A 57671-nucleotide genomic window follows, 5' to 3' on the forward strand; every position below is an offset into this window, starting at 1 on the left:
TCTTCGCAGCGCAAGGCTGCTCCTACACAGATTTGGGGCGCAGCGCCACTGCACGGGACCTGCTGTTTGCGACAAGCTTTAATGGCTTGGAAAGCCGCCTGCGCCGGGCAAGCCATCCGGGGTTTACGCATGACCCGGTAGGAGCAGCCTTGTGCTGCGAAGAGGCCGGTGATAGCAACGAAGATTGACTGTGCCTGCACCGGCCTCTTCGCAGCGCAAGGCTGCGCCTACACAGATTTGGGGCGCAGCGCCACTGCACCTGACCTGCTGTTTGCGACAAGCTTTAATGGCTTGGAAAGCCGCCTGCGCCGGGCAAGCCATTCGGTGTTTACGCATGACCCGGTAGGAGCAGCCTTGTGCTGCGAAGAGGCCGGTGATAGCAACGAAGATTGACTGTGCCTGCACCGGCCTCTTCGCAGCGCAAGGCTGCTCCTACACAGATTTGGGGCGCAGCGCCACTGCACCTGACCTGCTGTTTGCGACAAGCTTTAATGGCTTGGAAAGCCGCCTGCGCCGGGCAAGCCATCCGGGGTTTACGCATGACCCGGTAGGAGCAGCCTTGTGCTGCGAAGAGGCCGGTGATAGCAACGAAGATTGACTGTGCCTGCACCGGCCTCTTCGCAGCGCAAGGCTGCTCCTACACAGATTTGGGGCGCAGCGCCACTGCACCTGACCTGCTGTTTGCGACAAGCTTTAATGGCTTGGAAAGCCGCCTGCGCCGGGCAAGCCATCCGGGGTTTACGCATGACCCGGTAGGAGCAGCCTTGTGCTGCGAAGAGGCCAGTGATAGCAACGAACATTGTTGTGTTTTCACCGGCCTCTTCGCAGCGCTATTGCACATGAGCCTGCAGCGCTTGCTGGTCGGCATGGTAGGAGGACCGCACCAGCGGCCCGGACGCCACGTTCTTGAAGCCCATCGCCAAGGCCCGTTCGGCAAACCAGGCAAAGGTGTCCGGGTGCACGAAGCGCTGCACCGGCAGGTGGCTGCGCGACGGTTGCAGGTATTGCCCCAGGGTCAGCATGTCGACCTGGTGCTCGCGCATGCGCAGCATCACCTCGATCACTTCTTCATCGGTTTCACCCAGGCCCAGCATCAGCCCGGATTTGGTCGGCACGCTGGGCACACGGCGTTTGAAATTCTCCAGCAGGTCCAGCGACCACTCGAAGTCCGAGCCCGGCCGTGCCGCCTTGTACAGGCGCGGCACGGTTTCCAGGTTGTGGTTGAACACGTCCGGCGGCTCCTGCGCGGTGATGGCCAGGGCCACGTCCATGCGCCCGCGGTAGTCCGGCACCAGGGTTTCCAGCTTGACGCCCGGCGACAGTGTGCGGATTTCACGCAGGCAGTCGACGAAGTGCTGGGCGCCGCCGTCGCGCAGGTCATCGCGGTCCACCGAGGTGATCACCACGTACTTCAGGCGCAGGTCGGCAATGGCAATCGCCAGGTTTTTCGGCTCATCAGCATCCAGCGGCTTCGGCCGCCCGTGGCCGACGTCGCAGAATGGACAACGGCGGGTGCAGATGTCACCCATGATCATGAAGGTCACCGTGCCACCGGAGAAGCACTCGCCCAGATTCGGGCACGACGCTTCTTCGCAAACACTGTGCAGCTTGTGCTTGCGCAGCAGCGCCTTGACCCGTGCGACCTCGGGTGACGTGGCAATACCCACGCGGATCCAGTCAGGTTTGCGCGGCACCTCCTCGGTAGGCAGGATCTTCACCGGGATACGCGCTACTTTGTCGGCGCCGCGCAGTTTCACACCGGCTTGCAGGGGCTGCGGGCGCGTGGCGGCAGGCAATGTCTGGTTCATGTTCATGCTCCGGCAATCAAGGCTTCAGCCACGGTAATAACGTTGCGCCACAAAGGGTGTGCGCACCACCTGCATCGGCACCCGCTTGCCACGTACCAAGGCGAAGACTTCGGTTTCCAACGCCGCGTGGGCACTGTGCACGTACCCCATCGCCAGAGGCCCGCCCAGGCTGGGGCCGAAACCGCCGCTGGTGACACGGCCGATTTCCTGGTCGTCAGCATCGACGATCAGCGCCCCTTCGCGCACCGGTACACGTGCTTTGGGCATCAGGCCCACCCGTTTACTGGTCACGCCCTCGCGTTGCTGGGTAAAGAGGCGTTCGGCCCCCGGAAAACCGCCGGCCCGCGCGCCCTCGGCACGCCGGGCCTTGGAGATGGCCCAAGTCAGGCTGGCCTCGATCGGTGTGCTGCGCGCGTCCATGTCATGGCCGTACAGGCACAGCCCGGCCTCCAGGCGCAGCGAATCGCGGGCGCCCAGGCCGATAGCCTCAACCTCAGGCTCGGCCAGCAGCGTGCGGGCGAGCATTGCCGCCGCCTCGGCCGGCACCGAGATCTCGAAGCCATCCTCACCGGTATAACCCGAGCGGCTAACGTAGCAGTCGACACCCAGCAGCTTCACACGGGCGAACTGCATGAAGGTCATGGCGCCGACCTGGGACGCCAGGCGCCCCAGTACCTTGGCCGCCGCAGGCCCCTGCAGGGCCAGCAAGGCGTGGCTTTCGAACAGCGATTCGACCTCGCACTGCCCTTCAAGATGCTGCTTGAGGTGCAGCAGGTCCTGGTCCTTGCAGCCGGCGTTAACCACCAGCAACAGTTCGTCATCGCCCAGGTTGGCCACCATCAGGTCATCGAGGATGCCGCCGTCGTCGTTGGTGAACAGCGCATAACGCTGCATGCCCACCGGCAGGTCGAGGATGTCGACCGGCACCAGCGCTTCCAATGCCTTGGCAGCGCCGGCGCCGCGCAGGCGAATCTGCCCCATGTGCGAAACGTCGAACAGGCCGGCCTGTTCACGGGTATGCAGGTGCTCCTTGAGCACCCCCAGCGGGTATTGCACTGGCATGGCGTAGCCGGCAAAGGGCACCATGCGCGCGCCGAGTTTCAAGTGCAGGTCATGCAGTGGCGTTTGTTTGAGTTGTTCTGTGGACATGAACGATTCCCCGTAGTCGATTCAGGCGCGATAGACCGGATATTCCGCACACAGCCTGGCCACCGACGCGGCCACCTGGGCCTCGACATCGGCATCGCCAAGGTGGTCGAGGATGTCGCAGACCCAGCCAGCCAGGGCCACGCATTCGGCCACCTTGAAGCCACGGGTGGTAACGGCCGGGGTGCCGATGCGCAGGCCCGAGGTCACGAATGGCGACTGCGGGTCGTTGGGGACGGCGTTCTTGTTGACGGTGATGTGCGCGCGGCCCAGGGCGGCGTCGGCGTCTTTACCGGTGAGGCCCTGGCGGATCAGGCTGACCAGGAACAGGTGGTTGTCAGTGCCGCCGGAAACCACGTCGTAACCGCGGTCGATGAACACTTGGGCCATGGCTTGGGCGTTTTCGATGACTTGTTGCTGGTAGGCCTTGAAGCCTGGCTCCAGCGCTTCCTTGAAGCACACGGCCTTGGCGGCGATGACGTGCATCAGCGGGCCGCCCTGGGCGCCGGGGAACACGGCAGCGTTGAGCTTCTTCTCGATTTCTTCGTTGGACTTGGCCAGGATCAGGCCGCCACGTGGGCCGCGCAGGGTCTTGTGGGTGGTGGTGGTGACCACATCGGCGAACGGGATCGGGTTCGGGTACAGGCCCGCAGCAACCAGGCCGGCAACGTGGGCCATGTCGACGAACAGCAGCGCACCGACCTTGTCGGCGATGGCGCGCAAGCGTGGGAAGTCGAGGGTCTTGGAGTAGGCCGAGAAGCCAGCGACGATCATTTTCGGCTTGTGCTCGACTGCCAGGCGCTCGACTTCGTCGTAGTCGATCAAGCCGGTCTTGGTGTCGATGCCGTATTGAACCGCGTTGTACAGCTTACCCGAGGACGACACTTTGGCGCCGTGGGTCAGGTGGCCGCCGTGGGCCAGGCTCATGCCCAGGAGGGTGTCACCGGCCTGCAGCAGGGCCAGGTACACCGCGCCGTTGGCGGAAGAGCCGGAGTGCGGCTGGACGTTGGCGTAGTCAGCACCGAACAGCTGCTTGGCGCGCTCGATGGCCAACTGTTCAACCACATCGACGTGCTCACACCCCCCGTAGTAACGCTTGCCTGGGTAGCCTTCGGCGTACTTGTTGGTCAGCTCGGTGCCCTGGGCCTGCATCACTTGCGGGCTGGTGTAGTTTTCCGAGGCGATCAGCTCGATGTGGTCTTCCTGGCGTTGTACTTCACGGCTGATGGCCTCCTGAAGCGCAGGGTCGAAGTCGGACAGGGTGAGGCTTTTATGGAACATGTGGGTGCTTCCTTATTGTTGGGGGCAGGCAAGGCCCGGAGGGGCCCGGGCCTGGGCAGTCAGGCGTCCTGGTAGATCGACGTGGGCGGGCAGGCACAGGCCAGGTTGCGGTCACCGTAGACGTTGTCCACGCGCCCCACTGGCGGCCAGTACTTGTTCTCGCGCAGCGTTTGCAACGGGTAAACCGCCAGCTCCCGGCCGTAGCGATGGGGCCATTCGCCCACCAGTTCGCTGGCGGTGTGTGGGGCGTTTTTCAGCGGGTTGTCGAGCGTGTCGAAGGTGCCGTCTTCCACCGCGCGGATTTCCTCGCGGATGCAGATCATCGCCTCGCAGAAGCGGTCCAGCTCCTCCTTGGACTCGCTCTCGGTCGGCTCGACCATCAGCGTGCCAGCCACCGGGAACGACATGGTCGGGGCGTGGAAGCCGAAATCGATCAGGCGCTTGGCCACGTCCTCGACGCTGATGCCGCTGCTGTCCTTGAGCGGGCGCAGGTCGAGGATGCACTCGTGAGCGACCAGGCCATTCTCGCCGGTGTACAGCACCGGGTAATGCTCCTCCAGGCGCCGGGCAATGTAGTTGGCACTCAGAATTGCCAGCTGCGAGGCGCGCTTGAGCCCTTCGCCACCCATCATGCGGATGTACATCCAGGTAATCGGCAGGATGCTCGCACTGCCATAAGGCGCTGCGCAGACGGCACCTTGTTTATGTTCCAGGTGCGCGTGGCCAGGCAGGAACGGCGCCAGGTGCGCCTTGACCCCAATCGGGCCGACACCCGGGCCGCCACCGCCGTGCGGAATGCAGAAGGTCTTGTGCAGGTTGAGGTGCGACACGTCGCCGCCGAACTTGCCCGGGGCGCAGAGGCCGACCATGGCGTTCATGTTGGCGCCGTCCAGGTACACCTGGCCGCCGTGCGCATGGATGATGTCGCAGATGCGGGTGATGCCCTCTTCGAACACCCCGTGGGTCGAGGGGTAAGTGATCATCAGCGCGGCCAGTTGCGCCCGGTGCTGCTCCGCCTTGGCTTGCAGGTCGGCCACATCGACGTTGCCGCGCTCATCGCAATTGACCACTACCACGCGCAGGCCAGCCATTTGCGCCGTGGCCGGGTTGGTGCCGTGGGCGGACGACGGGATCAGGCAGACATCACGGCCCGCTTCGCCGCGGCTGGCGTGGTAGGCGCGGATGGCCAGCAGGCCTGCGTATTCCCCTTGCGAGCCGGCGTTGGGCTGCAACGACATCGCGTCATAACCGGTGGCCTCGCAGAGCATCGCCTGCAGTTCGTCGGTCAGTTGCCGATAGCCGAGCGACTGTTCGGCCGGGGCGAACGGGTGCAGGTTGGCGAACTCGGGCCAGGTGATCGGGATCATCTCGCTGGCGGCGTTGAGCTTCATGGTGCACGAGCCCAGCGCGATCATGGTGCGGTCCAGCGCCAGGTCCTTGTCGGCCAAGCTGCGCAGGTAGCGCATCAGGCCTGTTTCAGAATGGTAGCGGTTGAATACCGGGTGCTGCAGGAACGGGGTTTCACGCAGCAGTTGCACTGGCAGGCAATCGCCACAGCCCTCTGCCAGGGCGACGAAGCCCGGAAGCGCCTGGCCCGGGGTGGCAAACACCCGCCACAAGGCCTCGACACTGGCCTGCTCGCAGGTTTCATCCAGTGACAGGCCGACCCGCTGAGCGTCGATCGGGCGCAGGTTCAGGCCGGCCCCTTGGGCGGCGGCCAGCACATCGGCCGCAGGCCTGGCAGTGACCACGCTGACGGTATCGAAGAAGTGCGCTTGCTCCACTGTGTGCCCGAGCTGCAGCAGCCCTTTCACCAGCACTGCCGTTAACCGGTGCACACGCTGGGCGATCTGCACCAGGCCTTGAGGGCCGTGGTACACCGCGTACATGCTGGCGATGTTGGCCAGCAGCACCTGCGCGGTGCAGATGTTGCTGGTCGCTTTCTCACGGCGGATGTGTTGCTCGCGGGTCTGCATAGCCAGGCGCAGCGCCGGCTTGCCAAAGCGGTCGATGGAGACACCGACCAGGCGGCCGGGCATGTCGCGTTTGAACGCATCGCGCGTGGCGAAGTACGCTGCGTGCGGGCCGCCAAAGCCCAGCGGCACGCCAAAGCGCTGGGCGCTGCCCAGCACCACGTCGGCATCGAACTCGCCCGGCGGGGCCAGCAGGGTCAGCGCCAGCAGGTCGGCGGCCACCGCCACCAAGGCGCCGGCGGCATGGGCGCGTTGCACCAAGGCCCGGTGATCGGCGATAGCGCCAGTGCTGGCCGGGTACTGCAGCAACAGGCCGAAGTAGGCCTCAAGGCCCTGGCCTTCCAGCGCCGCTTCATCACCGATGACCACCTCGATACCCAGCGGCTGGGCGCGAGTGCGCAGCACGTCGAGGGTTTGCGGGTGGCAGTGGCGGGAGGCGAAAAAGGCCGGTGCCTTGCTCTTTGCCAGGCGCTTGCAGAAGGTCATGGCTTCGGCCGCAGCGGTGGCCTCGTCGAGCAAGGAGGCGTTGGCGATCTGCATGCCGGTGAGGTCGCAGACCAAGGTCTGGAAATTGAGCAGCGCTTCCAGCCGGCCTTGGGAAATTTCTGGCTGATACGGCGTGTAGGCGGTGTACCAGGCTGGGTTTTTCAGCAGGTTGCGCAGGATCGGCGTCGGCGTGTGGCACGGGTAGTAGCCTTGGCCGATGTGGTTACGAAACAGCTGGTTCTTCGCGGCGATGGCCTTGAGCGACGCCAGGGCCTCGGCCTCGCCCTGCCCTTTGCTCAGCTCAAGCACGCTGGTGCCTTTGATGCTGCTTGGGATGACGCAGTCGACCAGGGCTTGCAGGGAGCCATGGCCGGTCAGCGCCAGCATCGCCTCGATATCGTGCTCACGCGGGCCGATGTGGCGGGCGATGAACTCATTATCCGTGGTCAATGGAAACGGTGCATTGTGCATGTCGATACCCTGGCTCAGGCGTTGTCGGCCAGGAAGCGGTCGTAGCCGTCCTGGTCCATCAAGGTGTCGAGGTCAGCGAGGTTGGCCACCTGAATACGGAAGAACCAGCCGTCCTGCATCGGCGAGGCATTGACCAGTTCCGGGTCGTCGGCCAGGGCCTGGTTGACCGCCACCACCGTACCGTTCAGGGGCATGCTGATGTTGCTGGCGGCCTTCACCGACTCCAGCACCGCGACTTCATTGCCCTCGCCGTACTCGCCCGGCTCTGGCAACTGCACGAACACCACGTCCCCCAGCGCCTCCTGGGCATAGGTGGTGATGCCGACGGTCAGTTCGCCAGTCGCTTCCAGACGCAGCCATTCGTGTTCGGGGGTAAAACGCAGCATGCTCATGGATCTTCCTCTCTTGTTATCAGGTAGGTCCCGGTACAGGACTGAAAACTACAAGAGCAAGGGCGATGCCAACTTGATTAAACCTTTTTATTTCAATGGCTTGAGATAAAAACGAGGACCATTCCAGTCGGCCCAGGCGGAACGAATAAGCTCCAGTGCATCGCCCCGGCAGGCCTGCGTGCCGGGGCGTGCCAATGAACGCGGGGACCTCGCCGAACTGGAGTGCAATCACTCCAGTGGAACGTATTGGCACCACGGCGCTAGGCCCGGGTGGCAATGCCGTATTTGCGCAAGCGCTGGCCGATAGCCGTGTGCGACGTCTGCAAGCGTGCGGCCAGTTGCCGGGTCGAGGGATAGGTTGCATAGAGCTTTTCCAGCAGGGATTTTTCGAACCCCTGCACGGCCGCTTCCAGGCTGATGATTTCGTGTGCGTCGGGCTGCTGGCTGCTCAAAGCGGTGCCGGCCAACTCCAGGTCGTCGCAGTCGATCACCTCCCCTTCGCTGATGGCCGCGGCGCGGAAAATCACGTTCTGCAACTGGCGCACGTTACCCGCCCAGCGGTTGCCCAGCAGCAGCGGATGGGTCGCCAGGGCCAACCGGCAGGGCGAGCGCTGTATCTGCGCGCAGGCTTGGCGCAGGAAGTACTCGGCCAGCAGCAAGATGTCCTTGCCTCGCTCGCGCAAGGGCGGGACCTTGAGGTTGAGCACATTGAGGCGGTAGTACAGGTCTTCGCGAAAGCTGCCTTCGACCACCATGCTTTCGAGGTTGCGGTGGGTGGCACAGACCACCCGTACATTCACCCGCACCTCACCGCCACCGCCGACGCGGCGGAAGCTGCCGTCATTGAGAAAGCGCAACAGCTTGGCCTGCAGGTAAGGCGACATCTCACCCACTTCATCGAGAAACACCGTGCCGCCATCGCCCAGCTCCAGCAGGCCGGGCTTGCCGCCGCGCTGGGCGCCGGTGAACGCACCAGCGGCGTAGCCGAACAATTCGCTCTCGGCCAGGCTCTCGGGCAAGGCGGCGCAGTTGAGGGCCAGGAACGACGCATCGCGCCGGGCACTGAGGGCGTGGCAGGCGCGGGCGACCAACTCCTTGCCGGTGCCCGTCTCGCCCTGGATCAGCAGCGGCGCCTCAAGGCCTGCCACCTTGTGCAGGCGCACCTTGAGTTCCTTCAGCGCCGTGGAATCGCCCAGCAGCCCCTCCAGCCCTTCGGTGTGGTCGTGCAGCAACGACGCCAGACGCTCGCCGATGCGGCTTGGCGGGTACAGGGTGAGCAGGCCGCCCACCAGGGCATCGGCACCACCGCTGATGGGCGTGGCTTCCAACAACAACGCCTGGCCTTGGAAGCCCACCTCGCACATGGGCAGGCGAAAGCCTTTGTCGATCAGGGTTTGGGCCAGGTTGGCCTCGGCAAACAGGCGCGACAACGGCTCGCCGGCTGGCTCGCGGCCAATGAGGTTGACCAGGGTGGGGTTGGCCAGCAGCACATGGCCGCCCGGGTCGACCGCCAACACCGGGTCACTCATCGACGCCAGCAGGGCCTCCAGTTGCAGGCGCCGGCGGTGGCCAGGCAGGAAGTCGACCAACTCGACCGCCTGCACCCCAACCACGCGCAACAGCGCACCGTAGAGCTCGTCCAGCACAGCCTGTGACAGCGCCGGGGCGTCGATGTAGACGTTGGGCGGGATCATTTCCACCGCGTCCAGGTTGAGGTTGCGCGCCCCTAGCAGTGCCAGGATTTCCTGGGTGATGCCGACGCGGTCGATGAAGGTGACGTGGATTCTCATCGTGATTCCCTGGTTGGCGAAACGACAACAGGGGGACGGCGCACCCGGCGCTGTCCCCCTGGTTAAAACGTGAAGGCGGCGGTTACTCCGCTTCGAGCGACAACGCGACGTGCTCCTGTTTTTTCTGGCGAATGGACCGGTAGGACAGGCCCAGTACGGCAAACCACACAGGCACAGCGAACAACGCCATGCGGGTGTCCGCCTCCAGGGCCAACAGGCCCAGGATGAAAGCGAAGAACACCAGGCAGACCCAGCACATGATCGTGCCGCCCGGCATCTTGTATTTCGACGCACGGTGCAGGTGGTCACGCTGTTTGCGGTACGCCAGGTAAGACAGCAGGATGATCGACCAGACGAACATGAACAGCAGGGCCGACACCGTGGTAATCAGCGTGAACGCGTCGAGCATGTTCGGCACCAGGTAGATCACCAGGGCGCCAGCGGTCAGGCATATACAGGAGAAGATCAGGCCGTTGGAGGGCACTGCACGGCGTGACAACGCGCTGAACCGGCCCGGTGCATCACCCTCCACCGCCAGGCCATAGAGCATGCGGCTGGTCGAGAACACGCCACTGTTGGCCGAAGACGCCGCAGACGTCAGTACCACGAAGTTGATGATCCCCGCTGCAGCAGGCAGCCCGGCCAGCACGAACAGTTCGACGAAGGGGCTCTTGTTGGCCACCACTTCTCGCCACGGGGTCACGGCCATGATGGCAATCAACGCCAGCACGTAGAAGACGATGATGCGCAGCGGGATGGAGTTGATGGCCCGTGGCAGGTTGCGTTCCGGGTTCTTGGTTTCGGCCGCGGTGGTGCCGACCAGTTCGATGCCGACGAAGGCGAACACCGCGATCTGGAAGCCGGCGAAGAAGCCCATGGCGCCGTGGGGGAACATCCCGTCGTCGTTCCACAGGTTGGCCAGCGAGGCGACGTTACCGGTCGGCGACTGATAGGCTGCCGCCACCATGTACACCCCGGTGCAGACCAAGGCGCAGATGGCCACGATCTTGATCATGGCGAACCAGAACTCCAGCTCACCGAACATCTTCACCGTCATCAGGTTGAGCGACAGCAACACACCGACGCAGGCCAGTGCCGGTAACCACAAGGGAATATCGGGGAACCAGAACTGCGAATAGGCGGAGATGGCGATAACGTCGGCAATACCGGTGACGATCCAGCAGAACCAGTAGGTCCACCCGGTAAAGAACCCCGCCCACGGGCCCAACAGGTCCGCCGAAAAGTCGATGAATGACTTGTACTGCAAGTTGGACAACAACAGTTCGCCCATCGCCCGCATGACGAAAAACAGCATGAAGCCGATGATCATGTAGACGAAGATGATCGACGGTCCAGCCAGGCTGATGGTCTTGCCAGAGCCCATGAACAGGCCCGTGCCAATGGCGCCGCCGATGGCGATCAACTGGATATGGCGGTTGGACAGGTTACGTTTGAGTTCGTGGGTGTCACCCTCAGGCGGACAGTGACCCTGCGGCAGGTTATTCATTGTTATTTACCTTGCTAGTTTAATTGTTTTTATAACGTCACAAGTTCAACTTTCTAACCGGACATGCGTTGCAACAGCCGGCCGAACGCAAGGGAAAGAGCAAGGACTATGCCAAAGGCTAGAGCCCTTTAAATACGGGGGTCTGTGTAGGTATTAACGTTTATTGCTGTAATGAAGCCACTCCAGGCGGTGGCGGTAAAGGCGCGGTGTACGACACCGAAGCGTCGTATACCGTGCCCTGCCCTGCGCTGTATCGATATCACTACAATGGAGCGCTATCAGTCCAGGTTTATCTGCTTCATCCGCCCCATGGCCAGCGCTGTACCTGTGGGAGCGGGTTTACCCGCGAAGAATCCGACGCGGTGTATGGCACCGGCTTCGCCGGTGTTCGCGGGTAAACCCGCTCCCACAGGGACCGCGTAGGCTCACCCACGCTTGATCACGCACGTACCTCGCGCCGCGGCGCGCGGCTGCGCTGTTGTTCTTCCCACCCGTCCACCAAACCGACCGGCACATCGACCGGCGCCAGCGGCTCACGCCCGCGCACCAGGTCGGCGGCACGTTCGGCCAGCATGATGGTCGGCGCGTTGAGGTTGCCGTTGGGCTCGCTCGGGAATACCGAAGAGTCGATCACCCGCAGCCCCTGCAGGCCATGCACGCGCAGCGTCGAATCAACCACTGCCATGTCGTCCTCACCCATGCGGCAAGAACCGCAAGGGTGCATGGTGCTTTCCATGTTGGCACGCACGAAGGCATCGATCTGCTCATCGGTCTGCACCTGCGGCCCAGGTGCCAGCTCCTCGCCGCGGAAGCGGTCCATGGCCGGCTGGGCGATGATCTCGCGGGTCAGGCGCACGCAGCGGCGGAAGCCCTCGCGGTCTTCCTCACTTTGCAGGTAGTTGAAGCGGATTTCCGGGTGCTGGTAAGGGTCGGCCGACAGGGCCCGCACATGGCCGCGGCTCTTGGGCTTGTTCGGCCCGGTCAGCACCATGAAACCGTGGCCCTTGAACGGTTTGTCACCGTCGTAGCGCATGGCCGCCGGCAGGAAGTGGAACTGGATGTCCGGCCAACGCAGCCCCTTGGACGAGCGGATAAAACCACCCGCCTCGAAGTGGTTGCTGGCGCCCAGGCCATCCTTGAACAGCAGCCAACGCAGGCCGATCATCGCCTTGCCCAGCAGGCTCATCTTGCCATTGAGGGTCACTGGCTCCTTGCACGCGTACTGGATGTAGATTTCCGAGTGGTCCTGCAGGTTTTCGCCCACACCCGGCAGGTCGTGCAGCACCTTGATGCCGGCCTTTTTCAGCACCGCCTCTGGGCCGATACCCGAGCGCTGCAACAGGTGCGGCGAGCCGATCGGGCCGGACGATACCAACACCTCGTGGTTGCAATGCACCGTGTGGGTCTGCCCGCCCTCGTCGTACTCCACGCCCACTGCGCGCTTGCCGTCGAGCAGGATGCGCCGGGTCATGGCGTGGGTCACCACGGTCAGGTTCGGCCGGTTCATCGCCGGGCGCAGGTAGGCATTGGCGGTGGACCAGCGCACCCCGTCCTTCACGGTCATGTGCATGGCGCCGAAGCCTTCCTGCATGTAGCCATTGCAGTCGGCGGTCTTGATGTAGCCAGCCTCGGCGCCGGCCTCTACCCAGGCACCGTACAGCGGGTTCTGCATGTTGTTGCCGTTGTTGGTGGCCAGCGGCCCTGCGCCGCCGCGGTAGTCATCGCCACCAAACTTGAAATGCTCGGCGCGCTTGAAGTACGGCAGGCAGTTGCGGTAGCTCCAGTGCTTCGCGCCCAGGCTTTCCCATTCATCGAAGTCGCAGGCATGGCCACGGATGTACACCAGCCCGTTGATCGAGGACGACCCCCCCAGCACTTTGCCCCTCGGGCAGTGCAATCGGCGACCGTCCAGGTGGGCTTCGGCGGCGGTCTCGTAGCGCCAGTTGTACTTCTTGGTATTCATCGGCAACGAGAACGCACTGGGCATCTGGATGAGCACGCTGCGGTCACTGCCGCCGAACTCCAGCACCAGTACCGAGGTGCCGGCATCTTCGGTCAGGCGGTTGGCCAGGACGCAGCCGGCAGAGCCTGCGCCGATGATGATGTAGTCGTATCGTTTTTTCATTGTTCTAGTCCTGTACGCGAAGGCCTGAGGCCTCGATGTTGCGTTCATTGCCCTTGGGGTAGCCGCCCCAGCCCAGGCGTGTGGCCAGCAGGCGGGTCAGGCCGTAATGCACCAGCCCGGCCAGCAGGCAGGACGGCAGCGAGGCGGTGGCGAAGGTGAAGAAATCGGTATGGGCCAAGGTCTGCGGGTTGAACACCACCACGTAGACGGCAAACCCTGCCACCAGCGCCAGCAGCGCGATGGGGTTGAAGCCTTTGCAGAAGCGCAACGGTGAGCCGCTTTGCTCGGCATACAGATGCCGCAGGTTCAGGCGTTGCTTGCGCAGGAAGAAGTAATCGGCGATGCCGATGCCGGCCAGCGCGCTGTTCAGCGCCGACGTCCACACCAGGAAGATGAAGAAGCCGTCGTAGATACCCGGGAGGCACACCACGATGACCACCGGGATGATGCAGAACAGCCCGATCAGCATCCCCCAGCCCAGGCTGCGCAAACGCTCCCCGGCCAACTGACGCAGGCCGATGACGGCTGTGTAGAGGATGTTGACCATGCCCGTCAGGTTGGCCAGGGCCAGGAAGCTCAGGGCGATCACGCCGAAGGTCATGCCGCCGGCCAGCCGCATCCAGGCGGTGGGGTCGCTGCTGCCCAAGGTGGTGGCGGCGAACAGGCTGACCGACTCACCCAGTGAAGCTGCGCCGAAGATGCCCACCAGGTTGGGCCAGAATGCCGTACGCTGGTTGCTGCACAGGCGCGACAGATTGCCGATGTAAGGCCACCAGGAGAACCCCGCAGCGATGTTGATTTCAACCGCGATCATGAAGTTGACGTGCGGGTTTTCGAACGGAGGCTGCAAGGGCGGCATGGCCAGCAGTTCGCCGAAACTGTAGCGGCGGGAGATGAAGTACATCAGCGCCAGCATGATCAGAATCAAGCTGGGCGCGATCACCGCGCTCAGGCGGCGGATCATGTCTGGTCCGCGCATGGCCACCAGCGCCGCCAGCACGATGGCCAGCAAGGCCCCGGCGGTCACCAGCCAGTCGTTGCTGTCGGGTTGGCTGTGCTGCACCAGGGTTTCCAGGTTGTCCAGCGCCCGCCCGCACATCAGCCCCAGCACCGCCAGCCAACCCATGGTCAGGATCACCACCGAAAGGATATAGACCAGCCGGCTGCCATTGAGGCCAAACATGCTGCGCAGGAAAGTGAACTGCTCGACGCCGTACTTGCCACACGGCAGGCAGGTGGACGAGGCCGCGAGCACCACGCCGATGATGTTGCCGATGATGATCGCGGCAATGCCTTGCAAGGGCCCGACGAACAGCGCGGTGGCACCGCCGATCAAAAACACCCAGGTGGCCACCGCCAACGCCGAGTTGGCGTAGGCATAACCCCAGAAGCCCCAGACCCGCTCGCCCGGCAGCAAAGGCGTATCGCCGCGTTCGGCGGCCAGGCGAAATTCCTGCTCTCTGGAGCGGCTCATGGCTGGCCCCCCAGGCAATACGCGCCCACCACCATGACCAGGGTCAGCACGGCCAGGGCAACAACATCCGCCGCGCTCAACGCGCCGGGCCAGTGCGCCCTGCCCTCCAGTTCTTCATAGGCGCGCAGGCGCCGTTCCAGGTCTTGTGCACGCTCGGTATCCACTTGGCTGTTCATTGGCATCACCTCGACGGGTTCTTGTTCTTGAAATTCGATGCGTTCATGTGGCCCGCGTCGCTCGCCAAACCAGGCGACGCGGGCCAGCCCTGTACCTCAGGGCAAGGTGATCCAGACCGCCTTGGTCTCCAACAAAAACTCCAGCTGTTCAGCGCCCATGTCCTTGCCATAGCCCGATTGTTTGTAGCCACCAAACGGCATGGAGGGGTCCAGCGTGCTGTGGGCGTTGACGTAGACGGTGCCAGCGCGCAGGCGCGGGATCAGCCTGTGGACCTTGCCCAGGTCGTTGGAATAGATCGCCGCCGCCAAGCCGTATTCCGAATCGTTGGCCAGCGCCAGAGCCTGCTCCTGGGTATCGAAGGGCAAGGTCACCAGCACCGGGCCGAAGATCTCCTCGCGGACGATGCGCATGTCGTTGTTGCAGTGGGCGAAGATGGTTGGCTGCACGTAGAAGCCCGGGCCTTCGACCGGCTCGCCACCGTAGTACACCTGCGCCCCTTCGGCCTTGCCCAGGGCGATGTATTCCAGTACCCGTTGCTGTTGCTGGCGCGACACCATGGGGCTGATGAAGCAGTCAGGGTCCAGGCCTGGGGCAATCTTCAGCGTGGCCGTATAGCGGGCCAGCGCCTCGAGGAAGGCTGGGTAGACGCTGCGCTCGACATAGGCACGGGTACCGGCATCACACACCTGCCCCGCGTTGAAGAACACACCGTTGGCGACCGCCTCAGCCGCCGCGTCAATGTCGGCATCGGCGAACACGATCACCGGCGACTTGCCGCCCAGTTCCAGGGTCAGGCGTTTCATCTGGTCCATCGCCACCTTGCCCACCGAGCAGCCCACCGGGGTAGAGCCGGTGAAGCTCAGCTTGTCGATGCCTGGGTGGCTGGACATCGCCGTGCCCACCACGCTGCCGCGCCCGGTGACGATGTTCAGCACACCGTCAGGGATGCCCGCCGCCTGCACCAGCTCGGCAAAGCGCAGGGCCGACAGCGACGTCAGCTCCGCCGGTTTTACCACCACGGTGCAGCCGGTCGCCAGCGCCGCGCCGAGCTTCCAAGCCATGGTTTGCAGCGGGAAGTTCCAGGGCACGATGGCCCCCACCACACCGACCGCTTCCTTGCGGGTGTAGGCCAGGTAGTTGCCCGGCAGCGAAGGCTCGACGGTGCGCCCATGAATCTTGCTGGCCCAGCCGGCAAAATAGCGCAGCGTATCGACGGTACCTTGGATATCCACCGCGCGGGCCTGGGCGACCGACTTGCCCATGTCGATCGACTCGATCTGCGCCAGCTCGTCGGCATTGTCTTCTATGAGGTCGGCCAAGCGATGAATCAGGCGCTCACGCTCCAGGGGCTTGAGCTGGCTCCAGGGGCCACCATCGAATTGCGCACGGGCGGCACGCACCGCGCGGTCGAGGTCGTCTTGTGTGCCCATCGGGATGCGCGTCAGCACGCCCTCGGTGGACGGCTCGATGACCTCGGCGCTGGCACCGTCACTGGCCTCGAGCCAGGCACCGCCAATGAACATGCGCTGGGGCTTGCAGAGAAAACGCTGGGTGGCCTCGGAAACGCCGAAGGCCTGCAGGTAGGCTTTTACCTTGTTGTCCACGGTACAGTCTCCGGATCAGCGGGCGTTGGCACGCGCGTGGAAGATGAAGCCGATGCTGTTCATCAGCAATTGCGCGGCAAGAATCGAGGTCACGCCGGCCGGGTCGTAGGCCGGGGCCACTTCCACCAGGTCCATGCCGACAATCCGCCCCTGGCTGCGCCGGGCCAACGCCTGGATGATCTCCAGCACTTCGTAGTAGAAGAATCCGCCATGGCTCGGGGTGCCGGTGCCTGGGGCGATGGACGGGTCGAAGCCATCGATGTCGATGGTGATGTAGTAGTCGCGGCCTTCGGGGATCTTTGCCAGCACACCTTCGCAGCCCAGGCGACGCACGTCGCGTACCGAGAGGATCTGCGAGCCGGCTTCGCGTGCGGCATCGTAGTCGTCGCGGTTGGAGGACGACACGTTGCGGATGCCCATCTGGGTCATGCCGACGATGTGGTCCAGCTCCGAGGCGCGGCGCAAGGGGCTGCCATGGCCGTAGCGCACGCCATGGCGCTCGTCGACGAAGTCGAGGTGGGCATCGAAGTGCACGATGTGGATCGGCCCACGCCCTTCAAAGGCCTTGATGACTGGCGCATGGATCGAGTGGTCGCCGCCCAGCACGATCGGCATGGCACCCGCCGCGAGGATCTGGCGCACGGCCGACTCGATGTTGGCATTGCTGGTGGCCATGTCGGTGTGCACGATATCGGCGTCGCCGACATCGACCATGCGCAGCTGGTCATCGGTCAGGTAGGTGGCGTCATCTTCGAAGTCGTAGGCACCGGCGTGGCCGAACGAGAACAGGGTCGATGCCTCGCGAATGCCGCGCGGTCCGAACCGTGCGCCCGAGCGCCATTGGGTCCCCATGTCGTTGGGCGCGCCGAGGATTGCCACATCGGCGTCGATGGCATTCCAGTCGGTGCAGATGGGTGACTTGGCGAAGGTGCAATGCCCTACGAAGGGCAGGTTCAGGCGGCCGGATTCATAACCGTGCTTTGCCATGTTCGGGTTTCTCCACTTATTGTTCTGGTCAGGAGACGGGGCGACTGCTCGACCGCCGTTGCAGCCACTATGGCGGCAGGCCAACGCGGGAAAAATGCGCAAGTGCAGATGCATACATCGGCCAACCCGAAGTATTCGCCCGCTGCCAGCGGCCCGGCGAAATGCCGGGTGTGCACCGGCAGTCATTTGCAGGTGCCGGGCATTGCAGTGATCACAGGGGCGTGGTTAGCTTGAAAAAAAACAATGGCCGGACGCTCATATCAGCCAGCGCGATGTGACGCACCGCCAGGAGGCCCCAGTGATCCAGCTCCACGACGTCGATCTGAAGCTCCTCAGGGTATTCACCACCATCGTCAGGTGCGGTGGCTTTTCTGCGGCGCAGGCCGCCCTCAACGCCGGCCAATCGACCATCAGCGAACAGATGACGCACCTGGAAACCCGCCTTGGGGTCAAGCTGTGCCAGCGCGGGCGCAGTGGCTTTCGCCTGACCGAACAGGGCGTGGCCATCCACGAAGCCACCTTGCGCCTGCTCAGCGCGGTGGAAAGCTTTTGCATGGATGCCGACGTGCTCAAGCAGCACATCAGCGGCAAGCTCAACCTGGGCATCATCGACTCCACCCTGACCGACACCGCCTCGCCTTTGCCGCGCACCACCCAGCGCTTTGTTTCACGCGGCCACGATGCCCACCTGCACATCTACATCGGCGCCCCGGCGGAGCTGGAAGAGCGTGTGCTGGACAGCCGGCTGCACCTGGCCATCGGCCATTTTCCGCTGCGCGTGCCGGGGCTTTCGTACCTACCGCTGTACGACGAAGCCCTGGGGCTGTACTGCGGTCGACGCCATCCGTTGTACGCCAGCAAAGCGGCGAACGGCCGGTTGCTTGAAGAGGTTCGCCAGTGCCATATCGTGGTGCGCGGCTATATGCAGCAATACGACCTGGAGCAACTGGGCATCACCAAGGCCGCCGCGACCGTGGAGAACATCGAGGCGGCCGCGATCCTGATCATATCCGGTGCCTACATCGGGTTTCTGCCGGTGCACTTCGCCGAGCAGTGGGTAAAGACCGGCGAAATGCGCCGGCTGGGCGCGAACTCCCTGGACCTCACCTCGCCCTTCGACGTGATCACCCGGCGCGGCGTGTCACCACCGCCGATCCTGCGGGCGTTCCTCGAAGACCTGAACGCCTGCATGCACCAGGCTGGGGGCGTTTGAGCCCGCAGGCTCAGGCAATAACCCGGGCAACCTGCTGCGCGCGAACAAGCCCAGTCGTCGCCAGGCCCTGAAGCCTTGCCACCAGCACGGCGCGGGCGGTTGGCGAGGTGGCCGGGTCGATAATCCGATACTGGCGATCGCACCAGCCGCTGATCTCCTGTAGCCAGCCGGCCTGCAGGACGGGCTCGGCGTCCAGGCGCTGCAACAGGTAGGCCACTTGCTGCCAGCCAGACAACAGGTGGAGCACCGCCAGGCGACGCGGCGCCGAGCATTCATGCCAATGGCGGTCCAACCAGGCGCTTGCCTCGACATTGACGGTCGCCCAGGGCAGCTTGCCCAACTGCACGATGGTGGCGGCGAACACCTTGTCCGAAGGGTCGCCCAGCATGCCGAACAGCTCACCCGCAATGGCCTCCCCTGCCTGGTGCACCGCAGCAAAACGCACGGAGGGGTAGCGCGATTGCAAGGCGGCCCTCCACCACGCGAGGGGGAGTTCCACCTGCAGCTCTGCGCCAAGGCCGAGCACGCCCAGCCAATCGCGTTTTGCGGTGGGCATTTCACCGGCCAGGCGCGCCGCCAGCACCGCCGCAGCGTCAACCCCGTAGCGCGGCGCCTGCCAACGCGCAAGGCTGCGGATCGCGGGCGAGGCATCCAGCAAGACCTGGCGCAGTACCGGCTGCGGGTCATCCAGCAAGGGCAGCAATGCCCGCAGCACACAGACCCGCACCTTGGCAGCCGCGTGTGGCAAGGCGTGCACTAACAGCGGTACGGCTTGCGCAGCGGGGAGCGCCTGGCACGCAGCAACCGCTGCCAGGCGAACGGTCAATTCGCGATGGGCCAAGGCATCACGCAGCAGGGTTGCAGGCTCGGTGTCGACTTCCAGCAAGCGCGCAAACAGAAAACGCGCTGTCTTGCCTTGCCGGGTCAGAAAATCAAGGTGAACCTCACGCCGAACCTGCGCCCCCTGCAACACTGCACACACCTGTTCCAGGGTGGCAGCATGATCGACCCGGCGGCGCGCAGCCAGCGCCACCACTGACTCCAGGGCACACAACAATGACATCACATGGGCGCTTGTGAGGTAAGGCTGAATGCCCGCCTTGGCCAGTTCGCGAACCTGCGGCACCCAGTCATTCAACCGCTCGATCAGCGCCTGCAAGGCTTGCGGCGTTTGCTCGGCGCACAGCGCCCGTACCGCGACTTCTCGAACGAAGCCGTTGTCGTGATGGCTGAGGGTGATCCACGTATCGCCATCACGGGCAGACGCGATCAGTTCGAGGGCTTCATTACGCCGCTGCTCGGCCCAGGACCCTGCCGGTACCTGCCTTGCCTTTAGCCGACCCAACCAGTTGTTGATGGCGCTTACATTCATTCCCTTGTATTCCATGTGCGTGCAATGTGGGCTTCAGACGCTATTCGAAGGCTCAGGTTTCACGGCAGCTGATTTCGGAGCCTGGTTCAATCTGCTTCTGCAGCCAGCTGCCCCTCGATCCAGTCGATAAATGCCCGCACGTGTGGTCGTTTCAACTGCTCCTTGCGGGCGACCAGGTAGTAGGCAAAACGTGAAGGCCAGGGCCGGTCCACGGCCACCACCAGGCTGCCATCACGCAGCCCTTCCTCGGCATGTTGCGCCTGTACTAGGGCGATACCTTGACCACTCGCGGCCGCACTTAGCAACAGCAGCTCCTCGTCATAACTCGGCCCGCGTCGGCTGCGGCTGTCGGGCTCGAAGCCATGGGCCTGCAGCCACAAGGTCCAATCGGCACGGTCGGCATCCTGCAAACGCCTTCGCCCACCACACCGGCTACCGGCGCATGTTTGCGCCAGATCTCCTGACCCTGGGCATCTTCATGCCGCAGCGCTTTTATGACGGCGACCTGCAGGCCCTGGCCGGGCAGGCGCGGCTGGTCGGTGAAATCGACCGCCTGGGCTTTGCCGCTGCCTGGGTGCGCGATGTGCCGTTGTTTGACCCGGCCTTCGGTGATGCCGGTCAGGTATTCGACCCGTTCACCTATCTGGCTTACCTGGCCGCGCAAACCCGGCATATCGCCCTGGTGACCGGCAGCGCGATCTTTGCCTTGCTCCACCCGATCGACCTGGCCAAGGCCGCCGCCACCGTCGATACCTTGTCGGGCGGGCGCTTGGTGCTGGGCATCGCCTCGGGCGACCGGCCCGTGGAGTTTCCCGCCTACGGCCTGGACCACGGCAGCCGCGGCGAGCGCTTTGCGCACAGCGTGGACTACTTCCGCCAACTGTTGGCCGAGCACCCAGGGCCTATCCAGTCGCCGTTGGGCCAGCTCAGTAACGCCCGACTGTTGCCCAGGCCTGTGTCAGGGCGCATCCCCCTGGTGGTGACCGGCTCGTCGCGCCAGACCCTGCAGTGGCTGGGCGAGCACGCGGATGGCTGGCTGACCTATCCCGACGCCACCCATAACATCCTCGGGCCACGCCGCCTGGCCGAAAAAATCCGTGCCTGGCGCGAAGCGATCCCGGGTGGCGGGCTCCGCCCGCACATGACCAACGAATGGATCGACCTGGACGACGATCCCAACTTCCCGCGTACGCCACAGCAAGGCGGCTATGTGCTGCGCACCGGGCGCAACGGGCTGATCGACTTGCTTGGCGAATGGCGCGAGGCTGGGGTCAATCATGCGGCCTTGGGGGTGCAGATGGCGCGGCGCCCGGCCCGGGAAATCATTCAGGAACTGGCCGAAGAGGTATTGCCGCTGTTTCCGGCGCTGGCCGGGCCTGCGCCGCAGTCGCAAGACTGGTAAAGCGTGCCAGGCATCGCAGATGCACAGCAGACGGTATGGGGCTTGCCCGCGAAGCAGGCACCGCGGTGGATGGCACGCGCTTCGCCCGTGTTCGCGGGCAAGCCCGCTCCCACCCGAACCGTGTAGCCGGCAAGGCTAGCGCCAACCTGTGGGAGCTGGCTTGCCAGCGATGCGGCCGGAACAAGCACTACAAAACAGTTGCTCTCACACGGGCACTGCTAGAACAGTGAAATGTGAGGTTTTCTACAGAAGCGGGCTTGCCTGTGGCATTGCCGCGAGCCACTGCATCATCAACCGTGCCAGCACTTGAGGCTGTTCAAGCGGGATCATATGTCCGGAGCCTTGAATGATCTCAAGGCGTGCTCCCGGGATCTGGCTGCATAAGGCTTCAGCCTCTTCAACTTGCCTCAGCGCGTCCTGCGCTGCTGCAATCACAAGTGTCGGGCACTGGATCTGATGAGGCCTCACACCCGCTCTGGTCAGCAGCGACTGTGTGGCAAATACCGCATGCCCCATGCGTGCCCCCATCTCACGAATCCTGCCAGTCAGGGTGGTATCCGCAGCACGCTGCGGATGCACCGACTGCCTGATGGCAGCCAGGCTCAAACCGCGAAACTGCCCGTGAGCCGACGCATCGACCGCCGCTTGTTTGGCTTTCTGCCGCTCGGGCGAATCTTCGCGCAGGGAGGTAGCGATCAGTATCAGGGCAGCCACACGATCAGGGCACTGCTGCACGATTGATCTCGCCACATAGCCCCCAAGGGAAAAACCAACGAGGACGAAACGAGGCGGCGCACTTGCCACGACATGTCGGGCGATCTGGGCAAGGGTTTGCCCCTTGAGCAGGTTGGCCCGGTGGACCTCACACGTAGCGGGCAGGCTCTCGACCACTTCATCCCAGAGTGTTTCGTCCAGCATGAAGCCTGGGATCAACACCAGGGGGAGCGCGTTTTCAGGGGGCATGTTCTTCACCAGGCAAATCCAGACAGCAGCATACGGGCCAACGCTGATCAGTTACACAGCGGGTCGCGCAACGCATCGGCAATGTGTGCGTACAACGCATCGGCGGCGCGTGAGCCTGCGGAGTCTCGACTGCGGGTCAGTACCACCTCCGCCACCGGCAGGTCCGGCAGGCCGTGCCGCAGGTCGAGCACCTTGAGGTGCGCCGGCAAGCTGCAGCGGGTGACCACCGCCACCGCCAGGCCACTGTCCATCGCCGTCAATTGGCCGCTGAGGTTGGGGCTGTTGTAGACCACGCGATACTCCCGGCCCAACCCGGTGATGGCGGCGAGTATCGATGTGCGCAAGCGATCGCTGAGCCCGTGCACCGCGATCGGCAGCGGGCTGCGCTTCCACGCCTCATGCTGCTCGGCGCCGCCCCATACCAGCGCTTCCCTGAACAGCAGTTCGCCGCGCGATGGCGCGTCACGGGTCAGCAGCGCCAGGTCGATCTGGCCACGGTCAACCTTTGCCCACAGGGTGGCTGAGTCCTCGCAGGCCAGGGTGACCTCAACCTCGCCGAAGCGGGTCATGAAACTGCGCAAGGCCGGCATCAGGTAGGTCACGGCATAGTCATCCGGCACACCCAGGGTAACGCGCCCGGACACCGCACCGCCGTGCATCGCGTCTACCATCGTCGAGTGGGCCTCGAGCAACTTGCGCGCGTGGCCGAGCAGGTCATAGCCGGCGGGGGTCAACGACAGCTGCCGAGGCTCGCGCTTGAACATCGGCCGGCCGAGGCTGTCCTCGAGCTTTTTCAGCTGCATGCTCACTGCCGACTGGGAGCGAGCGACCTGACGCGCGGCTGCCGTCATCGACCCGCTGTCCACCACGGCCAGAAACGTGCGCAACCAGTCGATCTGTAAATCCTTGGACTGCATGGTGGCGCGCTACCATTCGATAATCGAATGCCTTGTATAACAGATATTCGCTTTTCTGGAGTATCCCTGTGCCAGCAAACTTGTCGCTACAACGACAGCATCAGCACAGCAGTGAGTACGTCCCATGCCCCACCTGCACACCCGAAGCGAAATCTTGCGAGGCGCCAAAGATGCGCTCCCGGTCATGTTCGCGGTCGCGCCCTACGCCATGGTCCTCGGCGCACAAGCCTCTCAGGTCGGCCTGTCTTTGGCTGAAGTGGGCGCGATGACGGGCCTCAACTTCGCCGGGGGTTCGGAGTTTGCCGCTATCAAATTGTGGGCGGCGGTTCCGCCAATGTTGACGATCGTGCTCATCACCCTGCTGATCAACAGCCGGCACATCGTCATGGGCGCCGCCTTGGCGCCGTTTCTCCAGCACCTGCCTAAACGCAAGGTGATTCCTGCGTTGTTCTTCATGGCCGACGAAGGGTGGGCGATCAGCTACGCCGACACCCTGCGCCGTTCGCAGGGCCAGCAACTGCCAGCGTTCAGTTGGCCGTACTACTGGGGCGCCTGCCTGCCCTTCTATCCCGTCTGGGTCGGTTTTGCATTGATCGGCGCGGCAATCGGCCCGGCGCTCGGCAATATTGAAGCTTATGGCTTTGCCATGGCCTTTCCGGCGGTGTTCATCGTGCTGCTCAGGGGCATGTGGAAGGGGCCGCGGCTGGCGTGCGCGTGGCTGGTCAGCCTGCTGGTGGCGATTCTGGTGTACCTGACGGTGCCGGGGGCCTGGTTCGTGTTTGCCGGCGTGATCGCGGGCATGCTGTTTACCTACCTGCGGGAGGTCATGCAATGATCAGCACAGCGGCTTTGCTGACAATACTGGGCATGGCCTCTGCCACCTACGCAACACGGCTGGCAGGCTACCTGTTGCTGCGCAAGCGCAAGCTCGGGCCGCGTGCCCGGGCCGTCATGGAGGCAGCACCGGGCTGCGTGCTGATTTCGGTGATCGCCCCGCACTTTGTCTCGCCTCATCCTGAAGAGCTGATTGCGCTGGGCATCACGCTGGTTGCCGCATGGCGATTGCCGATGCTGTTCACCGTCGCGATTGGCGTGGCGTCGTTGGCGGTACTGCGATTGTATTGGCAGTGAGAACCTGGGTTTTGCCCTTCTGCGCGATAAGGACGCTGCATGCTCGTCAACTCGGTCCGCCTAAGCCCCTCCTGCGCCAGCTTCGAGTGACTGATTTGCTTAAGATAATGCGTGTAAAACAGCCGCAACCATGTGCTCTTCACTGATTGTTCCGTCGACCCGCAACACTGCAGACTTCTGCTCTGCCAACCACGCCTCGTGCCACGCTCGGTTGCGCCCCGAGAAGTTAGGGTCGTCATACTGCGAGGCCCATTCGTGGAAGGCCGTGTGGATCCCGTGCATGTCGCCACCCGGTGCAATCCGATCGCCAAAGCGCTCTTTTTCACGCGCGGCCAGCCGGTCGAGGCGAATGGGCGTGGGGGTGACGACGAACACGGTCAGGTCGACGTGCGCAAGCAGGGCATCGCCCCACACCATGCAGGAACCGGTCAGTACCCAATCTTGGTCACCGAGCTGCTGCTGGATCACTTTCACGCGGTCAGGGACAGGCCGCTTGGTCGTGAACGGTGGGTCGGTGGGCATCCAGTAAGCATCATCGACATCGACATGCCGCGCACCCAGCACGGTCGCGAGGTTTTGACCCAAGGTGGTCACACCGGCACAGGAAGCACCCGTAATGTAGATTCGCAATTGTTCCTCCATGAATGCACGTCGAATTCGGGGCCGCACTATACACCCGACCTGCGCAAGGCGCTGAACCCGACGGCTGGCATCGGGTCAGCGTCAGGAAGAAAAGGCAGCCTCAACGCTCCATGACATAAGTACCCGGCGCAGGGCAAAGCGGCCGGTACTTGCGCGAGCCCAGCTTCTTTGGCGCTGCCAGGCTTTCGCCGGAACGCTGCCCAATCCATTCGCGCCAATGCGGCCACCAACTGCCTTGCTGGCGCTCCCCGGCGTGCTGCAGCCAGGTTTCCGGCGCCTCGGCGGCGGCGGGCGCCGCGTAGTAGAACGACTTGGGGTTGCCGGGTGGGTTTACCAGGCTTTGCAAGTGGCCGGCATTGGACAGCACGTAGGTCGTGTCCTCGCCAAACAGCCGGGCGGTGCCGTAGCAGCCTTGCCAGGGGGTGATGTGGTCGGTAGTGCCGCCCACCACATAGGCGCCCACCGTTACCTGGGTCATGTCGATCAACTCGCCGGCAATCTCCAGCGTGCCGGGGTTGCTGTAGGGATTTTGCTGGATGAGGTCGAGGTAGTCAGCGTGCAGCTGAGCGGGGAGCCGCGTGGTGTCGTCGTTCCAGGCGAGAATGTCGAATGCCGGCGGCGGGTTGCCCAGCAGGTAGTTGTTGACCCAGTAGTTCCAGATCAGGTCGTTTGGGCGCATCCAGGCGAACATGCGGCCCATGTCCTGGCCACTGAGCACGCCTTTGCGCCGGGAGCTGGCCTTGGCCGCGCGCAAGGCGGACGGCGTGGTGAACAGCCCCAGGGTGGTGTCGTTAAGCGCCGATGCCGTGTCGAGCACGCACACGGCCCAGGTGGTATTGGCCACCTTGTGGCCCTCGCCACGGGCTGCCAGCCAGCCCAAGTAGGCCGCCAGGGTGATGCCGCCCGAGCAGGAGCCCCACATGTTCACATCCGGGCTACGGGTAATCCGGCGCGCCACGTCCACCGCCTGATCGAGGCACAGCGCGTAATCGGACAAGCCCCAGTCACAGTGCTCGCGGGTGGGGTTGCGCCAACTGATGACGAACAGGCTTACGCCGCTGTCCTGTATCCACTTGACCAGGCTCTTTTCCGGCGACAGGTCGATGGCGTAGTACTTGTTGATTTGTGGCGGCGACATGACCAAGGGCCGGGCAAAGACCTTTTCGGTGGTGGGCGCGAACTGCAGCAGCTCGAACATTTCACAGCGAAACACCACCTCGCCCTTGGCCGTGGCGATGTTTTCACCCACCGTGAATGGCGTACTGTCGACCTGCCTCGGGAGGCCACGGTTGTTCAGCATGTCCTGGCCGAAGTGGCGCAGGCCTCTGGCCATGCTCATGCCGCCCGTGTCCACCAGTTTGCGCAGCGCCGTGGGATTGGTCAGCGGGGAGTTGCTCGGTGCCAAGGCATCGGCCAGCAGCGCTGCGACGAAGCGGGCGCGGCTTTTTTCCAGCGGGGCCAGGTCGGTGGCCTCGATGAAGCGGGTAAGCTCTGCCTGGCCAGCCAGGTAGCTCTGCAACAGTGCGCGCAGGAAGGCATTGGATTGCCAGGCCGGGTCGGCGAAGCGCTTGTCCTTCGGGTCTGGCGCGATGCTGGTGTTGCCTGCGACGATGCCGCGCAGCGCCTTAAGGTAGCCCCCCACATGGGCACCCGCCTTGAGCGGCGAGGTGCCCACGGCCTTGAGCAGGTAGCCGGCTGAACTGGCCAGGTCGGCCGGGCGCATGCTGACCAGGGGGTTACCCGCCAGGGGCTGGCTAGGGGTGACGGTCTCGTTCGTTTGCGTGGATCTGCTCATGGCGGCTCTTGATTCCGGGCACGGTTGTGTTGTGCTCCGACTCTAAGGCAGCCGTGGCTGCGGCCACTTCTCATCGCACGACAGCGGTTTTTCACTTCATGACGGGGGAGCGATCTGACCGAAAGCACCGGCAAACTCGGTGCCATCCACGCTATGGTCAACACGACTCCCCGAAAGAGCAATCACGGCTAGGCACCTCGATGCCTGGACACAGGATGCTAGCGCTCACCGCACCTTCCAGAGGCTCCGTTCGTTGACTGACTCACAGCACAGCCCTACCTACGCAAAACGGTTCGAAGCCGTGCTTGCCTACATCGACAACCATCTCGAAGATGACCTGTCGGTGAATGCACTGAGTCGCATCGCCAACTTCTCGGCGTTTCACTTCCATCGGCAGTTCACGGCGTTCATGGGCGTTCCGGTTTCACGCTATGTGCAACTGATGCGGCTTCGACGCGCGGCGCACCAATTGGTCGCCTCGCCCGCAACGTCCGTGCTGGAAGCCGCATTCGGCGCTGGTTTCGAAAGCCCCGAAGCCTTTTCCAGAGCCTTCAAGCGTGCCTTCGGCATGGCGCCGAGCGTGTTCGCCAAGGCCCCGAACTGGCAGGCCTGGGGTGCGGTATTCGTTGTTCCTCATCGTTCCAGGAGTATCACCATGCAGATCCGTATCGTGGATTTCACCGAAACCCGCGTAGCCGCGCTCGAACACCGAGGGGCGCCGGCCCTGGTCGGCGAAAGCGTCGCGCGTTTTCGCCACTGGCGCATGCACAGCGGCCAATCGCCAGTGGCCAGCTGCCGCACCTTCGGCATCCCCTACGACAACCCCGACACCACCCCAGCGCACGCCTTCCGCTTCGCCGTTTGCGGCGAGATAGACGAGGCTGTGCAGCCCAACGATTTCGGCGTGCACGAACGGCTTATTCCGGCGGGGCGCTGCGCGGTGATTCGCCATACCGGTTCGCCTGACTACATTGGCGAAACCATCTACCCGCTTTATCGTGACTGGTTGCCGTCGAGCAACGAAGAGCTGCGCGACCATCCGCTGTTCTTCCATTACCTGAGCGCATACCCGGAAACGCCCTTGGAGCAATGGCAAACGGATATCTACGTCCCGCTGAAGTAGGCCGTGCCATGCCCGCCCGGTGCCGGGCCACCGAGCCCCCACCCATGAGCCTCTTCGATAAAGTGCAGCACTGCCCGCGAACGCTCGTCAATCCGTGAAATCAGCGAAAGTTCACTGACCATTTCCGCTTGAGCCAGGGGCACGATGCGGATGCCCGGCATGGTCAGCCGGGTCATGGTTTCGGGCACGATGCTCAGGCCGATGCCGGCGGCCACCAGCCCGGGAATACTCATCAGCGACGGCACATACATGATGTTCTGCGGGTGCAACTGGTGCTGCCGGCACGCCTGGAGGGTGTGGGAGGTCAGGCCGATGCCGGTGCTGTCCTGGAGAAACACGAACTTTTCGTGACGCAGGGTCGACAGGTCCCCGCTGAAGCGGTCGGCCAATTCATGGTTGTCCGGGATGAGCAGGACGAGCCTGGACTGGCTGAATGGGTGGGTGCGCAGACGGTCCGGCAGGTGGTCCTTGAACACCCGGGCAAAGGCCAGGTCGAGTTTATGATCGAGCAACATGTCGAACTGCGCGCGAATACCGGCGTCGACCAGCGACACCTTGACCTCAGGGAACGTGCTGAAGTAATGCCGGAGCAATTGCGGCAAATTGGCTTCGAACAATGCCGAGTGGTAACCGATGTTGATTTCGCCCACCTCCCCCCGCTTGGCACGCCGGGCCGCGGCCATTGCCCGTTCGCTGGCCTCGATGGACTGCCGCGCGTGAGGCAGGAACGCCTCGCCGGCAGCGGTCAACGCCACGCCGCGGTTCTCCCGCCGGAACAGCGTCAGCCCGAGCTCAGACTCAAGCGTTCGCATCAACTGGCTCAGTGCCGGTTGTGCAATGCCCAGTTGCTCAGCCGCCCGGCTGAAATGCTGCAGGTCAGCGGCGACCACAAACGCTCTCAGGTGACGCAGTTCCATAATCGCTACTCATAAGGCTGGCTTATCTATTTATCGTGATTTCGATAATTATTCTGCAAGCAGGATGCGCTAACGTCTATTCACTTCGACGATTCCTTACCACTGCACTGCCCGGGCGGAATCGTATGGGTATTCCGACACCATAAAAACAATGACGAGCCCCCTTATGAGCACAATCAGTGACGCGCCTCATGATTCGCGCATGCCTCGCAAAGCGGTGACCGCCGCGACCATTGGCACAGCCCTGGAATGGTTCGACTTCACGTTGTATGGCGCGATGTCCGCGACCATTCTGCCGAAGTTGTTTTTCCCGGCGATGGAACCCACCGCAGGCCTGCTCGCTTCGCTGGCAACGTTCGGTGTCGGCCTGGCCGCGCGGCCCCTGGGCGCCATTACCTGTGGCTACCTCGGTGACAAACTCGGCCGCCGCAACTTGATGCTGGCCACCGTAACCATGATGGGCCTGGCTTCGGTACTGATGGGGTTATTGCCCACCTACGGCCAGGTGGGTATCTGGGCGCCGATCCTGCTGGTGCTGCTGCGGATCATTCAAGGCTTCGCACTGGGTGGCGAGTCCACTGGCGCGCAACTGATGGCGCTGGAACACGCCTCCCCCGACCGTCGCGGGCGCTATTCCGGCATGCTCGGCCTGTGCTCACCCCTTAGCCAGATTTTGGCCAACGGCGTATTGATGGGCCTGGCAGCGACGCTTTCAAGCGAGCAATTCGAAAGTTTCGGCTGGCGAATCCCGTTCCTGATGAGCTTCGTCCTGGTCATCGTCGCGATTTTCATCCGCCTGAAAGTTGATGAAACCCCGGCCTTCATGGCCTTGAAGAAGGCCCCGCTCAAACAGGAAAAGAGCCCGCTCACATCAGCCGTGAGCAGCCATTACAAACCATCCTGCGACTGATGCTGTTCTTCTGCTCACCCGCTGCGCTGTTCTACTTGATCGTGATTTTCTCCCTCAGCTACCTGACCAAGCACCTCGGCTTTAGTCAATCGACGGGGTTCATGTCGCTGATGGTGGCTAACATGTGCGCGATTTTCGGTGCGCTTGCCGGTGGTTATCTGTCCGATCGGTGGGGGCGTAAAAAAGCGCTGGCATTGGGTTCGTGCATGACGTTGCTGATCCTGTTCGTCTACTTCCCAATCCTCAACACTCTTAACGTCCCCGCCATCATGGCAATCATGGGGCTGTTCCTGGGCTTCACTCAGTTCCAAAGCGGCATCCAGCCTGTAGCCTTCGCCGAAGCGTTTCCTACCCAGGTCCGCTACTCGGGCTCGGCACTGGCCTACACAGGCGCCAATCTGGTGATCGGTGGCCCAATGCCGATGATCGCCGTGTGGCTGATGAGCCAGTCGAACAACTCGCCGTGGCCGCTGGTGACGTTGTGCGCGGTGATCAACCTGATTTCGCTGGCGATGATCATCACCGGCCGGGAAACCCGTGGCATCGACCTGAACGCGGTCGCCGAAGACGACGCCGTCGAAGCCCGCGCTACCACCCTTCTTTCCAAATAACGCAGCAGGACAATCATGAATCGCACCGTTTTCATCCTTAACGGCCCTAACTTGAACCTGCTGGGCCGCCGTGAGCCGCACATCTACGGCCACACTACGCTTGAGCAAATCCGCCAACGCAGTGAAAGCCTGGCGCTGGAACTTGACCTGATATGCGACTTTCGCCAAACCAACCACGAAGGCGTCATGGTCGACTGGATTCAAGAAGCCTTTGAGCAAGGCGCTGCAGTAATCATCAACCCGGCTGGCCTTTCGTTTCACTCGATTCCAGTACTGGATGCGCTGAAATTACTCGACACACCGCTGGTCGAACTGCACCTGTCGAACATTCATGCACGGGACGAACTGCACCGCCACTCGATCATGTCTGGCGTGGTCAATACAGTGATCTGCGGCATGGGCGCTGACGGGTATCCCCTCGCAATCCGAGCTATCGATGCTTTACTGCGGCGTCGGGCAGCCAACACTTAACCGCCCTTCACCGGACGCTGACTGGCTGGCCCTTCGGCAACTTCGGAACGTCGCTTACACCCTGAACCGCCCCACCAGCGCTGTCATTTCCCCCACCAGGCCCGACAGCGCCTGGCTCGCCGCACGGGTCTGCTGCGCCCCTGTCGCCGACTGGTTCGACAACTCGCGAATATTCAGCAGGTTCCGGTCCACTTCCCGTGCCACCTGGGCCTGCTCCTCCGCCGCACTGGCGATCACCAGGTTGCGCTCGTTGATCTCGCCGATGGCGCTGTAGATGCCTTCCAACACCTGCCCCGACGCCAGGGTGACGTCCAGGGTCGACTGGGCCCGGCTGGTGCTGGCCTGCATCGAGACAACCGCGGCTTCGGTACCCTGCTGCACGCGCCCGATCATCTGTTCGATTTCCTGAGTCGATGCTTGTGTGCGGTAGGCGAGCGTACGCACCTCGTCCGCTACCACCGCAAAACCGCGCCCGGCCTCACCGGCGCGGGCGGCCTCGATGGCGGCGTTGAGCGCCAGTAAGTTGGTCTGCTCGGACACCGTACGGATCACTTCCAGCACCTTGCCGATGTCCCGCACCTGCCCCACAAGCTGCTCCAGGTGCCCACTGCTGGCCTGGATCTCATGGGTCATGGCCTCGGTACCGTCGATGTTCTCGTTGACTTGCCGGCGGCTTTTTTCAGCCAGCTGATTCGATGCCTGCGTGGTCTGGGACGTGGAGACGGCGTTACGTGCGACCTCCTCGACCGCCGTGGTCATTTCGGTGACGGCAGTGGCAGCCTGCTCCAGCTCCTGGCCCTGCTGGCGCAGGTTATTGGCGCTTTCCTCGGTAACGGTGTTCAGCGCCGTCGCCGCGTCAGCCAGCTGTTGTGTGCAGCTGCTGAGCTTGCCGAGGGTTTCGCGCTGGCTCTGCTGCATGCGCTCCAGTTCGTGGAACAGCTGGCCGATTTCGTTGCGCCGCTGCACCACCACCGGCACGCTCAGGTCGCCGCCGGCGATGCGCTGAAAGTGCTGGCCAGCTTCACGCAATGGGTGCAACACACGCTGTGCAATGAAGGCCCAGCACAGCGCCGCCAGCAGCAACGTCACGCCCAGCAGCCCCAGGCTCAGCAGTTGTGCGCGCTCCAGGCGGCGGTCGGACTCGAGCATGATCTGCTGGCTGCGCTCGCTCAAGGTGGCAACCAGTTGCTGACGCAGCGCCTGCAAGCGACCCATGGCATTGCCAGCGTCGGTGTTGACCTTGAAGTACTGCTCCAGCGAGCGCTGCCGCACGGCCTCACGCTGCCCCGCCACCGCCTTGGCGTAGTCGGCGAAGGTGGCCTGCAGCTCCTTGGCCGCTGCATGCAGCGCCGGCTCGCGGGCGTTGTCGACGAACGCATCGACCAGCTTCTGGCTCTTGTCGTTCAATTCGACCGACAGCGCCATGCGCTTGTTCGCACTCTCGTCATGGCCGCCCAGTTGCTCGATAAAACCCGAGGACACGTTGGCGCTGGCGCGGATCGCCATGAGCAACGCATTGTTCAACCGGTCCGACTGGTGCGCGGTCTGGTCCAGTTCGCTGATCTGCTCATCGCTGCCCACCGCCGCGCGCCAGGCGCTGACGGTGGAGAACAGCAAGGTCAGGCTGAACAGCGACAGCACCCAGAACATTCCGGTGCGGATCTTCAGGTCGGCAAACATACGGGCAGTACTCCTCATGGTCCTGTTGGCACCCCTTCTCATCGGGATTTCGACGGCGGGTGAGCAGGTATCGGAGTGGCTGCGGCGGGCTTGAGTGGCGCTGAGGCGCTTGTGTGCGGTAACCGAACGATTGTTGCTGGCAACTTGCATGTGGCGGCGCATACGTGCAAGGGTAAAAAAGGAACGTCAGTCATCAGAAAAGGAAGATAAGCACCTTATGCTTGGAATCACACGTATCCATCGCTACGTGCGCCCATTGCCTGCAAGCCAAGCAGCAGCCAGTGGGCGTGACGTCAAAGTCAAACCAGGCGCCCGCCTGGCCGCGAAGCTTGCCACCCTCCTCTGCACACCCCGCGCCGTCCCGCCCTACCTCTGGGTCAACCCCGAGCGCCCCCCTGTAGATCGCATGCCCCCCACCTGACCGCCCACGCGCCGTCATCGCACCGGCCTCGCCATTCAGTGGCTGAAGGCGGGATGTCTCACGCAAAAAAAGGGGCAACACCCAATGATCATGTTTCAGGGCAAGAAAATTCACAGCGCCATCTTCGACATGGATGGCACGATGTTCGACACCGAGCGACTGCGTTTCAGGACGCTGAAGCAAGCTTCACTGGAAATCTTCGGCACCGCCTTGAGCGAGCAAACGCTGATCGGCTCGCTGGGCCTGAGCGCGAAAAAGGCCGAGGCCCTCGCCAAGGCTCACAACGGCGATGACTTTCCCTATGTGCAGATCCGCCAGCGCGCCGATGAGCTCGAACTGGCGTACGTGCGCAACCATGGCGTGCCGATCAAAGCCGGCCTGCTCGAGGTGCTGGAGCGCCTGCGCAAGTCCGGCCTGACCCTGGCGGTCGCCACGTCCAGCCGCCGCGCCATCGCCGAGGAGTACCTGATCAACGCCAACGTGCTCAAGTACTTCGACATCACCGTTTGCGGCGACGAAGTCAGCCAAGGCAAACCCCACCCAGAAATCTTCCTGCACGCCGCCCGCGCGCTCAATTGCCAACCCGGCCAGTGCTTCATGGTCGAGGACTCGGAAAACGGCCTGCTCTCAGCGATCCGCGCCGGGGGCCAGTCAATCCTGATCGAGGACATCAAGCCGCCCGCGCCCGAGGTCAAGGCCGGCGCGCTGATGGCCTACCGTGGCATGCACGCCTTCCTCGCCGACTTGAGCGAGTGCGTGCCCGACTTGGGCATGCCGGCGCTCGACGAGGCATTCCCTGTCTCACTGAACCAGTTCCGTGTCGGCATCCACGGCTTCGGCGCCATCGGTGGCGGCTACCTGACCCAGGTGCTGTCCCATTGGGACGGCTACACGCGCCCCTGCGAAATCATTGCCGCGACCCGTTCGCGCATGCTCCGCGAATCGGTCGCTGCGTTCGGCCGCTACAGCGTGCGCTACGGCGCCACCGCGTTCGACCAGACCATCGACAATGTGCGCATGATCGACATGGACGACGAGGAGGCAGTGATCGAGATGTACAACGCCGCCGAAGTCGTCGGCATGAGCCTGCCCGAGCAGGCCATCGCGCATCAGGCCAAGGTCATTGCCAAGGGTTTGCTGCGGCGCTTCGAACGCAGGGGGCGCGAGCTGACCGTACTGATCGTGTTGAACAAGATTGGCGGTGCGGCGTTCGTCCGGCGCCAGGTGCAGGCGCAGTTGGCGCTGCTGTGCACACCACAGGTGTGCAAGCAGGTGCTGGAAAAGACCCATTTCGCCGAAACGGTGGTTAGCCGCATCGTTTCCAAGATCAGCAATGACGCGCTGGTTCGGCAGTTACGCATCAAGTCGCAGATCTTCAAGAACAGCCTGGAGGATGAGCCAGCGGTCACCCGCAAGCTCGCCACGCCAACCCCTGAATATGAACGGCTTATCGGGCACTTCCGGCCCTTTGCACACTCCAGCAGTGCCATGAGCCAGTTGCACCTGATCCTGTTCAACAGCGAGCCCGACATGCCGCTGTACGTAGAGCGAGGCAGTGATTTACTGGAGCGGCTGCGCCAGGTAAAAACGGTCGCGGACATTACCCAGATCCAGATCATCAAGAACCGCTTGTGGAACGGGCCGCACGCGATCATCGCCTGGTATGCGAGCCTGCTGGGGCACACCTGGGTCGGCCAGGGCATGGGGGACGCCCGCGTCAGTGCACTGGCGCAGCGCCTGATTCATCAGGAAGTGGCGCCAGCGTTGATGGCCGAATACCCGCAGATGTCAGAGGTCGTCAGCAGCTTTGCCAATGCGTTTCTCGAACGGTGCAAAACCTCGTTCAAGGACCCTTGCGTGCGGGTTGGGCGCGACCCCATGCGTAAATTGCAGCGTAACGAGCGCATCCTCAGCAGCATCGACCTGGCCCGCCAGCATGGCATTCAAACGCCTGCGCTGGCGTTTGGGGCGGCGCTGGCCATTCACTATGCGCTGCACGGCAACGCCAGCAAAGATCGCGAGGCCCAGTTGATCAAGGCGCTGTACACGGCCAGCGGCGAACGTGTCGAAGCGGTGCTCACCCATGACGGGGAGTATCAGGGCAAGCCTTATCCGGGGCTGGACCCGGTCAGGGATGCGGCGCTGGTCGAAAGCATTTCGGCCAACTTCCGGCTGTTGCTGGAGCGGGACAGGGCTGACTGGGCACTGCCCGCTGCGTTGGCGCGGGGGTCGTCTGAGTGTGGTAGGGCATCGGCCAAGCATTCGCTACCGGTTGCTTGAAGCGGTTTGGTAAGGGCGATGTATCGATGTGTTCGCCCTGACATCGTCAGCGCCTGGGAAATCGAGCGCCGCCCGCGCGGCGCATCGCGAGCTCTGCTCGCTCCTACGTTTATTTCGGGCCAATCATGCCTGGGGGATTTGCGCGCGAACGGCTTGGCGCATGACGCGATGGTGCGTCGTGCAAACCCGGCGGTCGCGCGCGCCTGTTACAGGCGTTACTGGCCAAAAACAAACGTAGGAGCGAGCAGAGCTCGCGATGCGCCGCGCGGGCGGCGCTCGATCTCACAGGCGCCGCAAATGTCGAGGTGAACGGCTGACTGACTCAACACTGACCACCGCCAGCAATAGGTCGCAAACCGTCGACCGGGAATGACCGCTTTCGACCCTTAGCAGACATCTGTAACCGGGGCCGCTTCGCGGCCCATCGCCGGCAAGCGCGGCTCCCACAAGTACAGCGCATGCCTGAAGACAGGTGATATTTCTGTGGGAGCCGGCTTGCCGGCGATGAGGCCGTTACTGTGCACAGCGCTTTGGATCGCTGTCCGCAATGGGTCGAAAGCGGCCGGTCACGACGGACTGCTATCGACCCCATGTAGACAGTCCGGGCCGATACCCAGGCTAGAGCCTTTGAGGGATTAGTTTCGATAGTTGATAACAGCCCTACATTTGATAGGGAAGTTGACCGAGTTTGCAATGAAACACTCATGGTGAGCATCGTCATGCAAGCGCATTGCAAGATCCCTATCTGATTGACTACTAATGATGATGTGAGGTCTTAGCTCTGCTTCCTTGAAGTGGCCCTTGCGCTGGCTCCTCTGTTGAAAGATGCCCAGAAGATGATCCGCTCTTCTCGCGTTAGCACTGTAATCTTGCACGCTCAGTGTGGCTCCCAACCAGCTTCTCTTGTTTGCATTGACGCATCCGCTGGTTGTACGAAAGCAATGAGCCCCGGCCAGCGAGATAGCCTTATAGCTGGCATGACAGTGCTTGCTGTCGGGTTTGATATGGAAAAGCCAACGAATTCCCGACTCAGCCTGTGCATTCAATGTCAGCCATGGGTCGATAGCGGTCACTGGTGAACGGCTGCAATCGACCCATAGCAGCCGGTCACGGCAGGCAGAAAGCACCGACCTGGCGTCTCGTCCGAAGATGCCCTGGTGCACGCCTGGATCCTGCTCAAATGCGCCTACCACATCAACGCCCACGCCTATGACATGGTTAATGTCGAGACGCGCGGTTTGTTGTGGGTAACGAAGCAATCGCGGGAGATGAGCATTGCGCGGGTAGAGGCCGTGCAGGATGAAGTGGAACCTCGTTCGGCGACTTTGGCGGTATTGCGTCGCGCTGCGCAGACTAATCGAGCATCGGTGAAGGAGCAGTCGTAGGTCAGGGCCGCCGATGCGGCCCGTCGAAAGTAAGATTAATTAACCCGCAGGCTAACGCTGCTATTTCACCTCACAGCCCCCAGCAACGGCAGGCCCACCTTATCACCACCTACAAACTCGCCGGTGAGCAGGTCAAAGGGCAGTACCCACAAACGCAAATCTTCAGCGAAAACGAAGGGTTCCAAGGCACTGTCAAAGTGTTCGTGCTTCGGGTAAATCAAGGCCAGGTCGCCTTTACCCTCTAGGTATCGCTGGCCGTAGGCGAACATCTGGTAGAAGTCGCTTTGCTTCAGGCCGTACTTATCGTCTAGGTCTGCGCCGTCGAGTAGCTTCCATTTGGCATCCAGAATCCAGGTGCTGGTTGCATGCCTGAGCAAGAAATCCGGCCTGAGCTGAAACAGCGACTTTCCTTGGTGTGCGCAAAGCGAATGTCTGGAGGACTGAGCCGTCAACAAGGCCGTTGAAGGTAGCACTCGGCGCAGCATCACTTCGACGTAGCGTTCATACAGCTTTTCCATAGGAAAGAGCAGACTGATACCGTGCCAGTCGCCACTCACGGCCAATGGTACCTGCTCGCCTAAGATCAATTCGCACCAAGGTTTGATGGGCTGGTAGTGCGCCATCAGCCGGTCAGTGCGCCAACGTTTGAAGTCCTGGTTGATACTGCAGCTGGGAGCCACTTCATGCAGTAGGTGTCGCAACTCATGAGCCAGCCGCCAATTGTCGGGATCACGCGTGTGTTCGCACACCTGCTCCAACGCTCTACGCAACAAGCGGTTCTCCGGGCCATCAGGTTGAAATCCATCATAGCGAATGTGGAACAGGTGCTCGCGCCCAGGCGGTTGGCGCATCTGCGCCACCACATTGAGCTGTCCCCGCAGGAATTGCTGTTGCTCTTCAATGTTGTGATAGTCGAAGCGCATACCGCGTTTAACAAGATCGTCCAGCGCTTGAAGGAAATGACGCATCAGCCATTCAGGGAGGGGCGTGTTGAATAGTTCAAGGGTCGCCGAGTTTGCTTGTCGTACCGGCAAATCCAAAGAAGCCTGAATCATTTTCTGCAAAAGCGCCCGGCTTTCTTTCAGGCAATCACTGCGCTGCCTGTGCTTGGGAAGGATCTCCAGCCTTGTCCCGCAAGGTGTTTCAACTATGCCGACGTAGTTGTCCAGCTTTAGCGACATCTGGCCGTTGCGTTGAACCAGTGGCGCACCACCTTTCTTGAAGGAGGCGCTGAGCTCGGATAGCCAGTTGAAGGCACTGGCGGATACCTGAGCACGGTCCAACGAGGCCGCTACAGGCTCTGTGGTTAGCAGTGCGTGTTCACGAACGGTTACGTTCTTCACGGGGTTACCGTTTCCAGCTCGGACACCGGCACCGCCGTTTGCTGCATAGCCGCGATCAGGCCCCGATACGCAGACGCTCGCGTGAACGCCAGCTGATTGATGCGCCAAGGCATGTTATGGGTGGAAACGGGCACTTTGTCGCCGAACAACGCACCGAGGTCTGCCTTTGTCTGGAAAACGAAACGGTCCGCAGGGTCCGGTTTACGGTGATCATTAAGGACCCACTGAATGCGCTGCCAGTCTTCAAAGAAATACTCCTGTAACAGCGGCAGTACCTGATTGCGGAAAATCGAGGCAAGACGCTCCATCGTTCGCTCTTTTTTAGAGGCATGAAGTAGGCGTGGCCCAGGCAATGGTCACGACCGAGGAGCACCTCGATCCGCTCATTCATTGCAGAAAGCAGGTCTGCGATGTTGATTTCATTTACCGTTACTTCGCGCAGCAGTTCCGGTTGGGGAGGCATCTCCTTGAAGCTGAACCGTCGCCGCAATGCGATATCCAGCCCGACCAACGAACGGTCAGCGGTGTTCATGGTACCGATCAGGTATACATTGGACGGCACGCTGAATTGAGCCTTGGAGTAAGGTAGCTGCACATGCAACGCTTCTACGGCACCCGCGCGCTTCGACGGCTCCAACAGGGTAATCAACTCACCAAAGATCCGGGAAACATTGCCACGGTTGATTTCATCTATGATCAGCACATGAGGTTGATGTGCAGTTGCCGCCATTGCTGTCGAATGCGCTGCTTCTAATGCAATGTCCGCATCCTGAAGTGCCTGTTGCAACGCAGGCCATTTGATACGAGCCAAGGGGTAAACCGTTTTCTGGGTCAGGCTGGTATCACCGTTGAGGGTGAGAATATCGAAATTGATGTGCTTGGCTAGCCAGCGCACCGGTAGTACGTGAACGAAGTCTTCACGCAGGTGAGATTCCTGGTGCTCATCGAAACGATACTCACCGGTGACCACCCCAACACCGCAGATTGACGTCTTACTCCTGAGGCATAGCAGTATATCGCCCGGCAGAATTTCATTGCCGAACATATTCAAGGAGCTTTGATCGTTGGTGCCCAGTTTGTGAGCGGGGTCGGCCAGGTTGGCGTTGCGGATATCTCCGACGTATTGCCAACCGATCCGCGCTTCACCGTGTTCAAAGCAGTAGTTCCGTGTCTCGCTAGGTCCCGCGTCATCAATGGATATTTTCCATACCCGTGCATGCTCGCGAACACCCACTTTGTGTTCATAGGCTTTATCACGGACGGCATCCTCACATAACTTGCGGAAAATGCCCGGTTCAACGTCATAACGGATGACACCGCCCGTTTGATCGTCACCTTCTGACGGCAACGCGCGAATACCTTCCACGAAGTCTTCGTAGCTGAAGCTTTGGTGAAAGGTCACGAAGCGCACTCTGTCTTCTTGGATGAGCTCATCGAAACGCGCCTTCAGTTGCGTTCGATCACCTACTGCGCCGCGGAGGCAGTCCGGATCGAGAATTTCCAGTGTTGCGTCGATGGTGGCATAGGTTTTACCAGTACCTGGCGGGCCGAACAAAATCTGATTCAGGGGCACGGGCATAGTTATGTTGAGCTCTTCTTTGAAAGGTAGTCGGGGTTCTGCAGCGGCGTCATCCAATTCGTAGGTTTCGCAGAAAGCGTCAAGGTCGCGAAGGGCCTTAAACGTAACTAAAAGCGCTTCAGCCCCTTGCGCAAGTAGAGGCGCACACGCGCCCAGGCCGGAATGGCGAGTGCGTTCGCTCGGATAATGCTCCGTGGAAAAATGCGAAAATAATTGCTGCCAGGGCCCGGGTGAAACAAAGGCAGAAAGTTCTTTCTTCTCTCGCACCAACGCTAACTGCATCCCATTCTCTAGGATAAAACCTGCCATTTTCTGAGTTGTATTGATTGCTTCAAACCGATCAGGCTGACTATTGAAGAAGCCCAATGCTTGTTCTGGCAAACTTTGCTCGTGTAGCCAGCGCTGCGCCTTATCCCAGTGGCGATCAGTGTAGGCAAACAAATTTTCACCGTTACGATTAGCGATCATCTGCCGGTGCAGCGTGGCAAGATTTTCCTTGTAGCCGGCCCTCTCACCCAGAGCAGCGCGCAGGTCTCTTGCGGCGAAGATGCCGAGGATCTGCGGGCGTTGACGGTCTTGATAAAGGAAGGCGATTTTCCACTTGAATACCGGACCGAGATCCGCTTTCTCTATGACATCAAGGTCACCTTTGCGGGCAGCGTTTGCGACGGCGACAATCAACCCACGCACATGAGCGAAAGCCTCATCCGCACTGCCGCCGTATTTGTTCAGCCAGGCATAATCTGGGCTGAAGCTATGATGCGGGCTGTGCTTGTTCTCTTTATCCAAACGCGAGAACACACCGAACTTGAATGCAGATCCACCCCAAATCGAGCCCAGCGACTCAGTGTGCTTTTCCAGCCATCGGCAGAAATAGTCATCTGTGCCAGCCTGGCTGTATTGCTTCAGCGTCATGGTTGGCAAGGACTCGAGCGGCCAGCGCTCAAGGAATCCGGTCCAAATCGCTTCGCGCTCTGCAATGGGTTCATGCATTCAACTATTTCCTTGTGGTTAAAGTGGATTCATCAGAACTGGGGGTGTTGACTGAAGATCATCCATGGTGCTGAGCAGGCCATCGTCCTGCCAACGAGTGTCGATTTCCAGAAAATACAAGGCCCAAAGGTGTTTTTACACACTTGCAGCCAAAAGCGGTCGCTCGCGAGACCCCCGCCGCTCTGCACAGCACCTTTCATCGATCTCACTAATGAGTACTATCAAGCCGCGCGCCTGTGTGGTTGCCCACCCCCGCCCGTATAATCGCCTCCAATTTTCCCCCTCCTCCTCGTCTTTCAGGCGACTTCCCCCTTGGAACCCAGCACCATGCCAAGCGACAGCCAGGCCCCTAGCGGCCTTCCCGAACATAATCAACAAAGCGTCAAACAGCAGTGGCTGGCGATTCTTTCGGTCGCGGTGGGTGCCTTCGCCCTGGTGACCAGCGAGTTTCTCCCGGTCGGCGTACTCAACGATGTCGCCAGCGACCTGGGCATCAGCGCCGGCCAGGCCGGGCTGATGGTTACCCTGCCGGGCATCATGGCCGCCCTCGCCGCCCCCTTGTTGTCTGTAGGCATTGGCGCCTTGGACCGTCGCTACCTGCTGATCGGCCTGACGCTGATCATGATCATCGCCAACGCGGTGGTGGCCTACGCCAGCGACTTCAACCTGCTGCTGTTCGGCCGTGTGCTGCTGGGCATCAGCATCGGCGGCTTCTGGGCGACGGCCATTGCCCTCAGCGGCCGCCTGGCGCCCAAGGGTGTGGGCGTTGCGCAGGCCACGTCGATCATCATGGTCGGTGTGACCCTGGCCACTGTCCTGGGTGTGCCCGTGGGCACCTGGTTGAGTGGCCTGATGGGCTGGCGCATGACGTTTCTGGTGACCGCGTTGGTGGGCGTGCCGGTGCTGCTGGCGCAAATCCTGCTGTTGCCGCGGCTTAACCCAGACAAGGCCATTCGCATCAGTGACCTGCCGGCGCTGTTCATCAATCCGCAGGCGCGGGTTGGCTTGATCGCGGTATTGCTGATTGGCCTGGCGCACTTTGCCGCCTACACCTATGTCGCGCCCTTCTTCAAGCAAAGCGCTGGCTTCGATGGGCCGACCATTGGTTCGCTGCTGCTGCTCTATGGCGTCGCGGGCGTCATCGGCAATATTTTCGCCGGCTTCGCGGCCAACCGAAGCGTGCGTCATACCCTGATGCTGGTCGCCCTGATGATAGGCGTCAGCACCGCGCTGTTCCCCTACTTTGCCACCGGCATGACCGGCGCGGCGATGCTGATTGCACTGTGGGGCTTCGCCTTCGGCGCCTTCCCGGCGTGCGCCAGTATCTGGATGTTTGTCGTAGCGCCCAAGGATGTCGAACGCGGCATGCCACTGTTCGTCGCCATGTTCCAGGTGATCATTGCCTTGGGCTCGTTCTTCGGTGGGCAGATCGTCGACCAGTTGGGCACCGCAGTATTGCTGAGCTTGGCCACGGCACTGGTGGGTTGTGGTTTTGCGACGGTGCTGGTGCTGGGGCGTAACGTGAGTAACCGATTGGCGGTTCAACCCTGCTGATAGGGGCGCAAGCTGCCAACGGCCTTTGGCAGCTTGCGCCACCGTGTCGTACTCGTATACAAGTCATGCTGGGCAGGCAGCAGACGCTGCGGCCGCAGGGCGACGGCGGTGCGTCGCTGGCGCCCTTCAATCATGAGGAAAAATAAAGTTCATCTCAAAAACAATGAGATTGCCTCATATTACTTCACGCCTGAAAATCCCCCTATCGTTTTTTGCGCCGGCTCACGGGTTACCTGTCGAAGCCCACACTGCGTAAACGCACCGGAAAGCTCTGGTGCACTGAACAATTAAGGGATTAAGGCACCGCACCAACATGAACAACACGCTTGCTTTTGCTATCAAGAGCGTCTGTTTCGATGAGCACTACCAGCCCTCGGACAACACGCGCATCACCACCAACTTTGCCAACCTGGCGAGAGGCACCAGCCGCCAAGCGAATTTACGCAACACCTTGAAGATGATCGACAATCACTTCAATGCACTGGCGCATTGGGACAACCCCACAGGCGATCGCTACACGGTTGCGCTGGAGATCATTTCTGTTGAGATGAATCTCGATGCTGAAAGCGGTGACCCGGCCCTGCCGCTGATCGAACTACTTAAAACGACCGTCATTGATAAAAAAACCAACACGCGTCTCGATGGCATTGTCGGCAATAACTTCTCGTCCTACGTGCGCGATTATGATTTCAGCGTGCGCTTGTTGGCCCACAACAAAGGCCGGCCCACCTTCAGCACGCCAGAGGATTTCGGCGACCTGCATGGAAAACTGTTCCAGTGCTTCGTGAACTCAGCGGCCTATAAAGCACATTTCAACAAACCACCGGTTATTTGCCTGAGCGTTTCGAGCAGCAAAACCTATCAGCGCACTGAAAACCAGCACCCTGTACTGGGGGTCGAGTACCAGCAAGACGCGTATTCGCTGACGGATGAGTACTTCAAGAAAATGGGCTTGAAGGTTCGCTACTTCATGCCGCCAAACAGCGTTGCGCCGCTGGCCTTTTACTTCACCGGCGACCTGCTGGGTGATTACACCAACCTTGAACTCATCAGCACCATCAGCACGATGGACACCTTCCAGAAGATTTACCGCCCCGAGATTTACAACGCGAACGCGGTCGCCGGAAGGTCCTATCAGCCCAGCTTGCAGCACCAGGACTATTCATTGACGCGCATTGTCTATGACCGCGAAGAACGCAGCCAACTGGCGATCGAACAAGGTCGGTTCGCCGAAGAGCACTTCATCAAACCCTACCACGCCGTACTTGAGCAGTGGTCCGCCAATAACGCTCATTGACGCTTCCCACGTTCAAGGTCTTTTACTATGAAAAAGCTGTTACCCACTTCAACCGCCGGCAGTTTGCCTAAACCGTCCTGGCTCGCACAACCTGAGACACTTTGGTCGCCTTGGAAGCTGCAAGATGAGGCCCTGATCGAGGGCAAACACGATGCCTTGCGTTTGTCATTGCACGAGCAGCAACTTGCAGGCATTGACATTGTCAGCGATGGTGAGCAAACGCGACAACACTTTGTCACGACGTTTATTGAGCACCTCAGCGGTGTCGATTTCGAGAAGCGTGAAACCGTTAGAATTCGCGATCGCTATGACGCCAGCGTGCCGACGGTTGTCGGGGCTGTGGCTCGCCAGAAACCGGTGTTTGTCGAGGACGCCAAGTTCTTGCGTCAGCAGACCAAGCAACCCATCAAATGGGCACTGCCGGGTCCCATGACCATGATTGATACGCTGTACGACAGCCACTATAAAAGTCGTGAAAAACTGGCCTGGGAATTTGCCAAAATTCTCAACCAGGAGGCCAAGGAGTTAGAAGCCGCTGGGGTCGACATCATCCAGTTCGATGAACCTGCATTCAATGTCTTCTTTGATGAGGTGAACGACTGGGGGGTGGCCACCCTGGAGAGGGCCATTGAAGGGCTTAAATGCGAAACGGCCGTGCATATCTGCTACGGGTATGGCATCAAGGCCAATACCGACTGGAAAAAAACCCTCGGGTCAGAGTGGCGGCAGTATGAAGAAGCCTTCCCCAAGCTGCAAAAATCCAGCATCGACATCATTTCGTTGGAATGCCACAACTCGCGCGTGCCGATGGACCTGATTGAACTGATACGCGGTAAAAAAGTGATGGTTGGCGCCATTGATGTGGCAACCCATACCATTGAAACACCCGAGGAAGTCGCCAACACCCTGCGCAAGGCCCTTCAGTTTGTCGACATCGACAAACTCTACCCGTGCACCAACTGCGGCATGGCGCCGTTACCGCGTCACGTTGCCAGGGGGAAATTGAGTGCGTTGACTGCAGGCGCTGAAATCGTCCGCAGTGAGTACGCGAACGCGTAGATTCAACTTCCTTCCCCTGTGTTCTTCCCAGCCTTGGCCAATCCCTCTACAATCGAGAGTGTTTCGTATTTGCATCCTCCGCCGGCTGGGAGAGGGAATGTCCACAATGCCCCCCGACGCAGTACCTCATGAGCAATTGCATGCGCTGTACCGCGACCACAACGTGTGGTTGCGTAGCTGGTTGCGCCATCGGCTGAACAACTCAGCAGATGCCGCGGACCTGGCCCAGGATACCTTTGTGCGCGTGCTGCTGGCGCGCACCGCCAGCAGCCTGAAGGAGCCACGGCATTACCTGACGACCATCGCCCGCGGTCTGGTCATCGATTTGTACCGACGGCGCAGCCTGGAACAGGCCTACCTCGAAGCCTTGCAACTGCGCCCCGAAGCGTACGCCCCTTCGGCAGAAATCCGTGCACAGATCCTGGATAGCCTGCTGGCCATCGATCGCCTGCTCGATGGCCTAGGCACGCGCACCCGGCAGATTTTCCTGGCGGTGCAACTGGACGGGCTGTCTTACGAAAAAACCGCTGAACGCTGCGGGGTTTCGGTCAGCACCGTGCGCAAGCACCTGGCCCGCGGCTTGATGCATTGCCTGCTGCTGAACGAGGCATGAAGCGCGCTCTGGCCCAGGCGGTGGACTGGTATGTGCGCCTTAACGAAAGCACGGTCAGCCCTGCCACTCACAGCCAGTGGCAAGCCTGGCTGGCGGCAGACCCGCAGCACGCACAAGCCTGGGCCCGGCTTGAGCATTTGCAGCAGCGCTTGGCCCAAGCCCCTGCGGCGGTGGGTGCGGCGACCCTTGAACAAGCCCGGCAACAGCGCCGTGCGGCGGTCAAGATGCTGGCGCTGTTGCTCGGGGTCGGCGTGGTCGGTTGGCAGGGTTATCAGCTTTCGCCTTGGCAGGCGGACTACGCCACGCGCGTGGGGCAACGTCGCCACCTGACGCTGGCTGACGGCAGCCGCTTGGTGCTGGACACCGACACCCAAGTGAACCTGCATTTCGATGGCCAGCAGCGGCTGATCGTGCTGAAGCAGGGCGAAATTCTGGTGGAGACGGCCAAAGATGCGCGCCCGCTGAGTGTGCAGTCGGCCGAGGGACGAATCCTCGCCCTCGGCACGCGCTTTGCCGTGCGCCAGGGACACGGCAGCACCCGGGTCACGGTCGAGGCGCACGCTGTGGAGGTCAGGCCACGGCTGGCGCAGGCACAGGTGATGCGCGCCGAAGCTGGGCAGACCCTGACCTTTACCGCAGACCGAATCGGGCCACTGCACCCCGCCGCCGCGCAAAGTTCAGCCTGGGCGCGGGGCATGCTGGTGGTGGTCGACTGGCGCCTGGACGAGGTGCTCGCCGAGCTTTCACGCTACCGCCCCGGCTACCTCGGTTGCGCGCCCGAGGTCGCCGGTTTGCGGCTGTCCGGCACCTTCCTGCTGGATGACAGCGAGGCGGTGCTGGCCAATCTGCAGGACTCACTGCCCGTGCACGTCCGGCGCCTGACCCGTTACTGGGTGCGGATCGAGGCGGGTGCGGCATGAAGCAAAGTTTTTTCGCGTGAGGGGTAACAAGTTTCAATTTCTGCTTCGGCTCTAGCTGCACATGCGTAAAAAACGCAGCCATTGCCAACCCCAACAGGAAGTTGTTCATGTTCGTACCCCCCTCCCGACTCGCCTGCGGTATTCACCGCGCAGCGCTCACCCTAAGCCTGGCCGGCTCGCTGCTGGTGCTGCCCGCTGCCTGGGCACAAGCACAGCGCTATGACATCCCGGCTGGCAGCCTGGCCGAAGCGCTCAGCCAATTCGCTGCCGCCAGCGGGGTCATGATCACTTTCAGCGCAGAAGATACCGCGGGCCTCGGCTCACCAGGCTTGCAGGGGGATTTCGAGCTGCACCAGGGGTTTGCCCGCTTGCTCCAGGGCAGCGGCCTGCGGCTCGTGCAGGCGGGGAACAAACGGTACGTGCTGGCCAAGGCCGAGCGCGGCGGTGCTTTGGAGCTCGGCGCCACCAGCATTAACGCCGCAGGCCTGGGGGCCACCACCGAGGGCACTGGGTCGTACACCACAGGCCAGAGCAACACGGCCACCAAACTGCCGTTGAGCCTTCGCGAAACCCCGCAGTCGATCAGCGTGGTTACCCGTCAGCGTATGGATGATCAGGGGCTGAACGACATCACCGAGGTGTTGCAGCAGACGCCGGGGTTGTCGGTGCAGAGCCTTGGCAGTGAGCGTTTCAACATTTATTCGCGTGGTTACTCGGTCGATAACTACCAGTTCGACGGCATTCCCACCACGCTGGATATCGCGACTCAGATGTCGGCGCAGAGCCTGGCCGACATGGCCATCTACGACCGTGTCGAAGTGCTGCGCGGTGCCACTGGGCTAATGACCGGCGCGGGCGACCCTTCGGCCACGATCAACCTCGTGCGCAAACGCCCTACGGCCGAATTCAAGGGTCACATCACGGCCGGCGTGGGTTCGTGGGACAAGTACCGTAGCGAAGTCGACCTGTCCGGCCCATTGACGCCCTCCGGCAACGTGCGTGGGCGCATGGTCGCGGCTTACCAGCAGAACAACAGCTTCATGGACCATTATTCCCAGGAAAAGCAGATTTTCTACGGGGTCCTCGAAGCCGACCTGACCGACACCACGTTGCTGACGGTGGGTGCCGACTACCAGAAAAACAACCCGCAAGGCTCGTCTTCGGTGGCGTTCCCGCTGTTCCACAGCAATGGCGAGCAAACGTCGTTCTCACGCTCCACCAACAGCGCCGCGCGCTGGAGCCATAACCCGCAAGATGCCCTCAACACCTTCGCAAGCCTCGAGCAGAAACTGGCGTATGACTGGACCCTGAAGGCGTCGGTCAACCAGATGTATATCAAGCGTGACGACTACAAACTGGCCACCGCCAGTTGGGGCTTCCCCGACAAGAGCACCGGCGCAGGTGTACGCCTGTATGGTGGCGCAGGCAGTACCTGGCAGAAACAGACCGGCCTGGATGTGCAAGCCCAAGGCCCGTTCCAGCTGTTCGGCCGCCAGCATGAGTTGATCGTCGGCTACAACTATTCACGTTACGAAAACCGCCATACGCCCACCCGGGGTACCCGCATCGAAGGCACCTTCGTCAACGTCTACGACTGGGACAACTACACGGACAAACCGGTAATGGGTGGCGGCAAGCTTTACGATGGCGACACCGTCATTCACCAGACCGGCACCTACATTGCCACCCGCCTGCGCCCGACCGATGACCTGTCGGTTATCCTGGGTGCGCGAGTCAGCAAGTACGACTACGACTACGACCTGACCTACCCGGCGACGCCCCTCAGCAACCGCACGACCGACTACAAGGAAAACGGCGTTGTCACCCCTTATGCCGGTGTGGTCTATGACCTCAACGACACCCACTCGGTGTATGCCAGCTGGACCAGCATCTACAAACCACAGAGCCTGCGTGACGCCGACGGCTCGACCCTCGAGCCGCGTGAAGGCGACAACTACGAGGTCGGCCTGAAGAGTGAATTCTTCGACGGTCGCCTGAATACCAGCATCGCAGCCTACGAGGTCAAGCAGGACAACCTCGCCGTGCTCGACGAAGGCAAGACCGTCAACAATGATGGTATGACTGCCGCGTACAAAGCCGTGAGCGGCGCCACCACCCGTGGCTTTGAAGTCGAGGCCAACGGCGAGTTGATGCCCGGCTGGAACGTCTCGGCCAGCTATAACCACGGCATCACCAAGGACCGCGATGGCGAGCGCTTGAACACCGAAGCCCCGGCCAACATGGTGAAGCTGTGGAGCACCTACCGACTACCGGGCGACTTCGACCGCCTGACCGTCGGCGGCGGTGCCAACTGGCAGAGCGGCACCCACATCACCGTCACGCCAAGCACCGCGTTGGGCACGGTGAAGGCCAAGCAATCGCAGTTCACCGTGGTCAACCTGATGGCCCGCTATCAACTGACCGACCAACTTTCCACAACGCTCAACATCAACAACCTGTTCGACAAGAAATACATCAGTGCGTTGGATACCACGTTCTACAGCGGCTATTACGGCGAGCCGCGCAATGTGATGTTGAATACCCGATACGATTTCTGAGCAGCCTGAGGGGCTGTAATAGGGGCCGCTGCGCGCCGAGTGTGTGATTTTTGCTGCTGAGCCTGCGTCTGAAACGCTACCCCTCGCTGTCGTATGGGGAGTGATAACAGGGCCTTCCATGCAAACGCTGTTGAACGAGATTCTCGACGAAGTGCGCCCCTTGATCGGCAAGGGCAAAGTGGCTGACTACATTCCTGCGCTGGCCGACGTGCCAGCGCAGCAATTGGGCATCGCAGTCTATGGCAACGATGGCAGTTATCACTGCGCGGGTGACGCCCTGGTGCCATTCTCGGTGCAGAGCATTTCCAAGGTATTCAGCCTGGTCCAGGCAATTGGCCATTCCGGTGAAGGTATTTGGGAGCGGCTTGGGCATGAGCCGTCAGGCCAGCCATTCAACTCGCTGGTGCAGCTGGAGTTCGAGCGCGGCCGCCCACGCAATCCCTTTATCAATGCCGGCGCGTTGGTCATCTGCGATATCAACCAATCGCGCTTCGCAGCCCCCACGTTGTCGATGCGCGATTTCGTGCGACGGCTATCGGCCAACCCCCATATTGCGATCGATACCCGCGTCGCGGATTCGGAGTATCAATTCCGCGCGCGCAACGCGGCCATGGCTTACCTCATGCAGTCCTTTGGCAACTTCCATAACGACGTCGAGACGGTGTTACGCAGTTACTTCAGTTACTGCGCGCTGCAGATGAGCTGCCTCGATCTGGCCCGCGCCTTCTGCTTTCTGGCCAACGACGGGTTCTGCAAGCACAGCGGCGAGCAAATCCTCAGCCGACGCCAGACCCAGCAGGTGAACTCGATCATGGCCACCAGCGGGTTGTATGACGAAGCCGGGAATTTCGCCTACCGCGTGGGGTTGCCAGGCAAGAGTGGCGTGGGTGGCGGGATTGTAGCAATCGTGCCGGGCCAATTTACCGTATGCGTGTGGTCGCCGGAGCTGAATGCAGCGGGCAACTCCTACGCGGGCATGGCGGCGCTCGAGTTGTTGAGTTCACGGATTGGGTGGTCAGTGTTCTGACGCATTACGTGGGAGCGGGCTTGCCCCGCGAACACCGGCGAAGCCGGTGCCATGCACCGCGTAGCCCCATTCGCGGGGCAAGCCCGCTCCCACAGAACTATTCCTACAGAGCCTAGTGTGCGTGCGCCCAAGCACTGGGGCTGCGCGAAGACGCTCCCGAACGCAATTTCTCGATGTCTTAAATCATGACTATATGTGTCGTTTAAGACATATCAATTTCTCTGCATCATGGCTCCACACCCAATCAACGGAGCTGGACCATGACTCAGGAATACAAAGGCACTGCCCTGATCACGGGCGCATCTTCCGGCATCGGCGCGATCTACGCCGAACGCCTGGCTCAACGTGGCTACGACCTGGTTCTGGTCGCCCGCAATCGTGATCGCCTCAATGCCCTCGCCACCCGTATCACCAACGAGACCCAGCAGAGCGTGGAAGTCTTCCAGGCGGACCTGGCCAGCTCAGTGGACTTGGCGCGCGTCGAGCGCAAATTGCGCGAGGACGCCAGCATCAACCTGTTGGTTAATAACGCAGGCATCGGCACCCACACCAGCTTGATGGAAAGCGATGTCGAGCGGATGGCCGAGATGATCACGCTCAACGTCACCGCACTGACACGGCTCACCTACGCCGCTGCTCCGGGCTTCGTCGCTCGCAAACAGGGCGCAGTCATCAATATTTCCTCCATCGTCAGCCTGGCCCCCGAATTACTGAATGGTGTGTACGGCGCAAGCAAAGCCTACGTAACGGCCTTCACTCAGTCGCTGCACAAAGAGCTGGCAGAACATGGCGTCAGAGTTCAAGCGGTGCTGCCAGGCGCCACAGCGACCGACTTCTGGGAGATCGGGGGGCTGCCGGTCGAAAACCTTGATCCCAACATCGTGATGTCAGCCAACGACCTGGTGGATGGCGCCCTTCAAGACTTCGACAACAGCGTCCTGATCTCCATCCCTTCCATGCATGACCTGCAGCATTTCGAACGCTACGAAAGCAGCCGCAAGGCGCTGTTCGGGCATCTCTCCAGCAACACACTCGCACCGCGTTACGGCGTTTGATCAAACAACTTGAGCGTGGCGAAAGTCTTCCTCGTGTTAGCTACTTTTTGAGGTACACGAAGGGCGTTAGCCTGGCATCACTCTCTGACCTGTAAAGGACAACGTCACATGAAAGCCATAGTTTTCCAAGAAGCTGGTTTGCCCATTCACGATGCTCGTTCCCTGTTCGAAACAGACCTGCCCACGCCCACGCCTGGAGCTCGCGATCTGCTTGTAGAAGTGAAGGCTATTGCAGTGAACCCGGTAGATACGAAGGTACGGGCTCGCAGTGCCAGCCAAGCGGTGCAGGTGCTGGGTTGGGATACCGTCGGCATCGTCCGTGAAGTGGGCAGTGATGTGTCACTGTTCAACGTGGGTGACGAAGTATTCTACGCCGGCGCAATCGACCGTCCGGGCAGCTACAGCGAATTTCACCTGGTCGATGAGCGCATCGTCGGCCACAAGCCGCGTAGCTTGGACAATGCCAGTGCCGCAGCCTTGCCGCTGACCTCCATCACTGCCTGGGAGCTGCTGTTCGACCGACTGGGCGTACAGGAAAACGGGGGTGAAGGCCAAAGCCTGCTGGTGATCGGCGCCGGTGGCGGCGTTGGCTCGATCCTGGTTCAGCTGGCTCGCAAACTGACCCAACTGACCGTCATCGGCACAGCGTCGCGGCCAGAGACCCAGTCTTGGGTGCAAGAACTGGGCGCCCACCATGTGATTGATCACTCCGCCTCGATCCCGCTGCAACTCGAAAACCTCAAACTCAACCCGGTCGACTACGTCATCAGCCTGACCCATACCGATACTTACTTGCCGCAGCTCGTTGAAGTGCTTCGCCCACAAGGCAAACTGGCGCTGATCGATGACCCCGCACAACTGGATGTCATGCCGCTCAAGCGCAAATCACTTTCGCTGCACTGGGAACTCATGTTCACGCGATCGCTTTATCACACTGCAGACATGATCGAACAGCATGAGTTGCTGAACAGAATTTCGGTGCTGGTCGATAACGGTGTCATCAAGACCACCATCGGGGAACACTTCGGCACAATCGGCGCAGACAACCTGAAGCGCGCCCATGCTCTGATCGAGAGCGGCAAAGCCAAAGGCAAGATCGTTCTCGAAGGTTTCTAACCCGCTGGTACATGGAGAAGGCAGGTTTCGATCAGAAGCCCGTCCGAGCACTATGGCTGCTGTTGCTATCACGCGCACTACCACCGTGCTTAACACGCTTCTCCGGTCAGTAAAACTCAATCAATTGGGATGCAATTTTTGCCTCCGGCATCATCTGCTGAAGTCCGCTGCTCAGCTCATCCCCAGCAGCCTTCAGCGCCTCTATGGGCATTTCAGGAAGGCTCTCCAGAATGAACCACATCCGCTTCGTGTTCGAATCAAGCCGGGTTCGGGTGCCCTGACGCCAGTTCCAGCGTCGGCAAGTCGCACCGTGATCATCGCGCCAAATGACTTCGCCTTTTTCTGGCGGCTCGTTTGCCGCACTGCCATCTTTGGTTGTGTCAAACAGCTCAGTGCCATCGGCGATGGTTAAACGTGGGCCACCTATGTAGGCATCAAAATTTTCTCCGCCAACGGGTATGGCGTACTTGATGCTGATTGCGTTGTACAAATCGACAATGGGATCGATGCTGGGAAGGCTCCCGTCTCGCAGAACTCGCTTGCGCAATGCTTCGGCTGAGCACGGGGTGCGCTGTGGTTTAGCGCCGAACAGCCTGAAGGCATTGGCCCACGCAGCCAAATGGCTCTTAGCCCAAACCGGGGTGTCAGCGACCAGCGACTCACAAGCCTTCTCAAGCGCGTCTTTAGAAACCTGGGGGTGTTCGATCTGCGTAGCTTCCACGCTGATACTCAGCGCTCGGAAACCTGGTGCAATCTCAGCGAGTTGAGGGTCAAGAACCGGAGCGACAAATGACATGGTGGCCTCCACGGCTATTTAACGCTGAAGGTTTCTCATGGTGTAGCTGCCCCATGCCGAGCACAGGGTATTGAGGGTGTGGACGAGTGATTTTAGTGTGCATGCCAATGTAGCTATCTCCGCAGTGAAGGTGATCAATGCATGGCTTTTTAATCCGTCCCTGTCATTAGATCTAATGATTTACCATCATGACGCATAAGATTTTCTTATTAGCCTAATCAACGCACGCGGTTGCACGAACGCGCGAGATGGAATGTGAGGAGAGATAGTCCGCTTCTGGCCGTCTGCTGCCCTCTAGGAAGGGCACCCTCCTGCCTTTGAGCATGGGCAGCGTCGCATGCCGTGCTGACGGTGTTCGCCCAGAGCATGATGGGAACCGTTAAATCCGCCTAACCTGCCACCCTGCCAAAGGCGTAATCCTTGAAAACTAACCACCCGATCCCATGAGAGCGCTGTACATGCCTATCGACTTCAGACCCGCTCAAGCCTCGGACGCGCAAGATATTGCGCGCTTCTTTCAACTGACATCGGAGGGCATGGCCGATTACATATGGAGCAAGCTTGCCGCACCTGGAGAAGCATTGCTGAGTGTCGGTACGTCTCGCTATGCCAGGGAACAGGGCGACTTTTCCTATAAGAACTGCCTGATGGCCATTTTCGAAGGGCGCGTCATCGGCATGATGCATAGCTATGCCTTGCGCGAGACCCCTGACAGGCCTGTCGAGACAGACCCGGTCCTCGCGCCTTATTCCGACATGGAAATACCCGACACCTTATATATATCCAGCCTGGCCCTGGATGAGGCCTGGCGCAGCCAGGGGCTGGGCGTCGAGTTTCTTCGCCACGCTCAGCAACGCGCTGAGGACTCTGGCCTGGATGGGCTATGCCTGATCGATTATGCAGAAAACCACGGTGCACGCCGCTTCTACGAACGCCACGGTTTTCAAATTGTTAAAACCTGCCAGATCGTTCCGCACCCGATGCTGAGCGTAACCGGTGAAGCCTATTTGATGTATCGCCCTACCCACAACGTGCTCGAGAAAAAACCATGAACAAGAAACTGACCGTGTTCCGCGAACTGGATATCCAACCGGTGCGCGACCTTCCCTTTTTTGAAGAGGTCGTGGAAGGCACCCCTCATACGCTGACGTCCAAGTATTATCACGATGAACAGCAAGGTTGCATTTCCGGAGAATGGGAAGCCAGCACCGGAGCGTGGCGCATCGACTACAAAGTTTGGGAGTTCTGCCATGTCCTGAGTGGTTGCTGCGTCATCGAGCTTGAGGGTTGCGCCCCCATCAGACTGGCCGCTGGCGACACGTTCATTATCGAACCAGGCGCCAAGGGCAAATGGACCGTACTGGAAGACATGAAAAAGAACTTCGTGATCCTCTTGCCCGCGAGCTAGGCTCCGGGGGGCGTTTCATCGCGCGCAGCGCAAAGCCCGGGGCAAAGTAAGCGTTCGACGAAGTCACCTATCGACTGAGACCTACATCTAGTCCTCTTTCTTCCACTCCAAGGTGCCGGGGAACCGCGCTACGAAACGCGTGCCGGCCTCAGGCGTAGAGGTTACTGATAGCGTCCCGTTGTGACCCGTTACGATCTGAGAGGCGATATACAAACCGAGCCCCAACCCCTCCCCCGACCACCGGCTGCCGACCTTTTGAACGGCTGGAACAGTAGCGGTAACAAAACGTCGGGGATTTCTGGGCCATGGTTCATCACTGACAGCACTATATGATTTTCTTGCATGCTTGCGGTCACCTCTATCGGAAGATCACGCGCCCCATGAGCCACTGCATTGCCCAAGAGGTTTGAAAGCAACTGCCCCATTCTCCCAGCATCACAGAAGACCCCAGGTGAAATGATCACCTCTTGACGGACTTGGACGTTGGGATGACTCGTCATGATTTCATTGATGACGGCACTAAAAACGTCACCCAGGTTGTCCACTAACGTCCGTTTGACCGGAATGCCTCCCCCCAGCTTTCCTCGAGAAAAATCCAGGACATCTTCAATCAAGTTATTCATCCGCTGCGCGCTTTGTCGTATTGCAGTGGCAAGCTGCTGCTCGCGACCGGCGGGAAGCTTAGCCTCCAGTAGATCGGCGCTCATTCTGATAGCGCACAGTGGCGAACGGAGGTCATGCCCCAGTACGGCAATGAACTGCTCCCGGACAATGCCGGTCTCAGCTGCACTGGCCAGTTCAATCGTTTTGGTCTCAAGGTCCGCCAAAACGTCGAGTTGAACAGCTATTAACTGGGCGAAAAGCGTTAGCGTTTTGCACACCGCCTCTTCATCAAAATGGGCCGGAACCTCATCGATAGCACAGAGCGTTCCGAAGAAGTCTCCGTTTGTCCTGGTGATAGGAATGGAGACGTAGCTTTCTAAGCCGTATGTCTGAGGGGTGTGGTGGGTTGAGTACACCGGATGCTCACTGGCATTCCTGAATATAACGGGTTTGCGGTGCTGACGAATTTCGTGGCAAATCGTCGTTTCCAGCACCAACTCACCGCCAGGTATGAGCCCAAAATCAATAGAATCATCGACAGCGCAAGCCACCCATTTTGTCTCGGTGACACGCGCAATTGCCGCAAAGCGCATGCCGGTAACATGCTTCACCATATTGAGAATAAGCGGGACGGCCTCGATCTTGGCAATCGTACTGATGTCATGTGAAAGGTCAGACGGATAAGGCATCAAGATCGCCGATTGGGTGAATGGCAAATTGGAATTAAAGCGTAAGCCCCAGCGTTTGACAATGAGCCCGGAACAGCAACCACTGGCCTCGCTCCACGGAGGGTAGATATGAGAGTGGGGCTCAACGATTGAAACTCGCCCAGGCCTTGCCCTGTTCACTGGCTAAGTGAACTCATCCGTCAAGCTGTGACGCGAACAGGATGGGGATCGCGTCGAGGAAATGAAACTTCTCAGGCACCTTCGTGTTCAGGCTTCGCCCACCATCATCTTCTTCTCTGATCGCGAAATTGCCACTTTCGAGTTGGTCGACCAACCACTCAAGAAACATAGCAACAGAGCTGGCCACCACGAATTTCTCATCTTCGTCGCTGCCAAAATTGATGACCTGCCCCATGGTACCGCGGGCGCCGGGATCCAGGTCCACGCCAAGGTGGTTTCCGCCGTAGTCGTAGGCAAACGGGATCCAGTACTTGTTGGCATACAACGCCTGGACAGCGCCAGATTTCGCCGAGGTGCAGAAAGCGCTCGCTTCGCTCATTTCTTCCGGCGACCATTGATCGATGATGCTTTTCCACGATTGCCAATGGGTTTTGGCAGCCGCTAGGGAGAGGAATGTAAGGCCGTAGAAAGGCCCCGTGTTGACAGCATCCCTTTGCCCATCATGCAGCCGATAGAGTGCCTTCAAGGCCTCTGGAAAAGCTCTGCCGATCTGGCTTTCGAAATCGGTGATTGCAGCCTCTGAACAGCCCGGCGCCAAATCTTCACGGACCTCGGGAAGGTTGGCTTCCAACCAGTGTTCCAGTCGTTCCATCAATGTGTTCATCTCAAGCTCCCTAATGGCGGTTATTCCTATCTGAATCAGTATGGGAAAACCGTGTTGTGCACGGTCAGTGCGATCGCTGGGGTGAAAGCAGGCGTTCGCGTATGACCGCTTTCGACCCATTGCGGACAGCGATCCAAAGCGCTGTGCACAGTAACGGCCTCATCGCCGGCAAGCCGGCTCCCACAGAAATATCACCTGCCTTCAGGCATGCGCTGTACTTGTGGGAGCCGCGCTTGCCGGCGATGGGCCGCGAAGCGGCCCAGGTTACAGATGTCTGCTAAGGGTCGATAGCGGTCACTGGCGAACGGCGAACGGCTGCAATCGACCCATTGCGGTCTTTAACGAGCGACGTGGGCTGCAGTTTCCGTTTCCCGGGCTGACAGTTCAGTTTGCAGTGTTGTTCAGTTGCTGAAGCTCAAGTTGCTTGGCAGCACTGGCCTCAAGGTTTGCACGCTCTTCATCCAGGTACCGATAAATGCTTTGCAGGTTGGCGATCTTCTGCTTGATCTCTGCCATCTTTTTTTCAATTAGCCTGGCGCCGTCAGCACAGTCAATCAGCTGGTTCCGCTGCGCATCCAAAATCTCGCCAATTTCCCCAAGGGAAAACCCCATGCTTTGCGCGCGCTGGATAAAGTCCAGATCGTGCAGCGTTTGCTCGGTGTAAACGCGATAGTTGTTGGTTTGCCGCAGCGGTGAGATCAGGCCAAGTTGCTCGTAGTAACGCAGCGTATGGCGGCTGGCGCCGCTGCGCGCCTCGAGTTCGCCGATTTTCATGACAATACCGCTTGACCTTAGAGTTGGGTCGATAGTTTACGCTTTGTTTCTCACCTTGAACAAGGAACAGGGAAATGAGCGTGGAGTGCTTTGTCACAGGCGGGACTGGCTTTGTTGGCCAGCATTTGGTGGCGAACCTGAGTGCAAAAGGTCACACCATCAGGGTGTTGATGCGTCGCCCAGAGCAATTGCCTGCACTGCGCGAGCAAGTCGCTAAATTGGGAGGGTGCGCCAGCCGGGTGTTTGCCGTAGCGGGCGATTTGGAACGGGACAACCTCGGGCTGAGTCCTGCTGACCGTGAAGTGCTAAGGCACGCCAGTGTCATATTCCATCTAGGCGCCCACTTCGCATGGGGGCTGTCAGTGGAGCATTCTCGTGCGGTAAATGTGGAAGGTGCAAAGCGCGTGGCGCTTCTGGCGGCAGAGCAAAAAAGCCGTTTAGTCATGATCGGCGGCTACATGCTGAAAAATCAGGAACATCTGCAACGCATCGGAATTGATCCTCGTCGTCCGGAGTTGACGAATTGGTCTGCCGTCTATCGACGCGTGGGTGGTTACGAGGGCAGCAAGCTGCAGGCGCATTTTGCGACCCTGGCGCTCATGTCTGCAAAAGGTGGGGAGATTACCGTTGTCCACCCTGCAACGGTCTGTGGCCACAGCCGCACGGGGCATATTCTTGAGGGTCAGCCACTGGTGGCGCTGATACGCAACCTTGTGCAGGGAAAGCTCACTGCTGTACCCGGTACCGCCAGTCACTGGCTGCCACTGGTCACCGTCGACTATCTGGCGGAGCTGGTAGCAGTTTGTGCGTTTGACCCTGCCATGGTGGGCCAAGAATTGCTGGCACTTGATGACCAAACACCAAACTTGCGAGAACTCCTGATGCACGTTGCACAACCGTTGGGCTTGAAGTCTCCCAAGCATCACATTCCCCTCCGATTGCTGAAGCTGCTACTGGCTATTCCCCCCGTCGCGTCGTTCTTGCACACAAAACCCGAAGCCTTGGACTTT

The 57671-nt window shown here is 61.0% G+C and carries 47 protein-coding genes and 2 pseudogenes (1 of these 49 only partly in view); 21 read left to right on the plus strand and 28 right to left on the minus strand.

Translation table 11 applies throughout. From position 1 onward, the window contains the following. Window positions 1–830: 830 nt before the first annotated feature. The 12 genes from lipA to speB form a co-directional block, all read right to left on the minus strand. The gene (gene lipA / locus LOY53_RS15325) at window positions 831–1808 is read right to left on the minus strand and encodes a lipoyl synthase (protein ID WP_258702898.1); all 978 of its coding nucleotides are present in this window, start codon (window positions 1806–1808) and stop codon (window positions 831–833) included. Between the two features lie 24 nt (window positions 1809–1832). After that, complete coding sequence (gene gcvT, locus LOY53_RS15330) at window positions 1833–2957, minus strand: glycine cleavage system aminomethyltransferase GcvT (protein ID WP_258702899.1); 1125 nt, start codon at window positions 2955–2957, stop codon at window positions 1833–1835. Between the two features lie 21 nt (window positions 2958–2978). Beyond that, a complete protein-coding gene (gene glyA / locus LOY53_RS15335; protein ID WP_258702900.1) occupies window positions 2979–4235 on the minus strand; it encodes a serine hydroxymethyltransferase in 1257 nt (418 codons plus the stop codon). Window positions 4236–4294: 59 nt separating this feature from the next. Beyond that, complete coding sequence (gene gcvP / locus LOY53_RS15340; RefSeq protein ID WP_258702901.1) at window positions 4295–7165, minus strand: aminomethyl-transferring glycine dehydrogenase; 2871 nt, start codon at window positions 7163–7165, stop codon at window positions 4295–4297. Between the two features lie 14 nt (window positions 7166–7179). Then, entirely contained in the window at window positions 7180–7557 is a 378-nt protein-coding gene (gcvH, locus tag LOY53_RS15345; protein WP_027596340.1) for a glycine cleavage system protein GcvH, read from the minus strand. Window positions 7558–7817: 260 nt separating this feature from the next. Further along, window positions 7818–9347 (minus strand): sigma-54-dependent transcriptional regulator, encoded by a 1530-nt coding sequence (locus tag LOY53_RS15350; protein WP_252824671.1) that lies wholly within the window; start codon window positions 9345–9347, stop codon window positions 7818–7820. An 82-nt stretch (window positions 9348–9429) separates the two neighbouring features. Beyond that, a complete protein-coding gene (cycA, locus tag LOY53_RS15355; RefSeq protein ID WP_258702902.1) occupies window positions 9430–10854 on the minus strand; it encodes a D-serine/D-alanine/glycine transporter in 1425 nt (474 codons plus the stop codon). A gap of 439 nt (window positions 10855–11293) precedes the next feature. Beyond that, the gene (gene betA / locus LOY53_RS15360) at window positions 11294–12979 is read right to left on the minus strand and encodes a choline dehydrogenase (RefSeq protein WP_258702903.1); all 1686 of its coding nucleotides are present in this window, start codon (window positions 12977–12979) and stop codon (window positions 11294–11296) included. A gap of 4 nt (window positions 12980–12983) precedes the next feature. Further along, the gene (locus tag LOY53_RS15365) at window positions 12984–14453 is read right to left on the minus strand and encodes a cytosine permease (protein WP_258702904.1); all 1470 of its coding nucleotides are present in this window, start codon (window positions 14451–14453) and stop codon (window positions 12984–12986) included. Next, entirely contained in the window at window positions 14450–14629 is a 180-nt protein-coding gene (locus LOY53_RS15370; RefSeq protein ID WP_027596335.1) for a hypothetical protein, read from the minus strand. Before LOY53_RS15370 ends, LOY53_RS15365 begins: the two co-directional genes overlap by 4 nt. A gap of 96 nt (window positions 14630–14725) precedes the next feature. Continuing rightward, window positions 14726–16234 (minus strand): aldehyde dehydrogenase, encoded by a 1509-nt coding sequence (locus LOY53_RS15375; RefSeq protein ID WP_258702905.1) that lies wholly within the window; start codon window positions 16232–16234, stop codon window positions 14726–14728. A gap of 15 nt (window positions 16235–16249) precedes the next feature. Next, window positions 16250–17221 carry an agmatinase gene (gene speB, locus LOY53_RS15380; RefSeq protein ID WP_027596333.1) on the minus strand — a complete coding sequence of 324 codons (972 nt, stop codon included), beginning with the start codon at window positions 17219–17221 and terminating at the stop codon, window positions 16250–16252. Window positions 17222–17519: 298 nt separating this feature from the next. Here speB and LOY53_RS15385 point away from each other — a divergent pair, with 298 nt between their 5' ends. After that, window positions 17520–18434: a LysR family transcriptional regulator gene (locus LOY53_RS15385; protein WP_252824680.1), complete on the plus strand. Its 915-nt coding sequence runs from the start codon at window positions 17520–17522 to the stop codon at window positions 18432–18434. Window positions 18435–18444: 10 nt separating this feature from the next. On the opposite strand, the gene LOY53_RS15390 is transcribed toward LOY53_RS15385, so the two are convergent. Together LOY53_RS15390 and LOY53_RS15395 are read right to left on the minus strand one after the other, a co-directional pair. Next, window positions 18445–19806: a HEAT repeat domain-containing protein gene (locus LOY53_RS15390; protein ID WP_252824682.1), complete on the minus strand. Its 1362-nt coding sequence runs from the start codon at window positions 19804–19806 to the stop codon at window positions 18445–18447. An 86-nt stretch (window positions 19807–19892) separates the two neighbouring features. Continuing rightward, entirely contained in the window at window positions 19893–20216 is a 324-nt protein-coding gene (locus tag LOY53_RS15395; protein ID WP_252824683.1) for a LysR substrate-binding domain-containing protein, read from the minus strand. Between the two features lie 32 nt (window positions 20217–20248). Between LOY53_RS15395 and LOY53_RS15400 the strand changes: the two genes are divergently transcribed. After that, entirely contained in the window at window positions 20249–21208 is a 960-nt protein-coding gene (locus tag LOY53_RS15400) for an LLM class oxidoreductase (protein WP_252824684.1), read from the plus strand. 243 nt (window positions 21209–21451) lie between these two features. On the opposite strand, the gene LOY53_RS15405 is transcribed toward LOY53_RS15400, so the two are convergent. Together LOY53_RS15405 and LOY53_RS15410 are read right to left on the minus strand one after the other, a co-directional pair. Then, a complete protein-coding gene (locus LOY53_RS15405) occupies window positions 21452–22171 on the minus strand; it encodes an alpha/beta fold hydrolase (RefSeq protein WP_252827431.1) in 720 nt (239 codons plus the stop codon). Window positions 22172–22218: 47 nt separating this feature from the next. Continuing rightward, entirely contained in the window at window positions 22219–23088 is an 870-nt protein-coding gene (locus tag LOY53_RS15410) for a LysR family transcriptional regulator (protein ID WP_258702906.1), read from the minus strand. 124 nt (window positions 23089–23212) lie between these two features. Here LOY53_RS15410 and LOY53_RS15415 point away from each other — a divergent pair, with 124 nt between their 5' ends. Next, entirely contained in the window at window positions 23213–23923 is a 711-nt protein-coding gene (locus LOY53_RS15415) for an AzlC family ABC transporter permease (protein WP_258702907.1), read from the plus strand. Next, on the plus strand, window positions 23920–24219 hold the full coding sequence (locus LOY53_RS15420; RefSeq protein WP_252824689.1) for an AzlD family protein: 300 nt from the start codon (window positions 23920–23922) through the stop codon (window positions 24217–24219). Before LOY53_RS15415 ends, LOY53_RS15420 begins: the two co-directional genes overlap by 4 nt. Before the next feature lie 99 nt (window positions 24220–24318). On the opposite strand, the gene LOY53_RS15425 is transcribed toward LOY53_RS15420, so the two are convergent. Next, a complete protein-coding gene (locus tag LOY53_RS15425) occupies window positions 24319–24849 on the minus strand; it encodes an adenylate kinase (RefSeq protein WP_258704175.1) in 531 nt (176 codons plus the stop codon). A 112-nt stretch (window positions 24850–24961) separates the two neighbouring features. Beyond that, window positions 24962–26656: an alpha/beta fold hydrolase gene (locus tag LOY53_RS15430; RefSeq protein WP_258702908.1), complete on the minus strand. Its 1695-nt coding sequence runs from the start codon at window positions 26654–26656 to the stop codon at window positions 24962–24964. Between the two features lie 253 nt (window positions 26657–26909). Here LOY53_RS15430 and LOY53_RS15435 point away from each other — a divergent pair, with 253 nt between their 5' ends. Next, on the plus strand, window positions 26910–27779 hold the full coding sequence (locus LOY53_RS15435) for a GyrI-like domain-containing protein (RefSeq protein ID WP_258702909.1): 870 nt from the start codon (window positions 26910–26912) through the stop codon (window positions 27777–27779). Here the strand turns inward: LOY53_RS15435 and LOY53_RS15440 are convergent. Further along, entirely contained in the window at window positions 27761–28696 is a 936-nt protein-coding gene (locus LOY53_RS15440) for a LysR family transcriptional regulator (protein WP_258702910.1), read from the minus strand. The two genes, LOY53_RS15435 and LOY53_RS15440, sit on opposite strands and share 19 nt — an antisense overlap. 166 nt (window positions 28697–28862) lie before the next feature. Between LOY53_RS15440 and LOY53_RS26710 the strand changes: the two are divergent. Together LOY53_RS26710 and LOY53_RS15455 are read left to right on the plus strand one after the other, a co-directional pair. Beyond that, a pseudogene (locus LOY53_RS26710) lies at window positions 28863–30217 on the plus strand (MFS transporter). A gap of 15 nt (window positions 30218–30232) precedes the next feature. Beyond that, the gene (locus LOY53_RS15455; RefSeq protein ID WP_258702913.1) at window positions 30233–30688 is read left to right on the plus strand and encodes a type II 3-dehydroquinate dehydratase; all 456 of its coding nucleotides are present in this window, start codon (window positions 30233–30235) and stop codon (window positions 30686–30688) included. 54 nt (window positions 30689–30742) lie between these two features. Here the strand turns inward: LOY53_RS15455 and LOY53_RS15460 are convergent, their stop codons facing one another. Beyond that, window positions 30743–32368, minus strand: coding sequence for a methyl-accepting chemotaxis protein (locus LOY53_RS15460; RefSeq protein WP_258702914.1), 1626 nt, complete (start codon window positions 32366–32368; stop codon window positions 30743–30745). Between the two features lie 505 nt (window positions 32369–32873). Between LOY53_RS15460 and mtlD the strand changes: the two genes are divergently transcribed. Further along, window positions 32874–35069, plus strand: a complete 2196-nt coding sequence (gene mtlD, locus LOY53_RS15465; protein ID WP_258702915.1) for a bifunctional mannitol-1-phosphate dehydrogenase/phosphatase — start codon at window positions 32874–32876, stop codon at window positions 35067–35069. Window positions 35070–35704: 635 nt separating this feature from the next. On the opposite strand, the gene LOY53_RS15470 is transcribed toward mtlD, so the two are convergent. Then, window positions 35705–36232, minus strand: a complete 528-nt coding sequence (locus tag LOY53_RS15470) for an OsmC family protein (protein WP_258702916.1) — start codon at window positions 36230–36232, stop codon at window positions 35705–35707. Here LOY53_RS15470 and LOY53_RS15475 point away from each other — a divergent pair. Then, the gene (locus LOY53_RS15475) at window positions 36227–36454 is read left to right on the plus strand and encodes a hypothetical protein (RefSeq protein ID WP_258702917.1); all 228 of its coding nucleotides are present in this window, start codon (window positions 36227–36229) and stop codon (window positions 36452–36454) included. The genes LOY53_RS15470 and LOY53_RS15475 overlap by 6 nt on opposite strands. A gap of 65 nt (window positions 36455–36519) precedes the next feature. Here the strand turns inward: LOY53_RS15475 and LOY53_RS15480 are convergent, their stop codons facing one another. Further along, window positions 36520–37797, minus strand: coding sequence for an McrC family protein (locus LOY53_RS15480; RefSeq protein WP_252824705.1), 1278 nt, complete (start codon window positions 37795–37797; stop codon window positions 36520–36522). Then, a pseudogene (locus LOY53_RS15485) lies at window positions 37794–38506 on the minus strand (McrB family protein); the annotation flags it as partial. The gene LOY53_RS15480 and the pseudogene LOY53_RS15485, both read right to left, overlap by 4 nt. A 2190-nt stretch (window positions 38507–40696) precedes the next feature. Here LOY53_RS15485 and LOY53_RS15490 point away from each other — a divergent pair. The 9 genes from LOY53_RS15490 to LOY53_RS15530 all read left to right on the plus strand — a co-directional run bounded on the left by LOY53_RS15490 (window position 40697) and on the right by LOY53_RS15530 (window position 51568). After that, on the plus strand, window positions 40697–41923 hold the full coding sequence (locus LOY53_RS15490) for an MFS transporter (protein WP_027596311.1): 1227 nt from the start codon (window positions 40697–40699) through the stop codon (window positions 41921–41923). A 313-nt stretch (window positions 41924–42236) separates the two neighbouring features. After that, window positions 42237–43220 (plus strand): DUF1852 domain-containing protein, encoded by a 984-nt coding sequence (locus LOY53_RS15495; RefSeq protein WP_252824709.1) that lies wholly within the window; start codon window positions 42237–42239, stop codon window positions 43218–43220. Between the two features lie 27 nt (window positions 43221–43247). After that, window positions 43248–44279, plus strand: a complete 1032-nt coding sequence (locus LOY53_RS15500) for a methionine synthase (RefSeq protein WP_252824711.1) — start codon at window positions 43248–43250, stop codon at window positions 44277–44279. Between the two features lie 97 nt (window positions 44280–44376). Then, entirely contained in the window at window positions 44377–44892 is a 516-nt protein-coding gene (locus LOY53_RS15505) for a sigma-70 family RNA polymerase sigma factor (RefSeq protein WP_258702918.1), read from the plus strand. After that, window positions 44889–45812, plus strand: a complete 924-nt coding sequence (locus LOY53_RS15510; protein WP_258702919.1) for a FecR domain-containing protein — start codon at window positions 44889–44891, stop codon at window positions 45810–45812. The genes LOY53_RS15505 and LOY53_RS15510 overlap by 4 nt, the downstream gene beginning before the upstream one ends. 107 nt (window positions 45813–45919) lie before the next feature. After that, window positions 45920–48370, plus strand: a complete 2451-nt coding sequence (locus LOY53_RS15515) for a TonB-dependent receptor (protein ID WP_258702920.1) — start codon at window positions 45920–45922, stop codon at window positions 48368–48370. Window positions 48371–48488: 118 nt separating this feature from the next. Next, window positions 48489–49397 (plus strand): glutaminase B, encoded by a 909-nt coding sequence (gene glsB, locus LOY53_RS15520; RefSeq protein ID WP_252824718.1) that lies wholly within the window; start codon window positions 48489–48491, stop codon window positions 49395–49397. Between the two features lie 260 nt (window positions 49398–49657). After that, a complete protein-coding gene (locus LOY53_RS15525) occupies window positions 49658–50452 on the plus strand; it encodes an SDR family oxidoreductase (RefSeq protein ID WP_258702921.1) in 795 nt (264 codons plus the stop codon). Between the two features lie 108 nt (window positions 50453–50560). Beyond that, on the plus strand, window positions 50561–51568 hold the full coding sequence (locus LOY53_RS15530; RefSeq protein WP_252824719.1) for a zinc-binding alcohol dehydrogenase family protein: 1008 nt from the start codon (window positions 50561–50563) through the stop codon (window positions 51566–51568). 106 nt (window positions 51569–51674) lie between these two features. Here LOY53_RS15530 and LOY53_RS15535 read toward each other — a convergent pair whose 3' ends face one another. Next, window positions 51675–52364, minus strand: a complete 690-nt coding sequence (locus tag LOY53_RS15535) for a B3/4 domain-containing protein (protein WP_258702922.1) — start codon at window positions 52362–52364, stop codon at window positions 51675–51677. 458 nt (window positions 52365–52822) lie between these two features. Here LOY53_RS15535 and LOY53_RS15540 point away from each other — a divergent pair, with 458 nt between their 5' ends. After that, a complete protein-coding gene (locus tag LOY53_RS15540) occupies window positions 52823–53416 on the plus strand; it encodes a GNAT family N-acetyltransferase (protein ID WP_252824722.1) in 594 nt (197 codons plus the stop codon). After that, a complete protein-coding gene (locus LOY53_RS15545; RefSeq protein ID WP_258702923.1) occupies window positions 53413–53772 on the plus strand; it encodes a cupin domain-containing protein in 360 nt (119 codons plus the stop codon). The genes LOY53_RS15540 and LOY53_RS15545 overlap by 4 nt, the downstream gene beginning before the upstream one ends. An 87-nt stretch (window positions 53773–53859) precedes the next feature. Here the strand turns inward: LOY53_RS15545 and LOY53_RS26920 are convergent, their stop codons facing one another. The 4 genes from LOY53_RS26920 to LOY53_RS15565 form a co-directional block, all read right to left on the minus strand. Then, complete coding sequence (locus LOY53_RS26920; RefSeq protein ID WP_408981305.1) at window positions 53860–53997, minus strand: ATP-binding protein; 138 nt, start codon at window positions 53995–53997, stop codon at window positions 53860–53862. Further along, window positions 53961–55064 (minus strand): GAF domain-containing sensor histidine kinase, encoded by a 1104-nt coding sequence (locus tag LOY53_RS15555; RefSeq protein ID WP_258702925.1) that lies wholly within the window; start codon window positions 55062–55064, stop codon window positions 53961–53963. The genes LOY53_RS26920 and LOY53_RS15555 overlap by 37 nt, the downstream gene beginning before the upstream one ends. A gap of 172 nt (window positions 55065–55236) precedes the next feature. Continuing rightward, window positions 55237–55887: an SMI1/KNR4 family protein gene (locus LOY53_RS15560; protein WP_252824728.1), complete on the minus strand. Its 651-nt coding sequence runs from the start codon at window positions 55885–55887 to the stop codon at window positions 55237–55239. A 384-nt stretch (window positions 55888–56271) separates the two neighbouring features. Continuing rightward, window positions 56272–56661 carry a MerR family transcriptional regulator gene (locus LOY53_RS15565; protein WP_252824730.1) on the minus strand — a complete coding sequence of 130 codons (390 nt, stop codon included), beginning with the start codon at window positions 56659–56661 and terminating at the stop codon, window positions 56272–56274. 74 nt (window positions 56662–56735) lie between these two features. On the opposite strand from LOY53_RS15565, the gene LOY53_RS15570 reads away from it, so the two are divergent. Beyond that, a protein-coding gene (locus LOY53_RS15570) for an SDR family oxidoreductase (RefSeq protein WP_258702926.1) crosses the window boundary here: on the plus strand, window positions 56736–57671 show its 5' portion. The gene runs 135 nt beyond the window's last position; 936 of the gene's 1071 nt are visible here — the first part of the coding sequence; its start codon is at window positions 56736–56738; its stop codon lies off the right edge, out of view.

It is taken from the genome of Pseudomonas sp. B21-031 (genome assembly GCF_024748985.1).
Classification (GTDB): Bacteria; Pseudomonadota; Gammaproteobacteria; order Pseudomonadales; family Pseudomonadaceae; genus Aquipseudomonas; species Aquipseudomonas kermanshahensis.

Bases quoted from the DNA above. Each gene is read 5' to 3' on its own strand.
- lipA (WP_258702898.1), bottom strand. From the start codon at position 1,808: ATGAACCAGACATTGCCTGCCGCCACGCGCCCGCAGCCCCTGCAAGCC.
- gcvT (WP_258702899.1), bottom strand. From the start codon at position 2,957: ATGTCCACAGAACAACTCAAACAAACGCCACTGCATGACCTGCACTTG.
- glyA (WP_258702900.1), bottom strand. From the start codon at position 4,235: ATGTTCCATAAAAGCCTCACCCTGTCCGACTTCGACCCTGCGCTTCAG.
- gcvP (WP_258702901.1), bottom strand. From the start codon at position 7,165: ATGCACAATGCACCGTTTCCATTGACCACGGATAATGAGTTCATCGCC.
- gcvH (WP_027596340.1), bottom strand. From the start codon at position 7,557: ATGAGCATGCTGCGTTTTACCCCCGAACACGAATGGCTGCGTCTGGAA.
- LOY53_RS15350 (WP_252824671.1), bottom strand. From the start codon at position 9,347: ATGAGAATCCACGTCACCTTCATCGACCGCGTCGGCATCACCCAGGAA.
- cycA (WP_258702902.1), bottom strand. From the start codon at position 10,854: ATGAATAACCTGCCGCAGGGTCACTGTCCGCCTGAGGGTGACACCCAC.
- betA (WP_258702903.1), bottom strand. From the start codon at position 12,979: ATGAAAAAACGATACGACTACATCATCATCGGCGCAGGCTCTGCCGGC.
- LOY53_RS15365 (WP_258702904.1), bottom strand. From the start codon at position 14,453: ATGAGCCGCTCCAGAGAGCAGGAATTTCGCCTGGCCGCCGAACGCGGC.
- LOY53_RS15370 (WP_027596335.1), bottom strand. From the start codon at position 14,629: ATGAACAGCCAAGTGGATACCGAGCGTGCACAAGACCTGGAACGGCGC.
- speB (WP_027596333.1), bottom strand. From the start codon at position 17,221: ATGGCAAAGCACGGTTATGAATCCGGCCGCCTGAACCTGCCCTTCGTA.
- LOY53_RS15390 (WP_252824682.1), bottom strand. From the start codon at position 19,806: ATGAATGTAAGCGCCATCAACAACTGGTTGGGTCGGCTAAAGGCAAGG.
- LOY53_RS15400 (WP_252824684.1), top strand. From the start codon at position 20,249: ATGTTTGCGCCAGATCTCCTGACCCTGGGCATCTTCATGCCGCAGCGC.
- LOY53_RS15405 (WP_252827431.1), bottom strand. From the start codon at position 22,171: ATGCCCCCTGAAAACGCGCTCCCCCTGGTGTTGATCCCAGGCTTCATG.
- LOY53_RS15410 (WP_258702906.1), bottom strand. From the start codon at position 23,088: ATGCAGTCCAAGGATTTACAGATCGACTGGTTGCGCACGTTTCTGGCC.
- LOY53_RS15415 (WP_258702907.1), top strand. From the start codon at position 23,213: ATGCCCCACCTGCACACCCGAAGCGAAATCTTGCGAGGCGCCAAAGAT.
- LOY53_RS15420 (WP_252824689.1), top strand. From the start codon at position 23,920: ATGATCAGCACAGCGGCTTTGCTGACAATACTGGGCATGGCCTCTGCC.
- LOY53_RS15430 (WP_258702908.1), bottom strand. From the start codon at position 26,656: ATGAGCAGATCCACGCAAACGAACGAGACCGTCACCCCTAGCCAGCCC.
- LOY53_RS15440 (WP_258702910.1), bottom strand. From the start codon at position 28,696: ATGGAACTGCGTCACCTGAGAGCGTTTGTGGTCGCCGCTGACCTGCAG.
- LOY53_RS15455 (WP_258702913.1), top strand. From the start codon at position 30,233: ATGAATCGCACCGTTTTCATCCTTAACGGCCCTAACTTGAACCTGCTG.
- LOY53_RS15460 (WP_258702914.1), bottom strand. From the start codon at position 32,368: ATGTTTGCCGACCTGAAGATCCGCACCGGAATGTTCTGGGTGCTGTCG.
- mtlD (WP_258702915.1), top strand. From the start codon at position 32,874: ATGATCATGTTTCAGGGCAAGAAAATTCACAGCGCCATCTTCGACATG.
- LOY53_RS15490 (WP_027596311.1), top strand. From the start codon at position 40,697: ATGCCAAGCGACAGCCAGGCCCCTAGCGGCCTTCCCGAACATAATCAA.
- LOY53_RS15495 (WP_252824709.1), top strand. From the start codon at position 42,237: ATGAACAACACGCTTGCTTTTGCTATCAAGAGCGTCTGTTTCGATGAG.
- LOY53_RS15500 (WP_252824711.1), top strand. From the start codon at position 43,248: ATGAAAAAGCTGTTACCCACTTCAACCGCCGGCAGTTTGCCTAAACCG.
- LOY53_RS15505 (WP_258702918.1), top strand. From the start codon at position 44,377: ATGTCCACAATGCCCCCCGACGCAGTACCTCATGAGCAATTGCATGCG.
- LOY53_RS15510 (WP_258702919.1), top strand. From the start codon at position 44,889: ATGAAGCGCGCTCTGGCCCAGGCGGTGGACTGGTATGTGCGCCTTAAC.
- LOY53_RS15515 (WP_258702920.1), top strand. From the start codon at position 45,920: ATGTTCGTACCCCCCTCCCGACTCGCCTGCGGTATTCACCGCGCAGCG.
- glsB (WP_252824718.1), top strand. From the start codon at position 48,489: ATGCAAACGCTGTTGAACGAGATTCTCGACGAAGTGCGCCCCTTGATC.
- LOY53_RS15525 (WP_258702921.1), top strand. From the start codon at position 49,658: ATGACTCAGGAATACAAAGGCACTGCCCTGATCACGGGCGCATCTTCC.
- LOY53_RS15530 (WP_252824719.1), top strand. From the start codon at position 50,561: ATGAAAGCCATAGTTTTCCAAGAAGCTGGTTTGCCCATTCACGATGCT.
- LOY53_RS15535 (WP_258702922.1), bottom strand. From the start codon at position 52,364: ATGTCATTTGTCGCTCCGGTTCTTGACCCTCAACTCGCTGAGATTGCA.
- LOY53_RS15540 (WP_252824722.1), top strand. From the start codon at position 52,823: ATGCCTATCGACTTCAGACCCGCTCAAGCCTCGGACGCGCAAGATATT.
- LOY53_RS15545 (WP_258702923.1), top strand. From the start codon at position 53,413: ATGAACAAGAAACTGACCGTGTTCCGCGAACTGGATATCCAACCGGTG.
- LOY53_RS15555 (WP_258702925.1), bottom strand. From the start codon at position 55,064: ATGCCTTATCCGTCTGACCTTTCACATGACATCAGTACGATTGCCAAG.
- LOY53_RS15560 (WP_252824728.1), bottom strand. From the start codon at position 55,887: ATGAACACATTGATGGAACGACTGGAACACTGGTTGGAAGCCAACCTT.
- LOY53_RS15565 (WP_252824730.1), bottom strand. From the start codon at position 56,661: ATGAAAATCGGCGAACTCGAGGCGCGCAGCGGCGCCAGCCGCCATACG.